Here is a 56,370-nt window from a genome sequence, read left to right on the forward strand (position 1 = left end):
TGGGGCTTCCCCATGTGAGAGTAGGTCATCGTCAGGCTTCTAAATAAAAGAAAGGGCCACCCAATCGGGTGGCCCTTTTTTTATTTTGGATACGGTGAATTACTGCCACTACCACGCAGCGCAAAGCGCTGCCATGTGACAAGCGTTGCACCAGCGGTGCAAGCTTGGGGCGCCGTAGGCGTTGCGTAGCAATGGCGAGCGCAGCTCGACACCCAGTGTAGGTTCTGCCGTACTGCAGACGAAGTTCATTAGTCAGGCCCGAGCGCCAGCCCGGTTCAAATATAAGAAAGGGCCACCCAATCGGGTGGCCCTTTCTTTTATTTAAGATACAGTGAATAACTCCCACTATCACGCAGCGCAAAGCGCTGCCATATGCGTCGTGCGCGACCCCAGAGCAATGCACCGCAGGTGCCGGCCTGGGGCGCCGCAGGCGCCGGGATGCCATATCACGCACGCGATGGCGAGCGCAGCTCGACACCCAGTGTAGGTCTGCCGCTATCTCCAAAGTTGCCAAAGAACTCGAGTACATAGCTGGAGCGCCAGCGCGGCTCAAATAAAAGAAAGGGCCACCCAAACGGGAGCCCCTTTCCTACTTACATTCTGAGCATTGGCATTCCCGGCCAGGTACCGGAATCAGATCCATCGTGCGGATTTAAAACCTGATGACTTTATCAGCCAGCGGATATACAGCAATCTGGAAGTCGGCAGCCTGCTCGCGGAGAGGAGCCAGTTGCTGATTGTCCTTGCTGGCCCAGTACTCTTCTGCCTGCTCGAGGCAGGAGAAGCGGGTGATCAGGCTGACAGGCGTTGCGGATTCCGAGCCACTGAACAGTCGCAGCGGTTCTTCCTCAGTCACCATGTAAGCAGGCACTCGCTGCTCATGAACGGACTGGCTAAGGGCGTTCTGGTAATCCTGCAAGGCCGCGGTATCGCGGATGGACCCGCTGTGGACAAGATAGACCGGCTCATTGCAGGAGCCCGAGTGGGCGAGGTCTTCTGTATCGTTGATGCTCACGTAAATACAGCCGCTCAGGGAGAAAGCGCAGACGGCAGTAATCAAGGGTTTCAGCATGTGAATACTCACTGTTGTGGTTATGTTGCTTCAGTTAGACGCAGTGCGAGCGGATTCCGATGCAGATGTCCGTTATTAACTACTGCGAGGCCGGCGAATACCGGGTCGAGACGGGCTCCTTGGGTACACTCCGCTGTCCATAAAACCAACAACGGGATCTCCAGTGGAATTGGGAGAGCTTTCCAACCTTACGATAGCCCTTTTGCTGTTCGCCTGCGTTATCAGTGCGTTCGTATCGGCCGTAACCGGAGGGGCAGGTGGCATTCTCATGTTTGCGGCGCTGAACGTCGCGATCCCGCTGCGACTGCTGGTGCCGATTCACGGTGCCGTGCAGTTAATTAATAATGTAGCCCGGATCTACTACGTCAGGGAGTACATCCGCTGGGACTTCTGTATTCCCTTCTTCGTCGGTTGTACCCTCGGGGCGGTGTTGATGACCCTGGGACTGGCCCGCCTGGACTGGCAGGAACTGCCGCTGGTCTTACTGGCTGCACTCATTTTCTATACCGTTTTCAAGCCTAAGCGGCTACCAGAGATTCGCCTGGCTCCTGGCCAGTTTGGATGGCTCGGGCTTGGGACCGGGAGTTTCGGGATCCTGGCCGGAGCCGTCGACCCGCTACTGGCTCCCTTTTTCGTTCGCCGGGACCTCACACCTAAAGAAGTGGTGGCCAGCAAGTCGGTCATGCAGGCCTGGTGCCATGCGTTGAAGGTACCGGCTTTTATCTATCTCGGCTTTGCATTTTCCGATCACCTGGGACTGATCCTAGTCTTGGCAGTGGCGGCAGTAGTGGGCACTCGCATCGGCGTGGCACTGCTCAATCGGCTCGATAGCGAGCTCTTCTTCAAATTAATGCGCGCTGCACTGCTGCTTGCGGGAGTGCGGCTTGTTTACCAGCTGACGGTGGGGTAAGACCAATGAGCGACTACCAAATCATCAACCCGTACTCCGGGGATCTGATTGAGGAATACGCACTACAGGGGCGTGAAGATGTCGATCGCGCGCTGGCGCTCTTGGTTGAAGGGCGCAAGCTACAGGCGGAGACCCCGGCATTCGCCCGGTCCGATATTCTCCTGCGTTTGGCAAACCTGTTGCAGGATCGCAAAGAGGCTCTCGCCCGGCTGATTACCGAAGAGACGGGCAAGACAATCTCCGATAGCCGGGTTGAGATTGAGCGGGCCTACAACACTGCATTGGCCAGCGCGATGGAGGCCCGGGGTATCCACGGCGAAGCTCTGGATTCCGATGCCTTCCCTCCCCAGCGGGATAGGGTGGGTGTTGTCCTGTGGAAGCCACTGGGAACCGTGCTCTGTATCACTCCATTCAACTTCCCCATCAATATCGCCATGCACAAAATTGGCCCCGCCTTTGCTGCGGGAAATACCATTCTGTTCAAGCCCGGGCCCCAGAACAAGCGTTCCGCAGAGATGCTGGTGCAGCTATGTTACGAGGCTGGCATGGAGGAGTCGGTCCTGCAGATGCTGATCCCCGATATTGATGCGACCAGTTATGCCGTGGCACATTCCCAGGTGCACGCTGTGAACTTCACCGGGGGCACAGCCGCGGCGAATGCCATTGCAGCCCGCGCCGGGTACAAGAAGTTGCTCTTCGAGCTGGGTGGCAATGATCCATTGATCGTCATGGACGATGCAGACCTTGATGCGGCGGTAGCAGCGGCTATCAACCAGCGTTTCGCTACCGCTGGCCAACGTTGCACTGCTGCCAAGCGACTGTTTGTGCACAGTGCGGTTTACGATCGCTTTGCCACCAAACTGGTTGAGGCGACCAGGGCCCTCAAGGTCGGTGATCCCACGAAAGATGAGACTTTCATCGGTCCGCTGATCCACGCCGGCGCTGCGGATGAGGTCGAGCAGCGTATCTCGGCGGCAGTGGAGGCAGGCGCTCGCGTGCTGGCTGGCCACAAGCGCGATGGCAACATTCTCTGGCCGACGGTATTGGAAAATGTGCCTGATGATGCCGACCTGGTGGCAGAGGAGACTTTTGGCCCTGTCATGCCCCTGCGTCGCTTCGATGAGGTCGAAGAGGTGGTGTCCCTGGTCAACAACTGTGCCTTCGGGCTGCAGGCAGGCGTTTTCACTCAGAACCTGTCGATCGCAAAAATGCTGTTCAATCAGCTCGATGTGGGACTATTGGCCGTCAACGACGGTCCGGGCTTCCGCGCTGAGCACTTCCCGTTCGGTGGCGTCAAGGAAAGTGGCGTAGGTCGTGAGGGTGTGCGCTATGCCATTCGTGAAATGAGCTACCAGAAGTCCCTGGTGATTTAAGTCTCCTGACAGACCCTGAAGCTTCTGATAAACCACCGCTGCCTGTTTACAGGTCCTGGCTGGGCACCCCGTGGCCCAGCTTGCGGCTTTCGGGCACCTGTGGTCATAATTCCTGCCAGCAACCCAGTGCCTTGGCCTGGCAATAGGTAGCCATATTCGCCAGACGTGGGTATGACTTCCGAACCTCGCTCAGTATAAAAATCACAAGCTGTCAGGAGATTGTCTGTGAGGTATTTTGATCATCGCCCGCGTTTCAAATCGTTCAGGACCCGAGTTTTTTTCATTACCGCGGCAATCATTTCTGTGGCCTGCTCACCCCGGGAGCCGGAGGGGGCGCAGCTGGACTCACCGCTTGGTGCGGAAGCCAGTGCACCCAGAGACACCCAGGTGCTCTACCAGAGAACCTGTTTCAGTTGCCACAACAGCGGTATCAATGGCGCGCCAAGAACCGGGGATCAGGCGGCGTGGGCCGTGCGGTTGGAAAAGGGGATGTATACCCTCGTGGATAACGCCCGCAACGGTTACCGGGCCATGCCGCCGCGTGGGCTTTGCTTTGACTGCTCCGACGAGGAATATGCCGCCCTGATTCGCCTGATGGCAGAGCAATCCCCGTAACGCAGGCGCGACTCCTGAATACGTCATCACCCTCTGCGATTCGCGCCAAGTTTCTGATGAACGAGGATTTCTGGGCTTTACTTCGGTAAATGCGGCCCGGGTTGATGCTGGATACACTCTTCTATAGTTTTTCCTTATCGACCAGATTCCATATATAAATTTTCAATTAAAGTTCATCACGTTAGTATGTTGCTCAACGAGGTCGGCAGACTTCCGCAATTTGCAAAAGAAAGGAGATATTGAGCATGACCAAGATCGATATTGGTATTGGCGAGAAGGATCGAGAGCATATCGCCGAGGGCCTGAAGCGGCTGCTGGCAGATAGCTACACGCTCTATCTGCAGACTCATTACTTCCACTGGAACGTCACCGGTCCCATGTTCCGGGAGCTACACCTGATGTTCGAGGAGCAGTACACGGAGCTGGCAGAGGCCGTGGACGATATCGCTGAGCGTATCCGGACCCTGGATGTGCCGGCGCCAGGTACCTACAAGGCGTTCGCCAGCCTGACCTCTGTAGAAGAGGTTGTTGAAGTGCCCAGTGCAGACAAAATGGTAGAAATCCTTACCAAGGGACACGAGCAAGTGGTGAAAACCTGCCGAGAGGTGCTGAAAGCCGCCCAGCAGGGTGAGGATGAATCCACCGTCGCGCTGGTGGGCGATCGTATGAGTGTCCACGAGAAAACAGCCTGGATGCTACGCGCCACTTCCAAGAAGTCTTAATCTGGCTGTAGTAGCTGCAGGAATGCACGTGCAGGGGCGGATAATCCGCCCCTGTTGCGTATCAGAGCCCCCACTTCCTGAGTTACCGCGGGCGCAGTGAGTGCCTTGACGGCAAGACCCAGTTCACGCATCTGCGGTTCGCAGAGACTGGGTACCACGCTGACCCCCAGACCCTCCCTGACCATCTGCCCGATTGTGCTCAACTGGCTGGCTTCGCAGAACAGTTGCATGTCGCGCCCGGCCTCGACGAAAGCCTGGTCGGTCCAGCGCCGGACTGCAGAGCCACGGTTCATCGCGATAAATGGCGATGCAGCCAGATCGACCCAGCGCAGGGATTTTCGCCCGGCCAATGGATGCCCCGCCGGGGTAATGGCGACAAACCGGTCCTCGTCGAAAGGAATAAATTCGAGCCCACTCAAATCGTCCGGGCGGAAGCTGATGCCCAATTCAGCGCGGCCCTCCAGCAAGGATTGCACCACCCTCTCCATTACCACATCTTCCAGAATGATGTTGATCTGCGGGTGCTCGCGATGAAACGCCGCCAAAAGCGGCGGCAGGCGGTTCAGGGCGAAGGCGGGTATGACTGCCAGCGCCAGCTGGCCCCGTTGCAGGCGAAAGCGTTGCTGCAGGGCATCCAGGGACTGGTCCCAGCTGCGCAGGAGCTGTTCCGCGCGCCCGAGAAACTCTGCACCCTCAGGAGTGAGGGCCAGCTGGCGACTGTCACGACTGAACAGCGGGCCACCGACAGTGGCTTCGAGATTGCGTATGGAGATGGAGAGCGCGGGCTGCGAGACATGGAGCTGTGCGCTGGCCTGCGCCAGGCTGCGGGTTTTGGCCACGGCGACGAAGGCCCGGAGCTGCTTTACGGTGGCATTCATGGCGCGTCTCCGGTTCAGTCCGATAGATCTAATTCATAATTAAAACTTAACATATGTTTGAAAGTTTAAATTATATTTAAATGTTAGACCAAGGCATGATTGTCCCCACGATCGATGCCCCCTAGGCTGGTGGCATTCACAATAAGGAACCGATGAGGTCAGTCGAGATGAGCAACAATACTAACCCTCTCTGGGCCCCGACGCCTGAGGCCATCGCCGCCACCCAGATGGACCAGTTCCGCCGGTTGGTCAATGAGCGCTTCGGCGCGAGCCTGGCCGACTACGATGATCTTTACGCGTGGTCAGTGGCCCAGCGGGAAGATTTCTGGAGCACCGTGTGGGATTTCGGCGAAGTCATCGCCGGAGATCGGGGTGAACGGGTACTGGGTAATGACACCATGCCCGGGGCCGAGTGGTTCCCGGATGCTCGCCTGAACTTTGCCGAGAACCTGTTGCGCTACCGCGATGACAAAACCGCCCTGGTTGAGAGACTGGAGAACGGACAGCGCCGCAGTCTGAGCTATGCCGAACTCTATGAGCGTGTGGAGCGGTTTGCCGCGGCGTTGCGGCAGGAAGGGGTTGAAAAAGGTGACCGTGTTGCCGGTTTCATGCCCAATATCATCGACACGGTCGTGGCTATGCTTGCCACCACGAGTATTGGTGCCATCTGGACCTCCTGTTCTCCCGATTTCGGGATCAACGGGGTGCTGGATCGTTTCGGGCAGGTAGCGCCCAAGGTGCTGGTTGCCTGTGAAGGCTATTTCTATAACGGCAAAACCATCGATTCCCTGCCGCGCCTGAAGGAGATCCTCGGGCGCATCGACTCCGTGCAGAAGCTGGTTGCTGTGCCGGTTGCCCGCTCAGCGGAGGATACCCGCGTCGCTGTGGAGCAGATGGATCGTGCGGTCGCCCTGCAGGACTTCGTCGGCAATGCCCCGCAGACGCCGCTCACCTTCGAGCAGACGCCATTCAATCACCCGCTGTACATCATGTACTCGTCCGGTACGACCGGGGTGCCCAAGTGTATCGTCCACGGCGCTGGCGGCACCCTGCTGCAGCACCTGAAGGAGCATCGCCTGCACGGAGACCTCAGTCGTGATGACGCTCTGTTCTACTTCACAACCTGTGGTTGGATGATGTGGAACTGGCTGGTGAGTGGTCTTGCCTGTGGCGCTACGCTGGTGCTTTACGACGGTTCCCCATTCTATCCTGCAGCCAAATCGCTCTGGGATATGACCGACGAAGAGGGCATCAGTGTTTTCGGCACCAGTGCCAAGTACATCGCGGCACTGGAAAAGGCCGGTTGCAAGCCGCGCGAGACTCACAAGCTGGAGCGACTGCGGGCAGTGCTTTCGACCGGCTCTCCGCTGGCGCATGAGGGCTTCCGATATGTCTATCGCGACATCAAGCAAGACCTCTGCCTGTCTTCCATCTCCGGTGGCACCGATATTATTTCCTGCTTCGCCCTCGGTAACCCGGTACTACCGGTATACGCCGGTGAGCTGCAGTGCCGGGGGCTGGGGATGGCCGTGGAAGTGTGGAACGACGATGGCAAGCCCGTGGTGGGGGATAAAGGGGAGCTGGTATGCACCAAGTCGTTCCCCTGTATGCCGATTGGTTTCTGGAACGATGAGGACGGCTCCAAGTACCGCGGCGCCTATTTTGAGAACTGGCCCGGCGTATGGGCCCACGGCGATTATGCGGAAATTACCCAGCATGGTGGTGTGGTGATTTACGGCCGCTCCGATGCGGTACTCAACCCGGGTGGCGTTCGTATCGGCACTGCCGAGATTTACCGGCAGGTGGAAAAAGTCGAAGAGGTGCTCGACAGCATCTGCATCGGGCAGGAGTGGCAGGACGATGTTCGCGTGGTGCTGTTCGTCGTATTGCGTGAGGGCGTAGAGCTGAATGACGAGCTGGTGCAGAAAATCCGCACGACCATTCGCGCCAACACCACTCCCAGGCATGTTCCCGCCAAGGTGATCCAGGTGGCAGATATCCCCCGGACCATCAGCGGCAAGATCGTCGAGCTGGCGGTTCGCAACATGGTGCACGGGAAGCCGGTGAAAAATCAGGAGGCCCTGGCCAATCCCGAGGCACTGAAGCTGTACGAAAACCTTCCCGAGCTGGCGGAGGCATAACGGCGAAATACGGCGGGGGGCATCCCCCCGCCCTTAGTCCTTGTTTGCATCCCTATCGGGCCTGCCCTGTCCAGGCACTGCCTTCCAGTATCATTTAGTTACCCGCCAATCTGCGCTACCCTTCCCACAGCAAGCATCAATAACACTACGGAAGAATAACCATGGTCACTTACCTCTACTGGGCGGCAGTGATCGCTCTTGTCGCTCTGTGCCTCTTCGTCGGAAGCCGGCTGGGTAGCCTCAGTAAAGGGGCAATCGCCGCAGGTATTGTGTTCCTGATCGGCTGGCTGGCGTACTTCTTCCACTACGAACAGGTCTTTGTAAAGCGTTTCGGCGGCGTAATGCGTATTTCCGTGCCGGAGGGGCAGCAGCACATTGGCGCCACCTGGAAAGAGGACAACCTCTGGATCCAGAATTTCGACCCGGAAACCAACACCTGTATTTTTTCCGAGTACTCGAAAGGCAATTTGTTGGAGGGGCGGGTGGTGATCCGCAACTGTAACCCCATTAAAGGAAGAGTTGGCGCTCCTCAACCATGAGGGAGTCCGGCGGAGCATGACCTGGCTCGCCCCGGGCTAGCTCTTGCTCTCCGCCGGGCGGCGCACTTTCCGGGATTCTCGCGGTCTGAACTGGTGCGACAGATCCAGTATCGGAGGAACCTGATTCCCGTGATACGCCAAATAATAGCAAGCGGCCCGGATGCCGATCATCTGCCTATTTCCAGCGGACGGAAGCTTTGCCACGTATTTTCGCTTTCCTGATTGCCCTGTTCCTCGCCCTGCCTGTGCAGCGCCTCGAGGCCATCCCTTTTTTTGACCAGTTACCGGATTTCAAGGTCCGGGTCGAAGGGGATCGGGAGCTGCGGGACTGGCTCCGGGAAGAGCTGGAGACCCTGCGCAAAGGCAGCTCTGTCCTCAAAAGTTACGAGGACCCTCGCGATGTGGCGCGTTACGAGCAGGGAAATCTTCAGAAGCTGCTGCGCTCGCGTGGCTTTTACGATGCCAGTATTCGCCACTCGGTGACCGACGGCACTATCACTTACCGGATCAATCCGGGCCCCCAGTACCTGATAAAAAGCCTGTCGATCGATATGCCCGCTCGCTTGCGGCAGGGGTTCAGTGGTTTGCCGATCGGCGTTGGAGACCCGCTCGAGGCCGACAAAGTGCTCGGTGGGGTAAAAGCCATCGAGGATTTCCTCATGGAGAATGCCTGCCTGCTGAATGTCGATGTGAGTTACCAGGCTACGATCATTCACAGCGAGGCGAGGGCCCGGCTGGTTTATCGGGTAGCGCCGAGCCCTGAAGTGTCTGTGGGCGAGGTTCGCATCGAAGGTGTCACAACTATCGACGAGGCGTTCCTTCAGGATAAGCTTCAGATCTCCCCCGGGGATTGCTTTAGCAGGCGAAAGCTGGACGCTGCGCGCCTCAAGTTACTGCGTACGAATCTCATTAGTAGCGTCAATAGTGAAGTCTCGGCGCCCGACGCCGGGCAGGTGGATGTGATTTTTGTGCTCAAGGAGCGACGCCATCGCACCCTGCGCCTGGGGGTTGGCTATTACTCCAGTGAGGGCGCCGGTGTCTCAGCGGGCTGGGAGCATCGCAATATCTTCCAGCGCGGTGAAAAAATAGAAGTCGAGAGCAAGATCAATCCGGTCCAGCAGACGCTCAAGGCTGAGCTTACCGTGCCGCGCTTCTTTCGCGAGGATCAGAACCTGGCGGGGAAGGTCGAGCTGTCCAATGAAGAGCGCGACTCTTACTCGGCAGAATCCCTGACAGTCGGGGCCACTGTCTTCCGTACCCTGAGTAGAAACCGCACCGCCAGTGTGGGTAGCGAACTTAAATTCAGCCAGGTGGAAGAGGAAGAGGAAGTCGGCAGCGAGAATTACCAGCTGCTGTCATTCCCGCTCGGTCTGAAACTCGATACCACGGACAACCTGCTCGACGCCCGTCGCGGCGCCACGGCGGCCTTTGAGCTCAAACCCTATGTCGATGTGGGCGATACCGACACCCGATTTCTGAAAACCACCGTGGTGCTGACCGGTTACAAGACTGCCGGGGAAATGCGCTTTGAGCCGACACTGTCGCTTCGTCTCAAAGCCGGCGTTATCTCCGGATTGAATAACTTCGAGTTGCCGGCAGACGAGCGCTTTTATGCCGGCGGCGGCGGCTCCGTGCGAGGCTACGCCTTCCAGTCGCTGGGCCCGCGACCACTGGTCGAAGAGCCCGATGGCACGTTCAAGCTCGGTGACGCGATTGGTGGCCGGGCGTTGAGCGAAATTTCTCTCGAAGGACGCCTGCGTTTTTCCGATACCTGGGGTGGCGTTATTTTTGTCGACGGCGGCAATGCCTATGCGGACCCCAGCCCGAATTTCTCGGACCTATTCTGGGGCGCGGGCATTGGTGTCAGATACATTACCTCCTTCGCTCCCCTGAGACTGGATGTCGCATTCCCCCTGGATAAGCGCGATGACCTGGATGACGACTTTCAGGTCTATGTGAGCCTGGGGCAGGCATTCTGATATGTGGAAGTCACTCCATGCGCTAACGGTCGGCTACCTGAGGGCTCTGGGGGTACTGCTCGGCAACCTGTGGCGGGGGCTGAGCGGGCGCGGCTCTCTGCTGTTCAGCCTGTTCTTCGTCCTGTTGCTGGCCCTGCTGTTTCTACTGGGCACTGAACCGGGGCGCATCGCATTGACCCGCATGGCATTGATGACCGCGGAAGAAGTGGTTTCTGGGTTAGATATCGAGACAGAGGGGATGTCCAGTCCCGCGCTTGGGCAGTGGAGTTTCAGTCGCCTGCGGGTGGATTACGGCGAGCAGAACCTGGCTCAGGCGCAGAACCTGTCTTTTTCCATCCAGCTGCCGGCACTGGTTCGCGGACGGATCGATGTGGATTATGTCTGTGCCGACACATTGCGTTTCGATAACGACACCCTGGCGCGCTTACTGGAGGCCGTGAGTGACGGGGAAAAGCCCCCGACAACGACGGAACCGCTGTCGCTGCCCACGTTGCGGCTCGGCGAACTCAGTATCGACCGCCTGCGGGTGCTCGATCATCGGATGCCGGACCTGCCATTGCTGAGTGTGAAAGGCAATGCGGCGCTGCGTTGGCCCGGATCCCGTAACGATCTTGAACTCACAGTGCGTGAAGTGAAGGGCGACCACCTGCTCCTGGATCTGTCAGCCGCTGAAAACGACACCGGCGCGGTTGCGGTAGAGCTGGCGGTCTCCGAGGACCCCCGGGGCTTTCTGGGAAGACTGCTGCATCTGCCTGATGGACAGGCATTGGATGCCGAGGCACTGCTCGAGTTACGTGAAACCGGCGCCGGGCAGTGGCGTGTGGATATTGAGCGACTGAATCTGCCGCTTGTGGAGCACCGCTTCGCGCTCTCAGGGCCATTGGATTTTACGCTGGCTCCCTGGCGGTTGGACACAGAGGGCCTGACCCTCCGCGTCGATGATACCCGCCATTTGCTTTCCGGTCGCGTCGGGGAGGGGGGCGTCGATGCGGAGGTGCAATTGCGCCGGCTGCCGCTCTCCATCTCCCGCCCCTGGCAGGATGTTTTGGAAGGTGGCTGGCTGTCAGCGGATCTGAACCTGCGCGGGCCCCTTTCCCTGCCTGAAGTGTCGGGGCTGGTCGACCTCAGTAGCCATTTTCGCCAGCGGCCGCTGCGTTTGCAGGGAAGGCTGCAGACGGAACAGAAGGTCCTCACACTGCATTCGGCGAGTCTCGACTATGCGGATGCCCGGTTGGAAGCCAGTGGCACCGTCGACCTCGGGCAGCAAACGCTTGATCTCGAGGGACTGCTGGCGGGAATGACCGTTGCCGAGTTGAACGAAATACTCACGGCCTTCACCGAATCGTCACCGCTGCCGCCGCAGTTGTCAGGGGACATCGAGCAACTGCAGGTCACCGCGACCGGTCCGTGGAAAAATCCGCGCTTCACCGCAGACTTGCAGGCACAACCGGCTTACGAGTCTTTCACAGCGCGGCTGAGTGCCGCCGTCGAGGGGGATCTCAAGTCTGTCACCGTCACTGAGCTGAAACTGGAGGGAGAAGGGCTGTCCGTCGACGGCGCCGGCGAGGTTGCGATCGAGGCTCAGGCTCTGGATTTCAAGTTGGAGGTTGCGGGTGAGAACTTCAGTCCGTCGGAGGCCCTCGGCGTCGAAGCGGCAAGCGGACTGGTCCTGAATCTTGACGCCTCGGCAGCGGTAAGTGGCCCCTGGAACAATCTGCGTATTGAGACTGACCTGACATCTTCCGGCCGTTACCGCCAGTACCGTTATCGACTGGAGGGGGCAGCAGCGGGGGATCTGGAAAAGATCGAACTCGATCAAATGCGGCTGGAGCTCTTTGCCGGTGAGCCCACCCTGGCGGAGCCCCTCAGCCTGCGCGGACCACAGTCGTTGATCAGCCGCGACCGGGAGCCGGTGAAGGGTGGCTATCCCCCGGACGACGTCATGATGCTGGCGACAGAGGCGGAGCAGCTGGGCCGGGCCGGCTCTGCCTGGCTGGAAGTCGACGGGGTGATTGAGCCGCGCAAAGCGCGGGCGGACCTGACCATTGCCGGTCGCAATATTCCCGTCTCCCTGGCACAGCTGGCGGGGGTCGAGCTTCCTCCATCGCTCGAGGGCGAAGTGAGTCTTGACGGCGAGTTCAGCGGACCGTTTTCCCGCCCCGAGGGTAATGTGAACCTGTTGGCTGTCGGTCTTTACCTTGGCGAGCCCTGGCATCTGCAGGGCAACCTGGGATACGCCTCGGGGGCTCTGCAAATATCCGCTTTGGAGCTTGTGTGGGCCGCTGACAACCAGCTCTCCGCAGAGGGAATGATCGATAGCAAGACGCTGCTGCTGGACCTGCGCGGTAGGGGGCGGCTGGCCGACTTGCCGGTGAACCTGCCCGCAGATATTCGTGAGAACGGAGCGTTCAGCTTGTGGGCAACGGCGGCAGGCAGCCCCTCTGATCCGCAAATTGCCGGGGAACTCAGTGTCGACAGCCGGCGGTCGGAAACGGTTCGTGGCGGCGGTGAACCCCTCAACCTGGTGCTGGGATGGCAGACGCGGGGTGGTAATCTCGATCTCTCTCTCGGCGCTAGCCATGGTGAGCGGCGAGCAGTGGATGCCAGCGCGGTGCTTGAGGTAAGCCCGATGTTGCAGAGGTTTACAGCCCCGCCTGCAGAAGGGGAACCGGCACAACCGATGCCGCTCGGACTACAGAGCAACGGTAGCGCGGACCTGTCTGTCGTGGCAGCTTTCTTCGATCCTGATATTCACGCGCTGAAAGGACAGCTTAACTTCACTCTGGATGCGGGTGGCACTCTGTCCAGCCCCGACCTCGATGGCCGGATCGAGCTTTTGGGCGGCTCCTACGAGCACCGGCCTACCAATACACGCTTGCGTCGTATCGACTTTCTCGCACGTTTTACACCCCAGCGCTGGGTGATCGAGCGCGCGCGTGCAGAAGATGGCGAGAATGGCAGTATCAATTTCGCTGGAGAGGTGCGCCTCCCAACCGATGGCGCGCCGGAACTGGATTTGCGGCTGCGTGCGGAGCGAGCGCACCTGCTCAATACCCCGGCGGTCAAGGGTGCCATCTCTGGCAACCTTACCCTGACCGGTACCACAGATGAATCCCTGCTGGAGGGGCGTTTAACGCTACGCCCACTTACGGTCCAGTTCGAGCAGCTCCTCGGAAGCAGCGTGCCGGAGATCGACGTGGTCGAGGTGGAAGTGGACGGGCCACCGGTGGAGGAGTCTCGGCCGCTTTTGGATAACATCCGGCTGGCGGTGCAGGTGGTGCTGGATCAGCAATCCTACGTCCGGGGTCTTGGCCTCGATTCCGAGTTGGTGGGCACGGTCGATGTCGGTGGCACTGCGGCAAAGCCCAGCGCTGCCGGAGCCTTGCGAATCGTGCGCGGTAATTTCGACCTGCTGGGTAAGCGCTTTGAACTGCAGGATGGTCAGATCCAGTTCGAGAATAATGTGGCCGCGATCTTTGTGAAGGGGCGCCACCAGTATGCCGATGGCGAGATCATCGCTGAGATATCCGGGAGTGGGGACGACATCGATATCGAGTTTAGCTCTACACCACCGGCGGCGCAGGATGAAATCTTTGCGCAGCTGCTGTTTGGCAAGTCCCTACAGGATATTTCCGCCCTTCAGGCGGTGCGCCTGGTGAGTGTGGTTCGCACCCTGCAGGGCGGTGGCGCCGCGGCGTTTGATCCGGTGGCCAAAACCCGCGAGCTGTTGGGGGTGGACACTCTTGACGTCCAGTCCGAGGAAACTGACGAGGGGGATCAGTACGCTCTGAGCCTGGGCAAGTACATCACTAACCGTATTTATATCGAATTGCAGCGCAGCACGGACCCGCTGAACCCCTGGGAGGCAAAGATGCAGATCGAACTCCGTCGAAACCTGGATCTACAGTTCAAATCCGCTGATGAGAGTGAAAGCGGCGCCGGAAGTGTGGAGCTGCAGTGGAAGAGGGACTATTAAGAGCTGTAGCCATCATTGAACCGGCACGTGTGCCGGGCGCGGAGCGGCAAACGTATGAGATATGGTGCACTGATTCTGGCAGGCGGCTACTCACGGCGCTTTCGCAGTGACAAGCGGCTTGCCAGCGTTGAAGGGGAGCCAATGCTCGCGGCAACGCTCGGTCGTGTGCGGCTCGCGTTGGCGGACCATCCCGGCTCGTTGTTACAAGTGGTAGTCCGCGCCAGAGACCCACTGGTGGAGCATTTGCTGGTACAGCGGGGTGTGTTTCCGGTGCACGCGCCCCCCTGGCCCGTTGGCGTAGGGGCCAGTATCGCGAAAGGTAGCGAAGCGCTGCTGCAGGCTGATCCGCACTTGGATGTCATTGCCGTGGTTCCTGCCGACATGCCGTACCTGAGACCAGAGATCCTCAGCGCATTACTGCTGCAGAGCGAGCGTAGGTCGATCACCGTACCGGTCTGTCTTGGTGAAGTGGGAGAGGTGGTAACCGTGGGTGCGGAACTATTTCCCGATTTGCTGTCACTGTCCGTGCGCCACGGCCTGAAAAAATTGTTACGCAATCGTGCGGAGCGAGTCCGGTATCAGTTGGTGGATGACACCACACTGATCCGCTCTATTGATTCACCGGCGGACTTTCAGGCAGCAATTCAGCCGGATCCAGCCGATAAAAACTTTGGAATTCCCCGTAGAGATCTGCGTGGTGCCGTCGCAACGCGTGGGGAGTGACGAAAAATGCCTCGGTGGCAACCGCGAAGAACTCCGCTGGCGAGATGGCTCCATAAAGGTCCAACACCGTGGGAACTTCCTCGGTGTGTGCAAGGCCGGCGCTGACCTCCTGAAGGCGACGGTATTCCTTACTCAGCACAGCCGCCCAATTGCGTCCCTCTCCCTTGCCGGTAAAAACCGGGCGGCCATCAAAGACGCCATCCTCTTCGTCCAGCTTGTGGGCAAATTCGTGCAGTGCCACGTTGCGTCCGTTTTCCGGGTGCCGCATGTCGTGTTGCAGGTCTGACCAGGAGATCACCACCGGCCCCAGGTAGTGGGCTTCCCCCTCTCGCGCGCTGTCATGGGTTGTCTCGACATAGCCCTCGAAGTGGGTTTCCCTGGCTACATAGGTTTCCGGGTAGACCAGCACGGTTCGCAGATCCGGGTAACCACGGTGCTCTCGTCGCAGGAGGAGCAGGCCGGCAAAAGCCGCGATGCTCACCCGCACTTCTTCAGTGATACGCAGCCCCTCGCAGCCGACGAATTCTTTGTCCTGCAAGATCAGGCTGACGTTGCTTTCCAGCTCGGACTGAAGCCCGGCGGACAGATGTTGGTAAATCGGCAGGGCCTGCCGGAGCAGCCGTTTCTGTGCGGCGGTGAGCGGTCGTGAGCGCAGGTGGCGAAAGCGCCAGCGCCTCCAGAGGTAGGGCAGCAGCCACACTAATACCGCGACCGCGACAATGGCTAGAAAAGTCTGCAAGTTGGCATCCACTCCCTTAGCGTTAGTTTTCCAATGCGTGTGCCTGCGTTATCCCCCTGCATCCGGTGGCACTGTGAGGGCCCGGGTCGAGCCGGCATGTTCGGTCGATGTTGCTCTCTTGAGAGGCGTCACTGTGAGGGCATGCCCGGCGTATTCAATCCGTGGTGTCAGGTAGCGTTCGAAGATAGAGGTATCCGGATCATCACTGAGCCAGCGACGACAAAACTCCCTGCTTGCGGGGGCGATCATGGGCAGGCTCTTGTCGTAGTATCGGGCGGTCAACTGGTGGGCGGGCAGGGTGATGATGGAGCAGCTGAGCAGCTCGCCACCCTCCCAGCTCTTGTAGAGGCCACAGAAAAAGAATGGCGGGCCAAAGCCGAATTCCACCGGATCCTCGCCGTGCTGGCTCTCGACCCAGGAGGTGGCGGGAATCAGGCAGCGGCTGTGGCGGTATTCCGGACGTTGCGGGAGCTTCCGCCAGTTGCTGTTGATCGACCAGTATTTCTTGTGGGGTTTGTAGATGTCGCCGTCTTTCTGCAAATACAGGTGCCAGGTGGCGTCTTCCACCTCTGCGTCCCCATTGCGTGCCGTGACAATGCTGACTGTTGAAGTGGGGCGATGGCGCTTGCCGTAGCGCATACGCTCCCGATGCCGTGCTCCGACTTCCTCGAGGAAGCGCTCGATGCCGGCGTGGTCATCCGTGTCGAATAAGCTGCACATGGGTGTATTGTAAGGGGATCTGTCTTCGGGTGCCCGGCTTCACTACCGGAAACAGAGGGGGAGTCCGCTCAGGTGTGTCTGCTGTGAGTGTGGTCCTTACAAAAGATGGAGATGGGTGTGGTGCAGGGGAGGATGGATTCGAAACACGCCAGGGCGTGTTTCGCCCCGTCGGGATGACTCGCGCCTTCCCTGGCGCTCGCCGCAAGGGCGCCTTTGGCGTCCAAATCGGCCGTCCTGCCGGTTTGTCGCTGTGCTGGGTCTCAACTCGCTGTGCGAGATGATCGAACCTGGGAGGTGCGTCCACCGCTCAATCGAGTCAAACAAAAAAGGCACATCCTTGCCGGTGGGAAATAGGTGTGCGGTGCTGGGGAGGATGGACTCGAAACACGCTAGGGCGTGTTTCGCCCCTTTGGGCTCGCTGTGCTCGGTCTCAACTCGCTGTGCGAGTTGATCGAACCTGGGAGGTGCGTCCACCGCCCGAACTTGCCATACAAAAAAAGCCCCATCCTTTCGGATGAGGCTTTCTTTGTATGGCGCGCTCGGGAGGATTCGAACCTCCGACCGCCTGGTTCGTAGCCAGGTACTCTATCCAGCTGAGCTACGAGCGCGTCGTTGTGGTTGCGAACTATAGTGAGTTGGCTTGTTGGAGTCAACTCTTTTTTTAAGGCTTTTAAGAAAAAAGTCCTTAAAAATCCGCAAGTTACCGGACCTCAGTGCCTGTTCTTGGGCGGCGTTGAAGCTCGATAGGGCGCGCATTCTGCCGTGGCTTTGGGTGCTTTGCAAGCCCTAATTGTCAAAATAGTCGGTTTTCCGGTTTCTGCTCTGCCCTGAGCGAGAGGCCTGCGTCCATGGGGGTGCAGAAGGGCGTGTTGGGCGAGCCGGATGGTTTCCGGGCGTTTAGCGCTTGAGGATCTCGAGCAGGGCCTTGAGCGGGCGGGTATTGAGCACATCGTCCGCCTCCAGCCAGCCGCGCCTGGCCTGGTCGACCCCAAAGCGCAGGGTGTCGAAACCCCGGGCACTGTGAGCATCGGCGGCGATGGAGACTTTCACGCCTAGCTCCCGGGCCATGCGGCAGCCTTCGTCGGTGAGGTCCAGCCGGTCGGGCTGGGCGTTCAGCTCCACTGCGCAACTCCTTGCGGCGGCGGCCTCCAGAATTTTTTCCAGATCGATATCGTAGGCCTCACGCCGGTTGATCAGTCGCCCACTGGGGTGGGCGAGGATGTGGCAGTGGGGGCTGTCCATGGCGCGCAGAATGCGCTCGGTCTGCTTCTGTTTCGACAGGTCGAACTTGTGGTGCACCGCGCACAAAACCAGGTCCAGTTGTTCGAGCACGCTGTCGGCAAGATCGAGTTTGCCGTCCTGGAGAATATCCACCTCGATGGATTTCAGCAGCCGGATACCACTGAGTTCATCGTTCAGTTTGTCGATCGCCTGCAGCTGTTGTTTGAGTCGCTTTTCATCCAGGCCATGGGCGACTTTCAGGTGCTTGGAATGGTCAGTGATGGCCAGGTACTCGAGGCCGAATTCGGCCGCTGCCGCGGCCATGGATTTGAGGCTGTTGCGGCCATCGGTGGCGTCTGTGTGGGTGTGCAGGTTGCCTCGCAGGTCTTCAAGCCGCACCAGGTCAGGCAGCTGGTTTTCTCGTGCGGCCTCCAGCTCGCCGCGGTTTTCCCGCAGTTCGGGGGGGATCAGCGGGAGATCAACGCTAGCGTAAACGGATTTTTCGGTTTCTCCCGCAATGCGCTTGTCGCCTTCAAAAACCCCGTACTCGTTGATCTTGTAGCCTTTTTTGATGCCGAGCTTGCGCACTGCAATATTGTGGTCTTTTGAACCGGTGAAATAGTGTTGCGCAGAACCGAAGCTGACTTGCGGTACAACGCGCAAGTCCACCTGCATGCCGCAGCGCAGGTAAACGGTAGAGCGGGTCTCACCCCGCGAGGCTACCTCTTCGATATCCTCATAGCTGGTGAAGTGCTCCATCACATTGTTCTTTGTTTTCGCCGTGATGAGGATATCCAGGTCGCCCACGGTCTCCTTGCGCCGCCGGAAACTACCGGCCACAACGATCTCCTTCAGCCCGTTGGCCTTTTCCAGGTATTTCACCAGGGGGGCGGCGATCTGCTCCGCTTCACTCAGCTTGATGCGTTCGTCTTTTCCGGAGAACTTCTTCAGCCGCCGACGAATTTTGTCCTCACTTTTCTCGCCGAATCCCTCGACTGCACGTACCTGACCGCTTTCGACAGCAGCACGCAGATCCTCCAGGGTTTCGATATTGATTGCCTCATGCAGGGCCCTGACCCGTTTGGCTCCCAGGCCCTGAATCTTCATAAGCTCGCTCAGCGCAGGGGGTGTACGCTCTTCCACCTCGTCGAGTAACGGCAGCTCTCCGTTTGAAACCAGCCCCTCGATTTTTTTTGCCAGGTCGTCACCGATATCTGGCAGTTCGGTAAGATCAACATCGTCGGCGAGCAGGTCCGCCATACTGCGGGGGTAACCCCGCACGGTGCGTGCGGCGTTGCGGTAGGCGCGCACCCGGAAGGGGTTGGCACCCTCTATTTCCAACAGGTCGGCGAGACGATCGAATCGATCGGCGATTTCGCTGTTATGCAGCGCCATGGCGAGGGCTCGCTTCTGTAGTGGCGGTAATCCGGTCCAGTATAGAAGGGAGCCTGCGTGCGAGTGGGGTGGAGAACTACGTCGTGGCTAAGGTACTCAGGCTGCCACTGTGACTGTTTCTCCCGAGAGCTGTCGCGCGAACGCGGCCTCAATCGGCTCAGCCTCCCGGTGACGCTTGATTTCCTCGAAGAATAACTGCGCTTCCGGGTAACCGAGCTTCAGGTAGGCCAGCCATTGTTTGATACGGTTGCCCAGGTATTTTGCCGGATACTCTTCACGCGTCGTGCAATAGTAATCCCACAGCACCGCGACCACGCGCTGCCAGGGCATGGGGGTGTAGGGTTCGCCGGCACAGAAGGCTTTGACTTGCAGTGGCAGGTCGGGTCGGGCCAGCAGGCTGCGGCCGAACATGAAGGCGTCGCAACCGGTGACTTCACGGCAGCGCTCGAACTCCGCCACCGTCCAGATATCCCCGTTGGCAATGACCGGGATCGACAGCTGCTGGCGAATCTCGCCGATATATTCCCAGTAGGCAGGCGGACGGTAGCCGTCGACCTTGGAGCGGGCATGGACCGCCAGCTCGCTGGCGCCACCATTCTCCGCGGCGCGGGCATTGTCCATGTAGCTGGAGCGGTCCTGGTAGCCGAGGCGGATCTTGGCGGTGACCGGGATGCTGGCCGGCACGGCACCGCGCACGGCACCCACAATGGCTTCCACCCGGTGGGGGCTCTGCAGCAGGCAGGCGCCGCCATCGCTGTTGTTGACCGACTTGGCCGGGCAACCAAAGTTGAGGTCGATGGCCTTTGCCCCGGCCGCCACCGCGCGTGCAGCATTTTCAGCCATGGCTTCCGGATTGCCGCCGAGGAGCTGCAGGCGCACCGGGGTCCCGGTCGGGGTCAGGGCGCCGCGGTCGAGCTCGGGGCACAGTCGCTTGAACACCCGTCGCGGCAGGCGTGTGTGGGTCACCCGCACAAACTCCGTCACGCAGATATCGATACCTCCTATCCCGGAGAGCAGGGCGCGCACGTGGTGATCGATGACCCCTTCCATGGGTGCCTGATAGAGGCGCGGTTGCAGCTTTTGTGTCTTATGGGTCATAAAAGGCCGGGATGAAGATTGCGGTATCGGGGCTATGAGGCGTCTATTTTAACACTGCCCGAGTGCCCGCCGTAATATCCTTAACCATCGGGTTCAATGGTGGTATCGACAGTAATTATTGCAGTGGAAACGGTCTTTTATCGTTGCGCGTGTAACTAATAACTGTTTGATTTTAAAAGGTTGTTGTAACGATAATAGCGGCCGCTTTCGCGGATACAGGGGAAAATAGTGCAAGAGACGCTACTACAACAGGGACTGGATATCACATTGTTCGGAATGGGGATTGTTTTCTCCTTCCTGCTCCTGCTGGTGATCGGCACCGGCATCATGTCCCGCATCATTGTCCGCAACTTCCCCGAGGCAGAGCCTGTCCCCTCCACGCGCCCGAGTGGCCTGGGCGACGAAGCGCGGCTGCGTGCTATTGCCAAAGCAGCGATCGAGCAGCACCGCAAACGGCAAAAATAAAATAATGCCGGCAGGCAATCGCAAGCAAAGCAGCCCTTCACAACAATTATCGAGAGAGAAGACTCATGACTGAGGTAAAAAAGCCCTTGGGGATTACCGATGTGGTCCTGCGCGACGCGCATCAGTCACTTCTGGCAACCCGCATGCGACTGGACGATATGCTGCCGATCGCTGAAAAGCTCGACAAGGTGGGTTTCTGGTCCCTCGAATCCTGGGGTGGGGCTACCTTTGACGCCTGTATCCGTTATCTGGGCGAAGATCCCTGGGAGCGCATCCGCGAGTTGAAAAAGGCGATGCCGAATACGCCTCAACAGATGTTGTTCCGCGGGCAGAATATTCTCGGTTACCGGCACTATGCCGACGACGTGGTGGAAAAGTTTGTCGAGCGCGCCGCCGAAAACGGCGTGGATGTTTTCCGCGTATTTGACGCCATGAATGATATGCGCAACCTGCAAACTGCGTTGCGCGCTGTCAAGAAGCAGGGCAAGCATGCCCAGGGCACGATCTCCTATACCGTGAGCCCGGTACATACCATGGATCTCTGGGTGGACCTCGGGCGCCAGCTGGAAGATATGGGCGCCGATTCCATCGCCATCAAGGACATGGCGGGCCTGCTGCGGCCTTACGAGGGCTACGAGCTGGTCAAGCGCCTGAAGGAAGCGGTGGATATTCCCATCCATATGCAGTGCCACGCCACCACCGGTCTCTCCACCGCTACGGCACTGAAGTGCATTGAGGCCGGTATCGACAATGTGGACACGGCCATTTCCTCCATGTCCATGACCTACGGCCACAGCCCGACCGAAACCCTGGTGGCCATCCTCGAGGGAACCGATCGCGATACCGGGCTCGATATTGAGTTGCTGGAGGAAATCGCGGCCTACTTCCGCGAGGTGCGCAAGAAGTACGCCAAATTCGAAGGTTCCCTGCGGGGCGTGGACTCCCGGATCCTGGTGGCACAGGTGCCCGGTGGCATGCTGACCAACATGGAAAACCAGCTGCGGGAGCAGGGGGCAGCCGATCGGCTGGACGAGGTGCTGGAAGAGATTCCACGTGTGCGTGAAGATCTCGGCTTTATCCCGCTGGTGACGCCGACCTCCCAGATTGTCGGTACCCAGGCCGTATTGAACGTGCTGACCGGCGAGCGCTACAAGTCAATTTCCAAAGAGACCGCCGCTGTCCTCAAGGGTGAGTACGGCTCCACGCCGGCGGAAGTGAATAAAGAGCTGCAGGAGCGGGTTCTGGAGGGTGCCGAGCCGGTGACCTGCCGCCCGGCGGATCTGCTATCCCCGGAACTGGACGATCTGAGCGCAGAACTGCAGGAAAAGGTCAGCGCTGACAAAATCGACCTGGAAGAGGGCGATCGCAAGATCGATGACGTCCTTACCTATGCACTCTTCCCGCAGATTGGCCTCAAATTCCTGAAAAACCGCAATAACCCGGGCGCTTTTGAGCCAGTTCCCACCGGTGCGGCCGAACACGCTGTGACCAACGAGAGCGGCGAGGGGGTTTACACGGTCACAGTCGAGGGCAAGAGCTACAGCGTGACCGTGGCTGACGGCGGCGATGTCACCAGCATGGCGCCCGCATCTGCCGCGCCGTCCACGGGCAGCGCACCGGCACCGACCAGCGGCGGCGAGCCGGTTTCCGCGCCCCTGGCCGGCAACATCTTCAAGGTGCTGGTGAAGCCCGGTGATGAGATCACCGAGGGCCAGACCATCGTCGTGCTCGAGGCGATGAAGATGGAAACCGCGGTGAGCGCCCCACGCTCCGGAACGGTCAGCACCGTGGCGGTGAAAGAGGGTGATTCTGTGGCAGTGGGTGATGCCCTGCTGACGATCGCCTGAAGGCCTTGAAAGGAGTCGCTCGTGGATAATCTTCTGAACCTCTGGCAATCCTCTGGCGCCTACCAGATGGCGTCCGGGCAATTTGCCATGATCCTGGTGTGCCTGGGGCTGCTGTTCCTGGCCATCCGCAAGAACTTTGAGCCGCTGCTGCTGGTGCCCATCGGCTTTGGCGGCATTCTCGCCAATATCCCTGGCGCACACCTGGCCCTGTCTGCGGCTGAGACCGCGGTGGCGGTGGGTGACAGCGGCGTGCTGCTGCAGCTGGCCCAGTTGCTTGGCCTGGAGAACCTGGCTTCCACCACCGCTATGAAAGAGGCGCTCGGTAACGCACCCGCTTCCGTTCAGGCGCAGGCAATGGCGGTTGCCCAGGATGCGGGATACAACAACGGCATGCTGTACAACTTCTACACCGTGGCTATTGCGTCCGGTGTCGCGCCGCTGGTGATTTTTATGGGCGTTGGCGCCATGACCGACTTCGGTCCCCTGTTGGCGAACCCCCGCACCCTGTTCCTTGGCGCTGCGGCCCAGTTTGGTATTTTCGCGACAGTGTTGGGTGCGGTGGGACTCTCCGCCGCGGGAATCATGGACTTCTCCATCGCCGACGCCGCCGCCATCGGTATCATCGGTGGTGCCGACGGCCCCACGGCGATTTATGTGTCTAGCCTGTTGGCGCCGGACCTGCTGGGTGCCATTGCCGTGGCCGCCTACTCCTATATGGCACTGGTGCCCCTGATCCAGCCGCCCATCATGCGCGCCCTTACCACCCCTGAAGAGCGTCGCATCGAGATGGTACAGCTGCGCCATGTGACCAAGCGGGAGAAAATCACCTTTCCGCTGCTGCTGTTGATCCTGGTGGCGCTTTTCCTGCCGGACGCGGCTCCGCTGCTGGGAATGTTCTGTTTCGGCAACCTGATGCGTGAGTGTGGAGTGGTTTCGCGCCTGTCCGATACCGCCCAGAACGCGCTGATCAATATCACCACCATCTTCCTAGGGCTGTCGGTTGGTTCGAAACTGGCGGCGGACAAGTTCCTGGATCCGAAAACGCTGGGCATCCTGGCGCTGGGCATCGTGGCATTTTCCATTGGCACCGCCGCTGGCGTGCTGATGGCCAAGCTGTTGAACCTGTTGAGCAAACACAAGGTGAATCCCCTGATCGGTTCCGCCGGTGTTTCTGCGGTACCCATGGCGGCACGGGTCTCCAATAAGTTGGGGCTGGAAGCCAACCCGCATAACTTCCTGTTGATGCACGCCATGGGCCCGAATGTGGCCGGTGTGATCGGCTCCGCGGTGGCCGCCGGTGTAATGATCACTATGGTCCGGGCCATGACCGGCTGAGAAAAGCGGTCTCGTACCAGCAGCAAGAGCGGGCTTCGGCCCGCTTTTTTTATTACCTGAGTCCGCTGGTATCAGCACGGCGGTGACTTGCTGGTCGAGAGGGTGTCAGGGGACGGTCACAGCCGTGGTATCATGGCTGGGTTTTTTGTTCACAGGGGCGCCAGCGGTCGCCCGGAGGAGAGGTAATGTCCTGGTTGGGAGCGGGTATTGGCGCCGGCATCGGAATGGTCTTTGGCGGGCCCATCGGCGCGGCGCTTGGCGCCTGGATAGGCAGCTCGTTTGGTTCCGGGCTACGCAATGTGGGTAATGCCGCAAAGCTCAATCGCGATGGCGCCCAGGCAGTTTTTATCGTCACCCTGTTTTCGATGCTTGCCAAGATGGCCAAGGCCGACGGGCAGGTATCCAAGGCGGAGGTCGACCTGATTGACGACTTTATCAGGAACAATCTGCGTCTCGGTGCCGAAGAGCGGGCGGAAGCCATCCGTATCTTCCAGAACGCCAAGAGTGATTCCTACAGTATTTACGATTACGCGCAGCAGTATCGCCAGCTGGTGCGCAACCAGGCGATGCGCGAAGTGGTATACCGCCTGTTGTTTGCGGTGGCTCACGCCGATGGGCAGCTGCACCGTGCGGAGGAGGAAATCCTTCGCAAGATCCCCTCATACCTCGGTTTGCACGAATCCATCTTTGCGGCCATGGCTGCCGAATTCGGCCAGCGTAATTCCGGTTCTGCAATCAGCCTGGAGCAACACTATGCGGTGCTGGGCTGTTCTCCCGATGTGACCGACAGGGAGCTGAAGCTGGCTTACCGCCGCAAGGCGGCGGAATTCCACCCGGACAAGATTGCCTCAAAGGGATTGCCCGAGGAGTTTCTGCGTCATGCGGAAGACCAGATGAAAAGTGTTACGGTGGCCTACGAGACCATTGTCGCGGCGCGTAAGCGTTCCGCCACCTCTGAGACAGCCTGATTGTTCTCTTTTTAATTCCCGTGTGTACTGGAATCTATCTCTGGTGCAACCAGCAGTAAGGGAGGGTCCTATGAGCCTTGCGAAACAGATTGAGGAAAAACTCGCGGCGGAGTTCGCCCCCGAGCATATAGAAGTGCAGTGTGAAAGCCACCTGCACAATGTGCCGGCGGGTTCCGAAATGCATTTTCGCGTGGTACTGGTTTCTGAGGAATTCAATCAGTTGCGCAAGGTGCAGCGTCACCAGAGAGTGTACGGTGTGCTGGCGGAGGAGATGGCAGGGCCGATCCACGCACTGGCATTGCACACTTTCAGCCCTGAGGAGTGGCAGGGCCAGGCACCCGATAGTCCGCAGTGTCTGGGCGGCAGCAAGAAGTCCTGAGCCCCTTTTACACGCCTTTATTAGTTTTAACTTGTTCGCAGGGGTCGCCAGCACTCCTGCGGCAGGTGTCTCCGTAGCGTCCTGTTGCCAGAACTGCGCCTCCAGTCCTTTCCAAAGGCATTCAATCACTCTTCACATTCACTCCGGAATGCTTCTTTTGCCGGTGGAGTCGGAAAGGCTCATGCCGATATCGATTGCCGTCCTTTCGTCGTGTAATTAACCAGCACGCAGCGGTTCATTGGGGGCTCGCTGTCGGTTACCCCTTTATTTTGGGTGAAAGAGGCGACTTTTTTTCCTGTCTGTAACCTGAACTCACCGAAGAAAAAGGCGACATAAAAATAAAAAGCGCGCCAAAAAAAGCGAGCATACGCCACAGCGGCGCAAAAGTTCCACAACGGGGCAGTGAAATTGGGTGTTTTTTCTACAGCTGTTTTTTTTGGTGTCTATGCTGAAGGTGATTGGGTTAATTGCTGTTCAATTTGCCGAATATCAATGGAGTATCACCTATGAAAATGACGCGCATTCTGACACCTCTGGCCCTTGCTGTATCCGCCATGGTTGGAGCGCAGCAGGCACTCGCAGGACCTTCGGGTTATGCACCGCCCATGCCCTCGGGTCCGGCCCCCATCTATGAAGCTGGCACTGTAGTGTTCCGCCTCGGTGGTGCCTACGTCGACCCGGACGATACCTCGGTCAATCTTCGCAACCCGGATATTTTCCCCGAGTACGAAGGGCTGCGGTACGACCTGGACTCTGAGTGGTCCTGGCAGTTCAGCGCCATGGTCATGCCGATCGATCACTTTGGTATCGAGTATCAGTATGACGGTGAGTCAGGCCATAGCCACGATGTCCGCTTTATCAATACGGATGGCGATGAGTTCCTGCGTCGCAAGCTGGACAACAAGGACCTCGACAGAACCACCCAGTTGCTCACTCTGAACTGGTTCCCGGTCTGTAAGGAATCCTGGATCCAGCCTTATGTTGGCTTCGGTGCTGTCTACACGGACTTTGACAGCGTAAATACCAGCGAAGTCATCAATGAGTACCTGGCGGACAATGCCGATGCCATCGGTCCCGCCCGCTTCAGCATCAATGATAGCTGGGGCTGGACTGGCCAGGTGGGTGTGGACATTATCCTCGGACGGGAGAGCAACTGGCTGGTGAACGCCGCCGTGCGCTACGACGATACCGAGCTCGATGCCCAGCTCAATTACGCGGTCGAAGGCTTGACCCAGGACGATCCGCAGGAAACCCGTACGTTCTACAACTCGGTCAGATCCGAGTTTGATCCGGAGCCGTGGGTGTGGACTGTTGGTGTGGGCTACAAGTTCTGATAGCTCATACTTCCAAGGACGGAGAAAAGGCGCTTCGGCGCCTTTTTTCTTGTCTACTGAATCTCAAGACTTATGGGGCTTGAAGTGGATGTTACTTTCCCCAGCCGCTCGCTCCTATCGATTGCTCGGGAAAGCAAATTGTGCACCTTCGCGGATATCGCTGGCTGGCCAGCGCTGGGTAACGGTCTTGCGCTTGGTGTAGAAACGCACTGAATCCGGGCCATAGGCGTGCAAGTCTCCAAACAGGGAGTGCTTCCAGCCGCCGAAGCTGTGGTAGGCGACCGGGACCGGTAACGGTACATTGATCCCAACCATGCCGATTTTAATGTTGTCGGCAAAGTAGCGCGCGGCCTCGCCATCGCGGGTGAAGATACAGGTGCCATTGCCATATTCATGGTTATCGATGATTTGCATCGCTTCCTGCATCGTATCGACCCGCATGACGCAAAGCACCGGGCCGAAGATCTCGTCGGAGTGAATGACCATGCCCTCCTTGACCCTGTCGAACAGGCAGGCGCCCAGGTAGTTGCCGTCCTCGAAGCCCTCGACCACGAGACCGCGACCGTCGACCACAAGCTCCGCTCCCTCCTCGACACCCCTGGCGATATAGCCGGTGACTTTTTCCAGATGGGCACGGGTGACCAGCGGGCCCATATCGTTGGAGGTATCGCGGCCATCCCCGACCTTCAGTGTGGCGATCTGGGCCTCGAGTTTTTCTACCAGCGCGTCGGCCGTTGCATCACCGACCGCGACCACAACAGAGATGGCCATACAGCGCTCCCCGCAGGAGCCGTAAGCCGCGCCCATCAGGGACGTGGCGGCATTGTCGAGGTCCGCATCGGGCATCACGATCGCGTGGTTTTTGGCGCCGCCAAAGGCCTGTATCCGCTTACCGGAGGCGCATCCGGTGGTATAGATATGCTCGGCGACCGGCGTGGAGCCAACGAAGCTGACGGCCTGCACCCGCTTGTCGGTCAGCAGCGTATCGACCGCCTCCTTGTCACCGTTGACCACATTCAGCACCCCCGCCGGAATCCCCGCCTCAATACCCAGCTGGGCGATAAACAGCGCGGCGCTGGGATCCCGCTCCGACGGTTTCAGTACAAACGTGTTGCCACAGGCAACCGCCATCGGCCACATCCACAGTGGCACCATGGCCGGGAAGTTAAAGGGCGTGATCCCCGCGCAGACACCCAATGGCTGGAACTCACTCCAGGAATCGATCCCCGGGCCAACGTCCCGACTGTGCTCCCCCTTGAGCACTTCTGGCAGCGAGCAGACATATTCCACATTCTCGATGCCGCGCTGTAGCTCCCCCATGGCATCATTCAACACTTTGCCGTGCTCACGGGTAAGCAGCTCACAGATTCTGTCGGCGTTCTGTTCGAGCAGGTCTTTCAGGCGGAACATAATGCGCGTGCGTTTGATGGGGGGCACTGCACGCCATGCGGGAAAGGCGGCTTCAGCGGTGGCGATGGCCTTTTCGACCGTGGCTTTGCTGGCCAGGCAGACTTTTGCCTCCAGCTGGTTGGTGGACGGATTGATAATTTCCTGGGTACGTGGGTCTTCGGCGAGTTTTTCCCCGCCAATGAAATGCCCGATGGTCTGCATGGTTGACTCCCTCCAATGGTCGGCACGCGCGCTGTGGCGCTGAGCGGCCTCGCTCTCTATTGTCAGAATTGCCCGAAACTTCCATGGGGACTGAGCACCAGCCTATCTGGCGCCAGTGCCGAATGACGGTAACAGAGATAGTAGGCTTCCGAGAGTATTCCGTCACGCGGTCCCTGCGCGGTTCGAGTCCGCTGAAGTCGAGGGCGCAGTGACTAAGCGCCCCTGGCTTCAGGATGCAACATTTGCAGGGTGGATCCCGGGGAGAGGTGGATAGGGTGGCTGGCCGCTAGGCGGTCGGCTCGCGGGAAAAGTCTCGCAACACCGCCAGAAAATCGTCGCCAAACCGCTGCAATTTGCTGTCGCCAATACCCGATATGGACAGCAGGGCCTCCGGGGTCTGTGGTCTGACGGCGAGCATTTCGCGCAGGGTGGCATCGTGGAACACGACATAGGGGGGCACGCCTTTTTCGTCTGCCAGCCGTTTGCGGCATGCACGCAGGGCCTCCCAGAGTGGCGCATCGGCCGGATCGATATCGGCGGCAGAATTGGTTGTTCGGCTTTCCGTTTGCCTGGAGCGGCTGGGCAGCTTGCGCAGCTGGATCTTTTCTTCCCCGCGCAGCAGCGAACGGCAGGCTTCCGTGAGCTGTAGGGCACCAAACGCCTCACTGTTGACCTCAAGGTAGCCGCGCACCACCAGCTGGCGTACCACACCGCGCCAGTCCGCCGTACTCCGGTCGGAGCCAATACCATAGGTTGAGAGCTGGTCGTGTCCGAACTTCAGTACTTTTTCACTGGTACTGCCCCGCAACACATCGATGACGTGGGAGGCGCCAAACCGCTGTCCAGTGCGGTAGACGCAGGAGAGAAGCTTGGCGGCGGCCTCGGTGCCGTCCCAGGTCTGTGGTGGCTCCAGGCAGGTGTCACAGTTGCCGCAGGGTTCGGGTAGCTCCTCGGCAAAGTAGCGGAGCAGTGCCTGGCGACGACAGGTGGTGATCTCACACAGCCCCAACATCGCGTTGAGTCGGTTACGCTCCTGGCGGCGGTGCTCGTCACTGCCATCGGAATTGGCGGCCATTTGCCCCAGTTTGACGACGTCTTCCAGGCCGTATAGCAGCAGTGCGGTGGCCGGGTCGCCATCCCGTCCGGCGCGGCCGGTCTCCTGATAGTAAGCCTCGATGCTCTTGGGCAGGTCCAGGTGGGCGACGAAGCGGACATCCGGCTTGTCGATACCCATGCCGAAGGCGATGGTGGCCACCACGATCACCCCATCCTCGCGCAGGAAACGCCGCTGGTGTTCGGCGCGCAGATCCGCCGGCAGGCCGGCGTGATAGGGCAGCGCCTTGAAGCCCTGCTGGCACAGCCAGTCAGCGGTGTTTTCCACTTTGTTGCGGGACAGGCAGTAGACAATCCCGGAGTTGCCGGGCTGCTCGCTGCGGATAAAGTCCAGCAACTGTCGGCGCGGGTTGTCTTTCTGTGCGATCCGGTAACGGATATTGGGGCGATCGAAACTGCTGACGAAGTGGCGCGCGTCGGCCAGGTCCAGGCGCTGGGCGATCTCCGCACGCGTGCGGCGGTCGGCGGTGGCGGTAAGGGCGATACGCGGCACCGAGGGGAACTGCTCATGCAGGCAATTCAGGTGCAGGTAATCGGCCCGGAAATCATGGCCCCACTGGGATACGCAGTGGGCCTCGTCGATGGCAAACAGCGAGAGCTGCACCCGCTGCAGCAGTTCGAGGGTGCGCGGTTGCAGCAGTCGCTCCGGGGCCAGATAGAGAAGGTCCAGCTCCCCGTCCAGCAGTGCCTGCTCAATCTGCTGGGCCCGTTCCGGAGGCAGGGAGGAGTTGAGGAAGGCGGCGCGGACACCCGCCGCACACAGTGCCTCCACCTGGTCCTGCATCAGCGCGATCAAGGGCGAGATCACGACGCCGCAGCCCTCGCGGGCCAGTGCGGGGATCTGGTAACAGAGCGACTTGCCGCCGCCGGTGGGCATCAACACCAGGGCGTCGTGGCCGCCCATCACCGTATCGATGATCTCGCGCTGCGGTCCGCGGAACTCGGTGTAGCCGAAGGTATGTTCAAGTATGGATTGTGGGGAGCTCATGGCGGCGCAGTATACCTGCTCATGAGTTTCTGCGTCGGGCTTGTGGCTGCCTGATCGTGACCGGGCAGGGCAATTCTGGCGCCTCAATTTCCGCCCGCCAAATCCTGTTGGCAGCGATTGTGTCTATAATCCTGCCACCACAGACATAGACAAGGATAAGGCTATGCGTGCGCTAATAAGGATGTTGTCTTGGCTGCTGGTGGTTGGTCTTGCAGGATGCGCGACCGGAACCCCGCAGAATCTGCTGCAATCAGACCGTGCCGATACCCACCTGGGCTGGCAGCCTGCCCCGGAAAACCAGTTGGCCTATTCGGTGGCGACCGCCAGCGGTATTGCGCGCCTGGCGCTGGATCCATTGCCGGAAAACCTGGACCGGGTCACTCTGGATTTACCCGGCATGCAACGGGTCGAGGGGGTGCAGTGGCGCGGGGATGACGGCAAGAGCGCCATGCTCTATTCCGGCGGGGCGGGGGAGCAGGGGGTAACGCTGGAGCAGCGCCGCCGGGGATTTCGCCTGCGTATCGATGGTCCCGCGCTGGATTTGATCCGCGTGGGGGGATTGCTCACCGTAGTGGACTTTTACCGCGGCTGATCCGCCGCGGTGCTGTCCGGACTTTGACCAAAGCCCAGCCCCCGGGGGCGGATCAGATATAGCCGCGGCCAGAACTTGCCCGTGACCCAGAGGCCGTCTCGCCCCCGATCCCAGGCGATGCCATTGGCCACCACATCGGGGTGCTGCGATCCCGGTTCCAGCTCCTGAAGATCGACGGTGCCCCGCACCTCGCCGCTGTCCGGGTCAATGGCGACGATACGTTTATCCTGCCAGATATTGGCCCAGACCAGCCCGTGGGCGTATTCCAGTTCGTTGAGTAACGACCACTGCTCGCTGCCTCCGTGTACCCGCAACTCTCTCCGGATGGCGAAAGTGTCCGGATCGCGGAAGGTAAGGGTATCGGTACCATTGCTCATGATCAGCTGCTCGCCATCGCTGGTGAGGCCCCAGCCCTCGCCGGCATAATAGCGCCTGCCGAGGGGCGCCATGTCGGACCGCCGATAGACCTGTAACTCGCCGGCTTTGTAGGTCAGCAGGTAAATACGCTCGCCCAGTACCGTGAGGCCCTCGGCAAAGCGATCCGCGGCCAGCCATTTACGCCTTACGGGGCGGGCCGTCGGGTCGGTATACTCGGCAAGCCAGGAGCGGCCAAACAAGCCGCTGCTCTCCCACCAGCGCTCCCCATCGAAGAAGAGTCCCTGGGTGAAGTGGTCGTCGGGCCTATCCCGCTGCTCCAGCAATGAGTAATCCATTTCGGGGACGGGGTCGGCCGCTGCGGCGGCCGCCACTGCACCGGAGAGGGTGAGGGACGGGAGAGCCAGAAGCATTGCGGTGATCGCCCGGCGGGCGCGGCGACAGAATTCCAAATCAGGCATTTCAGGCATGATGACCAGAGTAAAAACGTTCGTTACCTTGACCCTGCTCGGCGGGCTGGCGGTGGTGCTGCCGCTCGCCATCTTCATATTGCTGTTCCAGTGGCTGTTCGGGCAGGTCAGCGAGCTGGTGGCACCGGCGGTGCACTGGTTCGAGGCCCAGACCGGCTTCAAGAATACCGTTGCCCGGCTGGCGGTGATAGCCCTGATTCTGGGCGGTTGCTTCCTGATCGGCCTGCTGGTGAAGACCGGTGTCGGTGGTTGGCTGCATCGTCACATGGATCACTGGCTAGGGCGCCTGGCGCCCGGATACAACACCATCAAGGATCTCGTGCTGCAGTTTATCGGCGGCGGCGCTGGCGAGGGGGTGCTCTCGGGCCCGGTGGCCCGGGTGCGTATTCTCGGCGTTGATAACCCGCTTTCCGTCACCGCGATCGTGACCTCGCGACACGATAACGGGGATTTCACCGTTTATGTGCCCACCGCACCGGTGCCCACTTCGGGTTTTGTCTATCACGTGACTGCCGATTGCGTCGAAATATTGCCCGATGTCACCGTGGAGGCAGCGATGAAATCCATTGTGGCCTGCGGCAGCGGCAGCGGGCGCTTACTGGCACAGCCGTCAGAGGAGGCTGCGCTGAGCTAAGCCGGGTGTTGGCAGTATCCCGTCGCTACCGCTGGCGATTCTTGCCCAGGTCGCGAATGGCAAAACGTGCCGGGTGCAGTGCCCGTGCCAGTTCTTCAGTGACCGGCATCGGTTCACCGCTGATCCAGCCGGCCAGCACCTCGGCGGCCAGCGGCGCATAGGTGAAACCGCGTGACCCAAGGCCGCAGAGGGCGAACAGCCCGGGAGGGTAGTGGCAGCGCTCCGGGATCAGCGCTTTGCGGTTGCGGCGCAGGAAACTGTAGGTGCTGCGCAGTGATTCCCAGTCGGGTAGCGGGCCGGCCATGGGCAGGTAGTCCGGGGTCGCGGCGCGCACCGCGGCGCGGCCGGTAAGCGACTGGGTCGCGAAATCCTGTGCTGCCCGTGGCATCAACTGGGCCAGCATTTCCAGATTCTCCCGGTGTTCCTCTTTCCGCAGTTCTGTTCCGGTCTCCTTCAGTTTGAAGGTGGCACCAAAACTTTGCTGTCCACGGGATGCCGGTGCCACATAGCCGTCGCCACAGATTGCCGTGCGCAATCGGGCTGACTCTTCCGTGGCGTGGGCGATGGAGACCTGGCCGCGGATCGGCCGCAATGGCAGAGCCGCCGCCTGGGTAAACCCCGGTGCCTGGTGCGCACAGCAGATCACTACCCCATCCGCCTCGTAGGGCTCGCCACCGGCCCGGTGCAATTGCCAGCCCCTGCCACTCGGACTGAGGTGGTCGATCTCTGCCCGGCAATGCAGCCGAATGTTGGGATGGTCCAGCAGTGCTGTGCACACGTTGGCAGGTTCAAGCCAGCCCGCGCGGGGAAAATAGATTCCGGAGTAGGGCAGGGACAGGCCCGCGAGTTCCGAGGCGCGGGCGGAGTCCACTGGCTGGGCCAGGGCCTCCGCGTCGAGGGGGGCGAGCCAGTGGCGCAACTGCTCGTGCAGCTCCTCTTCCCTGGTTCCCTGGGCCAGCTGCAGCAAGCCGCAGGCATGAAAGAATTCCGGGCAATGTCTCGGGTAATAGCGCAGTGCAAACAACAGCGCATGCAGGTTGAAGTCGCCGTTTGGACCCGGGCGGTGGGACATTTTCGCGTAGAGAATGCCCTGCGCATTGCCGGAACCGCCACGGCCCGGAGCCTCGCCGCGCTCGAATACCGCAACCTGATAACCACGTTCCGCCAGCGCGCGGGCTGCAGTGGCCCCGGCAATGCCGGCGCCGATGACGGCGATCTCGGTGCCTGCCGGCAGCGCATTGTGATGGCGAGGCAGGTGCCAGGGGGTAGCAGTTGGGTCGGCGGCGGCATGGGAGGCCAGTCGGCCGCGCAGCATTTCCCGTTTGCGTCCGAAGCCCGGCACCTTCTCCAGTTCGAATCCCGCCGCTTTCAGGCCCCGCTTGACCAGGCCGGCACAGGTAAAGGTGGCAAAAGTGGCCTGGTCTGCACTGAGGAGGGCGATGTTGCGGAACAGCGCATCGCTCCACATCGCCGGGTTTTTCGAGGGGGCGAAGCCATCGAGAAACCAGGCATCGACCTGCCGATCCCGAATGTTGTCCCCGAGCCGCAGGGCGGCGAAGCTCTCGCTGGCCTCGCCAACCACCAGCGTCAGGGTGACCCGGGAAAACCGCAATCGGTGGACACCGGCAGCGAGCAGGGGCGGATAGGCCTCCAGCAGCTGCTCCGCCAGAGGCTGCAGTTCGGGCCACAGTGCCAGGGCGCGGGTCAGGTCGGCCGCGCGCAGCGGATACTTCTCAACCGAGATAAAGTGCAGGTGTGCGTCAGTGGGCGCCTCTCGATGCCAGAGCTGCCAGGCGGCGAGAAAATTCAGTCCGGTGCCAAAACCCGTCTCGCCGATGGTGAAGGTGTCACCGGCGGCGAGTGCCCTCCAGCGTTCTGCCAGCTGATTCTGCTGCAGGAAAACGTAGCGTGTCTCCTCCAGGCCGGACTCGCGAGAGAAGTACACATCGTCGAAGGCGCGGGAGAGCGGTTGGCCGTCTTCCCGCCAGTGTATATCCGCGTGGGGGTGTTCCGTGCCCATGTTGCCGGCCTGTTATTCCTGCAGGCCGAATTCGCGCATGACCTGTGCGCACCAGCGGTCCAGCCGCTCATCACTGAGATCGAACTCATTTTCATCATCGAGGGCCAGGCCGACAAACTGGCTGCCGTCCGGGGTGAGCCCTTTGGACTCCTCGAACTGGTAACCCTCTGCCGGCCAGTAGCCCACGGCGCGGGCACCGAGCGCGACAAGCTGTGCATGCAGATATCCGAGGGCATCCTGAAACCACTGCGGATAACCCTCCTGGTCACCGAGCCCGTAGAGCGCCACCGTCTTGCCGGAGAGGTCCAGTTTCGCCAGCTGATCCCAGATATTTTCCCAGTCTTCCTGGAGTTCTCCGTAATCCCAGGTGGGGATGCCGAAGATCAGGAAGTCGTACTGCTGGGCCAGGGCGATATCGTCTTCCGCTACGTTGTGCAGGTCGATCCATTCTCGACCAATACGATCGCGGATCTTTTCCGCAGTCATCTCGGTGTAGCAGGTGCTGGAGCCGTAAAAGAGTCCGATCGGTGCGAGCATAAAATATCAGTCAGCGGTTACTTTCTGGGATGCCTGTTCGGGTATCACTGGGGTTTGGCGCCGGCAAAATCCAGCTGGCGCCACGCCTCGTAAACGACCACGGCCACGGCATTGGAGAGGTTCATACTGCGGCTGTCCGGGCGCATCGGTATACGCAGGGTGTGTTCGTCCCCGAGCAGGTCGAGAAATTCCTGTGGCAGGCCACGGGTCTCCGGGCCAAAGACGATGGCATCCCCCGGGTGGTAGGTGACGGCGGCATGGCTGCGCGTGCCACGTGTGGACAGGGCAAGAACCCGCTGGGGCTGCTCTGACTCCACGAAAGCGGCCCAATCCCGGTGGCGTTTGACCTGACTGTACTCTCCATAGTCGAGCCCGGCGCGCCGCAGGCGCTTGTCATCCATGGCGAACCCGAGCGGCTCGATCAGGTGCAGCTCGGCGCCGGTGTTGGCGCACAGCCGGATGATGTTGCCGGTGTTGGGGGCGATTTCCGGTTGGTAGAGTACGATTTTGAACATGCCGTCCGCAGGGTGGCCCGGTCGGGGCGGTCGTCTTGAAAGGGAGGCGTCATGGCGCCCCCCGGATGCGGCGCGAATTATTCCACAGTTAGGTGGCGGAAGCGATTTCCTCGCAGTCGATCTCTACTCCCAGTTCATCGGCGATGGCATCCAGCTCTTCCTGCAGGCCCTCCAGGTCCATGTTTTCGGACACGCTGATGGTGCAGTTGGCTGTAAACAGGGGTTCGCCGCTCCAGGGAGTGCTGTCGTAGCCGGTTTCAAGTTGCTCCAGGTTGAGCTCTCGCGCCGCCAGCGCGCGGGAAATTTCCCGGACAATCCCGGGACGGTCGTTGCCGACCAGTTTCAGTTGCACTGTCTGCAGGGCGCCAGCCGCCACTGCGCGGGCATCCTCCACCTGCAGCTTGAAGCCCTGGGAGGCCAGGGCGTCCAGTCCATCTTTTAATCCCTGGGCGCTTTCCCCGGGCACACTGACGCGCAGGATGCCGGCAAACTTTCCGGCAAAATGCGCCATGCGACTGTCCTCCCAGTTGCCGCCGTTTTCTGCGATCACGGCGGAGAGTTTCTCCACCACGCCGGGCTTGTCGTCGCTGATCAGTGAAATGACGAGGTGCTGTTGCATGTGGTATTCCTTCGCTGCAAAACAGGGTTACACTGCCTTGCATTGTAGCCACTGGCGCTGCTTCTGATAATAGGGTGAGATTGCAGCAGAGACTGATCCGGTCAATGAAGCCGCAAGTAACAGTCATGATATAGGTGGGCGCCCGTTGCGCTACGGCGCCTGCTTTGGCAGCGGGAATTTCGCCCGGCGAAAGGTGAGAGGGAAACCAACATGAAGGTGCACGCGGATCTCTGCGTAATTCCCCTGGGTGCGGGCGTATCGGTGGGTCAGTATGTGGCCGAGTGCCAGCGTGTGTTGCGCGACTCGGGGCTGACCCATCAGCTGCATGCCTACGGGACCAACATCGAGGGAGACTGGGACGAAGTCATGGCGGCAATCAAACAGTGCCATGAGCGGGTGCACGCTCTTGGAGCGCCGCGTATCAGCACGACGCTCAAGTTGGGAACTCGGACAGATCGCGCGCAGTCCCTTCAGGATAAAATCGACAGCGTGAAATCGAAACTGGATCAATAACCAATGACTCTCAGGAGGGGGGCAATATGAAGCTGAAAATGGTAATGATGGGCCTGGCGTCGGCAGCGCTGGTATTGGCGGCCGCCGGTTGCGCGGAAAAAGAAAACGCTGAGATGGAAACCGCTGCAGCAGAGGAAATGCAGGCACAAAGCGAAAGCGGCAGCATGGACAGCATGGATAGCCAGGCAGCGGACTCACAGGCAAACGGTGCTGAGCAAGCGCAGGCTGGAGCCTCATCGCTCGACGACGTGATAGCCGGTGATCACCGCACGGCCAAATACGCTGAGCGCGACCAGTACCGTCGCCCGGCGGAGACACTCAAATTTATCGGAATCGAGCCGACCATGACCGTGGTCGAAATTGCGCCCGGTGGCGGCTGGTATACCGAGATTCTCGCTCCCTACCTCAAAGACCAGGGCACCCTCTATGCGGCTCACTTTCCGGCGGACAGTGAGGTCAGCTATTACCAGCGCTCCCTGAAGGCGTTCAAGGAGAAGCTGGCAGCGGACAAGGAAAACTATGGTGAAGTGATCCTGACCGAGTTTGATCCCGCCGCAGGTAGCGAGATTGCTCCCGCCGGCAGTGCCGATGCCGTCGTGACCTTCCGCAATGTGCACAACTGGATGCGCGGCGAAAATGAGCAAAAGGCGTTCGAGAACTTCTTTGCCGCACTGAAGCCCGGTGGTGTATTGGGTGTGGTCGAGCACCGTGCGAAGCCGGGTACCAGCCGCGAGGATATGATCAGCAGTGGCTATGTTACCCAGGACCATGTGGTGAAGATGGCCGAGCAGGCGGGCTTCGAACTGGAAGAGGCCAGCGAGATCAACGCCAACCCGAAAGATACCGCGGACCACCCGAAAGGTGTCTGGACCTTGCCGCCTTCCCTGCGCCTGGGTGACGAGGACAAGGACAAGTATCTCGCCATCGGTGAGAGCGACCGCATGACTCTGCGCTTCCGCAAGCCGGCTGACGCGGACAGCGCAGACCAAGGTTGACTCTCAGGATGAGAATCCGGGTGGCCACAGGTTAGAATAACGCTTTCTGATCTCTGGCCACCTGACGCTGTACCCACGATGCGCATTCCCCACGACCAACTCGATCCCGATACCCTGCAGAACCTGCTGGAAGAATACGCCACCCGCGACGGCACTGATTATGGTGAGCGGGAGGTGAGTCTCAGTGACAAGGTCGCCAGTCTGCGCCGGCAGCTTCGCTCCGGCGAGGTAGTGATCTGGTTCGAGCCGGGGGAGGAATCCGTCAACCTGGTGCTGGCGGAGGATCTGACCGGCCATGAGTGAATGGCTGATCGATCGGCCCGCAGGTGCGCCGCGGGCCCGCTTCCTCTTCGCCCACGGGGCGGGAGCCGCGATGGACAGCGACTTCATGACCGCGCTGAGTGGGGATCTCTCCCGGCGGGGCATTGAGGTGGTGCGCTTCGAGTTTCCCTACATGGTGGAGCGGCGCAACACCGGTAAACGCCGTCCCCCGAATCCGATGGCGCAGTTGCAGGAAGCGTTTACGGCGCAGATTGATCACTGGCTCGGTGTGGATGATCGGCTGCCGCTGTTCATCGGTGGCAAGTCCATGGGTGGACGGGTGGCCAGCCTGCTGGCAGATGCCCGTTTTACAGCGGGGGAGTTGCAGGGGCTGGTTTGCCTCGGTTATCCCTTTCACCCGCAGGGCAAGCCGGAGCGTCTGCGCACGGAACACCTGGCGGACCTGCAGTGCCCTGCGCTGATCGTGCAGGGCACCCGGGACCCTCTGGGGAATGCCGGGGAAGTGGCCGGCTACTCTCTATCGGCGCAAATTGCGATCACGTGGCTGGAAGATGGCGATCACGACTTCAAGCCCCGCAAGGCCAGCGGTTTCACCCGCGAGGGCCACTGGGCGGCTGCGGCGGAGCGAGTGGCCGACTTTATTCAGCTGCGGCCTCCAGAATCGTGATGCGCTCATCGTCTTTGAGCATGGGTTTCAACAGCGCCATCTGACCGCGACGTTCTTCGCTGGTATACCAGTGCTGCCAGTGCAGGTCTGACTGCCACTTGGACAGGGTAAAACGGCGCAGCGGGTTCTCCTTGGCGGTAAAGGTCTGGCCATCGATAAAGCCCACGGTGCGGTAGGCGTGGTTCAGTAACTTGCGCGCTGCCTGCTCATAAGTGGACTGCATATCGGGAGCGATCTCCCGCTCGATCAAAACGTAAATCATCTTTTACTCTTCAGTCACTGTTTGACTCGATTCTAGCGCGGAGTCTCGGCCCGGTAAGAGGCGAATTGGCCGCGTGACTCGGCAAACTTGCAGGTGACGATTTATGGCAATTGCCGGACAATAGCGCCATGAAACCAGATCACACTCTCGATGCCCGCGGCCTGCTGTGCCCGGAACCCGTTATGATGCTACACGCCGCGGTGCGTAAAGTCGCTCCCGGTGAGGTATTGCAGATGTTGGCGACAGACCCTTCCACGCAGCGGGACGTACCCAAATTCTGCCAGTTTCTCGGTCACGAGCTGGTGGAACACCGGGAAGAGGAAAACGAGTTCGTATACTGGATCAGGAGAGGCGAGGCCTAGAGCGGGCGGGGGCATGCCCCCGCCGTGTGCGCATGGTGTGGTCTTTTTACTCGGAGTCAGGGCGCAGTGACAAGCGCGGCGATGGCGGCCAGCGCCTCCGGATCCTCCGATTTGATCTTGTTGGCAATATGGTGCTGGAAGAAATAGCGGAACTCCCGCGCTTCCTGGGCCGGGTAAAGGCACAGGTCACCCGGTAGCACCGGCGTGGTCTCGACGTGGTCGTGGTCGATCAGCATGCCGTGTATCTCCCCGCTGGCATAAAGCCGCCAGCTCACCACCTCGGTGAGGGTCAGGTTTTCCCGGCTGTCATCCATAAACACCGCATGGGTGCCGATGGTATCCGGAATCTCCTGCAACACCTCTTCGGCCTTGCTGCTTTCGTATTCGAAGTATTCCGCCGCAGTCTCCAGCTCGACGATCTTGTGGATAGGGGGTTCTTGGAATATCTCTTCGATGCCCGGGTCGTAGTACCCCTCAAAGCGCCCGTCGAGGGGATCCTTGATCTCAGGGCAGGGGACGATGGAGTTGAGCCAGGGGACGAGTCCTACAATCTCGCCATTGGCTCGCAGGCCCCAGCACAATATCTTGAGGCTGTAGAGGTCGGATCCACTGGAGCTGTTGGAGTAGAGCATTTCCAAGCCATCTAGCTCCGGCGACAGGCGGATAAAGCGTCTGCTCGCTGAAGTTTCGATCGGCTCGCCGGTGAAGAGGTCAACCACATTGCTGTAGCGGTGGTCGGTCATGGAGCACCTCCTTGCAGGGCCGGTTGTGGTGCAGGAGGGCGTTGTACTGCTTATTCCCCCCTGGGGAACCCGGTTGCAGGGCAGGGCCCCTTTTCCGGCGTCCCTGTCCCTAAAGGTATATGTTGCCCCCCTGAAATACAATACGGGATTTCGCTGTCGCCGCAGGCCAAACCTTTGGCTGCTGTGGCGTGGGCTTGCACTCCCGGGGGCCGTTGTTATAGTTCGCGCCTTCCCCTCGACTGACAGTACCGACCAGAGCCCGGAGCTTCCCTTGCAAAGCCTGTCCAGTGCAGCCGAACCAGCCACCGCAGCAGAGGTCGCGGCCCGTATCAGCGCCGTGTTTGATCGCTGCTTCGCGGATAGCCGGGGCCTGAATACACGGCTCTGCGGCGGGCACCCGGAACCCTTCTACCGGCCTGCGGGCGGTGACTGCCCGTTTCATCGGGTCGAATTCACCCTGGATTACCCTGCCAGCGCCCTGCACGAGGCCGCACACTGGTGCGTGGCCGGTGCCGCGCGGCGTCAGCAGCCGGACTACGGATACTGGTACGCGCCGGATGGTCGCAGCGAGGAGCAGCAGCGATTGTTCGAGCAGGTGGAGGTGAAGCCCCAGGCGCTCGAGTGGATCTTCTCGCGGGCCTGTGGCCTCAGGTTCCGGGTCAGCGCGGACAATCTGGCGCTGGGCCTGGGGCCGAGCGATGACTTCAAGGCCGCCATCTTCGAGCAGGTGCTGACCTATTGCCGACAGGGTCTGTCCGAGCGTCCGCGGCAGTTTGCTGTTGCCCTGGCAGTGGAGTTCGGGCGGCCGCAGCCGTTCTGTGAATTACAGTATCGGCTGGCAGACCTGACATGAGCGGAGTGGCGCCAGCAGTACACAGTGAAAGGCCCGTGCTCCTGGTGGACGCGTCGGTCTATATCTTCCGTTACTACTTCGCCCTGCCGCCCAATTGGGAGAGTCGCAGTGGGTATCCCACCGAGGCTGTGTACGGGTTTACCAACTTCCTGTTAGACCTGCTGCAGCGGCGCCCATCCCATATTGCCTGTGCGTTTGACGAGTCCCTGGGCAGTTGCTTTCGCAACGAACTCTACCCGGATTACAAGTGCAGCCGCGCACTCCCCGACGAAGCCCTGGCGTTCCAGCTGGCCGCCTGCCGGACTATGGCCGAGGCGCTGGGCATTGCCAGTTTTGCCAGCGAGCGTTTCGAGGCAGACGACATCCTGGCAACCCTGACCCGCCTCCTGCGGGAGTCTGCGCCGGTGATTATCAGTCGCGACAAGGATCTTGGGCAGCTTCTCGACAGGGGGGCGGCTTCGCTGTGGGATTTCGCCGCCGATCGCCATACCGACCGCGACGGTGTGCGTGCGCGTTTCGGCGTGGCGCCCCGCCAGATTGCGGATTTCCTGGCCCTGGTCGGCGACAGCAGCGATGACATTCCCGGGGTGCCCGGCGTCGGGCCCAAGACCGCCGCAGCCCTCCTGCAGCATTTTGATTCCGTAGAGGCCCTGCTGGCGGACCCGGGCGCTGTAGCCGGGCTCGCGGTTCGCGGAGCCAGGGGGCTCTCCAGCAAGATCGAACAGTATGCGGAGCAGATCATGCTGGCAAAGCGGCTGGCCACCCTCGACGAGGCTGTTCCGCTTGATGTAGAGCCTGGTGACTTGCGATGGAGCAGCAAGGAGCCGGAGCTGGCCCAGGCGCTGGCGGACGAATTCGGCATCGGTGGGCTCAAGTCTAAAATCGAACGGGTATTGATGATGCAGGCCACAGAGCCGGCGGAGGACGCGTGAGAGAAGGAAAGGTCAGGATTGTCGCCGACGAGAATATTCCGGCGGTGGAGCAATATTTCGGCGATCTGGGCAGCATCCAGCGCTTGCCGGGGCGCACCATGACCCGCGAGCAACTGCTGGACGCCGACGTCTTGTTGGTGCGCTCCGTTACCCCGGTCGATCGGGAGTTACTGGAAGGTACCCCGGTGGCCTTTGTGGGCAGTTGCACCATCGGTACCGATCATCTGGATACCACCTGGCTGGACCGGCAGGGAATCCCCTGGAGTGCCGCGCCGGGCTGTAATGCCAATTCCGTGGTCGAATATGTTTTCTGTGCCCTGGCGGCCCTCGGGAGGGACTGGCGTGGGCAGCGATTCGGAATCGTTGGCTGCGGCAATGTTGGCGGTCTTTTGCAGCGGCGGCTGCACGGTCTCGGCATCGAATGCCGGGTCTATGATCCCTGGCTGCAGGGCAATGCGGATCTTGCCACGCTTGATGAAGTCATGGCCCAGGATGTGGTCTGCCTGCACGCACCACTGGTAAAGGATGGCCCCCACCCCAGCCTGCACATGGTCGACGCCGAGCATCTTGCGGCAATGAAAGAGGGTGCAGTCCTGATCAGCGCCGGTCGCGGGGCTGTGGTGGATAACAGCACGTTGCTTGCACTGCTCGAACGGGGCAAGCCGCTCACCACTGTACTGGATGTCTGGGAGAATGAACCGGAAATCAATACGGCGCTGCTGGCAAAGGTGGATATCGGCACCCCGCATATTGCCGGTTACAGCCATGACGGCAAGCTCGCCGGCACACGCATGGTGCGTGAGGCGCTCTCCAGCGCACTGGGGTTGCCGACCATCTCAGAGGATGCAGAGGTGAAAGGAGAGATACGGGAAGAGTTGGGGAGAGAGTTTGGGGCCGAGACGCAGTTGCGCACCCTGGCTCCGTCCAGGGCCGGCAAAGATTTGAAGAGCGACTTTGACCTGATGGCGGACCTGTTACTGCAGATGTACGATCCGCGGGCCGATGATCGCCGCCTGCGGGCTGCAGCAAATGCGCAATTGCCCCTGGCACAGGGGTTCGACCGGTTGCGCCGGGAATATCCGCGCCGGCTGGAGTTCTCCCACTATCGCGCCGGAGCAGCGGGTCTTGATACTGAATCATGCCGACAACTGGAAATACTGGGGCTCAAGTGGAACTGAAGAAACTCGGTCTGGTGATCAATCCCTGGGCCGGTATTGGTGGCCCGGCCGGGCTCAAGGGCAGCGACGGGGCGGAAACCGTGCGCAAGGCGCTGGAAGCGGGTGTAGAGCCGCGTGCACAACAGCGTGCTGCCACTGCGCTTGAGGCCCTGCACGAATTCCGGGACCAGGTAGAGATCCTCTGCTTTGCCGGCAACATGGGCGAGGACACCGCCCGCGCCGCTGGATTCAGCGTTGATGTCATCGGTGCCGCAGCGGCTGATCCATCGACACCAGAGGACAGTGAGCGCGCGGCCCGTGAGATCCGCTCTGCCGGTGCCGACCTGATCGTGTTTGTCGGCGGTGACGGTACTGCCCGCAACATGGTCAATGCCCTCGGGGCGGACTTCCCGGTACTCGGCATCCCCGCCGGGGTGAAAATGCATTCCGCGTGTTTCGCCATCTCCCCCAGGGCAGCCGGGGAGGTACTGCGGCGCTTGCTCGCGGCCGAGCTGGTGGACCTGCGCGAGCATGAGGTGCGGGATATCGACGAGAAGTCCTTCCGTGAAGGGCGGGTGAGTACCCGCTACTACGGGGAACTGTTGGTGCCGGAAGAAGGTCACTTTGTGCAGGCGGTGAAAAATGCCGGCCGCGAGGTGGAAGAACTGGCGGTGGCGGATATCGCCGCGGAAGTGGTGGAAGACATCGAGCCGGAAACCCTCTATGTGGTTGGGCCCGGTTCTACCACCCTGGCGGTGCTGAACGAATTGGGATGCGAGGGCACCCTGCTGGGGGTGGACCTGCTGCTGGATGGCAAGCTTCTGGCAAAGGATGTCAGCGCCCGTGAAATCGAGGCGGAACTGGCGGACCACCAGGGTCCGGCCAAGATCATTCTCACTGCCATCGGCGGTCAGGGGCATCTGATCGGACGCGGCAACCAGCAGTTTTCACCGGCGGTGCTGCGCGCAGTGGGGCGTGACAACCTGATCGTGGTGGCCACCAAGACCAAGGTGACCGAGCTCGGGGGAAGGCCGCTGCTGGTTGATAGCGGTGATGCGGAACTGGACCGGGACTGGAGCGGCTTTATCCCAGTGATCACCGGTTATCGCGATGCCATCCTGTACCCGTTGAGTAACGGGGATTTATAAGAATTTGCAGTTGGAAGTATTCATGAGCTGGAAAGCCCTGCTGGAACTGATCGAGAAAAAGCTGGAAGAGGGCGGCACTGATAGCCGCCGTTTTTTTCATGGCCGCGGCCGTTGCTACGAGGGCCTGGAGCAGGTTTGTGTAGACAGCTTCTACCCGGCAATCCTGGTCACTTTCTTTGAGCCCCACGAGGGAGAGGATGAACTCTGCCAGAGGCTCTGGGAGATGGCAGAGCCCTACGGTTACACGGGCGTGGCGGCGCAACGTCGCTACCTGCAGGGCGCGCCGGTGGAGTGGCCGGCGGGCAAGCCGGTGGCGGCCCCGCTGGCACGGCGCGGAGCGCTGAAATTCCCGCTGACTTTTGCCCGGCAGAATGTCGGTTTCTTCCTGGATATTGAGCCCGGTCGCCGCTGGCTGGAAGAGCAGGTGCACGCCCGAATCAATGCGGGAGAGTCCCTGAAAGTGCTCAACCTGTTTGCATTTACCTGCGCCTTCTCCGTGGTTGCGCGAGCCGCCGGCGAGCTGGAAGTGGTGAATATCGATGTTAACCGCGGGGTGCTGAACCGCGGTCGGGAAAATCACCTCTCCAACAATCTGCCTCTCAAGGGCATCAAGTTTCTGCAGCTCGATGCGTTGCGGGAATTCAACCGCTTCGACCGTCGCGGCCCCTTTCAGCTGGCGATCGTGGATCCGCCCACGCGTCAGAAGGGCCGCTTTGATGTGAGTGAGAACTACGAGAAATTACTGCAGCTGCTGCCGGCCTGCCTGGCCCCCGGGGCTGATCTGTTGATGGTGCTCAACTCACCGGGCCACAGCGAAGCGCATTTCCGCGAAGTGATCGAGAGCGCCGACAGCCGTTACCGGGTAATCGAGCGCTTGCCACAGAACACGGATTTCCCGGATCGGGACCCGGATGCGGCATTGAAAATGCTGCATGTGCGCTTTGAGGGCTAACTGCTGGCTGGTGCTAGTCTCTGAGGCTGGAAAAACTGCTGTGGCGTGCCGGACGCGAGCCCGCTGGCGCGACACGCCGTAAAACCATCCCTGTAGGCTTGTCGGTGAGATCCCTCTCACCGACCGTCCCGCAAGGGGATTCCCGTTCCCGATGCTTCTCGTCGAGTGATGAGGGTTCTACCCAAGATTGTGGCGCTGCGCGAAAGGGGGTCAGGTGGCCAGCGCTGGTTGTCGCTCAACGCGGCCATGCTTCATCAGTTCGACCATCAATGCTTCCAGCTGTGGCGAAGAGCCATTTCTGACCGCGTCGTTGAGGCGGCGCGCATTGCTGATTCCCTCGCTGTCCCGGCTCACCAGCAGCAGAAAACTGTGGTGGGTGAGGGCGGCTTCTTCGATGGCCTCCTGGCGCACCAGCTGGGAAAAGTGGATGTAGCCCGCCTGCCGGAGCCAGGTCATGGCGCCGAGGCAGGCCAGGTGCCGGGGGGAGTGCAGGCCGAACTCGTCTGGCGTGTCCGGCCCGGCGATGTCTTCAACGTATACCGTGGTGGGTGCCGGGAAGGTGCCGAACAGGGCCAACAGGATACGCCCGGCATCGCGGTAGAAGTCGTGTATATGCAAATCGTCCAGCATAGTGTTACATCGGTTCAGGCTGAGTAGCGTTCGAGAAAGGCGCCCAGTCGCTCGATCGAGTGGGACAGGTCGTCGGCACGGGGCAGAAAGACGATGCGCAGGTGGTCGGGCGCATCCCAGTGGAAGGCGGTTCCCTGTACCAGCAGGATTTTTTCCTCGCGCAGAAAATCCAGCACCAGTTGTTCATCGCTCTGGATCTTGTGCTGGTCCAGGTGCAGGCGTGGGAACAGGTAGATGGCGCCCTCCGGTTTGACGCAGCTCACCCCGGGGATTTCGTTCAGCATGCGATAGGCCAGATCTCGCTGCTGGCGCAGCCGGCCACCGGGCAACACCAGGTCATTGATGCTCTGGTAGCCGCCGAGGGCGGTCTGTACCGCGAACATCGCGGGTACATTGCCGCAGAGGCGCATGGAGGAAAGAATGTCCATTCCCTCGATAAAGCCTGTTGCCCGTTGCTTGGCGCCGCTGACCACCATCCAGCCGGAGCGGAAACCCGCCAGGCGATAGGACTTGGACAGGCCATTGAAACTCAGGCAGAGCACGTCCTCCGCCAGGCGGCCCATGGGGATGAACTCGGCATCGTCGTACAGGATCTTGCTGTAAATCTCGTCGGCAAAGATCACCAGGTTGTTGACCCGCGCCAGTTCCACGATCTGCTCCAGCAATTCGCGGGGATACACGGCGCCGGTGGGGTTGTTCGGGTTGATGACCACGATACCGCGGGTACGGGGGGTGATCTTCGACTTGATATCGTCGATATCCGGCAGCCAGCCCGCCTGCTCGTCACAGCGGTAGAGCACCGGGTTGGCCCCGGTAAGATTGGTGGCGGCCATCCACAGCGGGTAGTTGGGCATCGGCAGCAGCAGCTCATCGCCGGTGTTGAGCAGTGCCTGGGTGGCCATGGAAATCAGCTCGGAAACACCATTACCCAGATAGATATCGTCTATATCCACCCCTTCAATGCCGAGGGTCTGGCATTCCTGCATAATGGCTTTGCGTGCCGCAAACAGGCCCTTGGACTCGACATAACCCTGCGCCTCGGCCAGATTGTGAATAACGTCCTGAATGATTTCATCGGGCGCATTGAATCCGAACGGAGCCGGGTTGCCGATATTGAGCTTGAGGATACGATGGCCTTCCTCCTCCATACGGGAGGCCTGCTCCATCACCGGGCCGCGTATTTCATAGCAGACGCCGTGAAGCTTTTCTGACTTGTGAATGTCCTTCATGGTATGGCGGTAACCCTCGGAGGCTTTAACTGCGGAAAAGGCCGAAGGTGGCTCCTACAGCATAGCGATTTTGAGGATGGAGTATGTCAAAAGAGAAAGACGATAACTACTGGCGCGACAAGCTGACCCCGGAAGAATTTCACGTTTGCCGCGAGGCGGGTACCGAGCGGCCCTTCAGTGGCGAGTACTGGGATTGCTTTGAAGATGGCACTTATCGCTGCCGCTGTTGTGGTGAACCCCTGTTTCACTCCGACTCAAAGTTTGACGCCGGCTGCGGCTGGCCCAGTTTTGACACAGAGGTAGCTGCCGGGGTGGTAGCGGAGAGGCCGGATAACAGTCTCGGGATGCAGCGAATTGAGATACTCTGTGCCAAATGTAATAGTCACCTTGGCCATGTGTTTCCAGATGGCCCCACGGAAACCGGTTTGCGCTACTGCGTCAATTCGCTGTCGGTGAAACTGGATCAGGACGAGAGCGCCAGCCAGAGCGGCGACGAGAGCATCAAGAAGGAAGAGGAATAATGAGAAACAGGCACTGGAGTCGCTGGCTCTATCGCGTTCAGTGGTTACTGCTCACCGTAATTTTTCTGGCCGCCGTGGCCCTGCGGCTGGAACTGCTGCATTTCCGTACCGTCTTCAAGGTGTTCCAGTACGCGGGCCTGGCGGCTATTGGCGTTGCGCTGATCAGCATCCTGGTCTTCATCTGGGGGCTGGTGAAACGCCATGCCAGTGCCCGACAGGCCGCCATGTGGGGTACGCTGCTGGGGCTGCTGCCGGTGGCGGTGCCTCTGCTGACCGTGGGGCCCGATAATTTCAAGGTGCCGCCGATCCACGATATCTCCACCGATCTCAAGAACCCGCCTGAGTATCGTGCTGTGGTTTCGCTGAGAGACCCGGGGGACAACAGTGTCGCCTATGACGGCGAGGAGGTGGCGAAGCAGCAGCGGGAAGCGGATATCTACGCGGATATCCAGCCCCTGATGCTAAAGGTTCCGGTAGAGCAGGCGACGGAAATGGCCGCCCGTGTGGCCGAGGAGCTGGGTTGGCGGATTGTCGACCGGGACGACAAGTCCGGACATCTGGAGGCCGTGGACCGGACGCTGTTGCTGGGTTTCAGTGACGATGTGGTCGTGCGGGTGACTGCGACTGAAGATGGCTCCCGGGTCGACGTGCGCTCCAGCTCCCGGGTTGGCTTGAGCGACCTGGGCAAGAATGCCGAGCGCATCCGCGAGTTTCTCTCCGATCTGGAGGCTCGCGCCAAGCAGGCGGGGTAGGGGCAGGGCACTTGTCTCGACGATGCTGGGGAATCGGGTAAGTGCCTGACTATAAAAGAAAAAAATAAGTAAAAAGTTGAGTTGAAGGTGTTGACAGCCTCCCGGGTGCTACATAGAATGCGCCCCACTTCTGACGCAGAGCGGATCTTTAAGACGCCAAGCGACGCCGAAGAAGTCAATCTGGGTCCCCTTCGTCTAGAGGCCTAGGACACCGCCCTTTCACGGCGGTAACAGGGGTTCGACTCCCCTAGGGGACGCCACTGCGGGAATAGCTCAGTTGGTAGAGCGCAACCTTGCCAAGGTTGAGGTCGCCGGTTCGAACCCGGTTTCCCGCTCCAGTTTTCTCGTGGCGATTCGGTGTTAAGTACCGGTTCGATACGAAATGCCAAGGGGCAACCCGAGGCGATGCCACGGCAGTGTGGTAGCGATTGATTACAAGATCAGCGCAAGTTTTCTGTCCCCATCGTCTAGAGGCCTAGGACACCGCCCTTTCACGGCGGTAACAGGGGTTCGACTCCCCTTGGGGATGCCAATGCAGCGGGGTTGCTCAGGCAGCTCCGCGACATAGGATCGCGGGAATAGCTCAGTTGGTAGAGCGCAACCTTGCCAAGGTTGAGGTCGCCGGTTCGAACCCGGTTTCCCGCTCCAAACTAGAAGCCGCTCGAACGAGCGGCTTTTTTAGTGCGAATCGGCCATGCTGGTTCAGCACTGAATGCCGGGGGTATCCCGCGGCGACGCCACGGCAGTGTGGCAGCAACTGGTCCCATGATCAGTGCAAGTTTTCTGTCCCCATCGTCTAGAGGCCTAGGACACCGCCCTTTCACGGCGGTAACAGGGGTTCGACTCCCCTTGGGGATGCCAATGCAGCGGAGTTGCTCAGGCAGCGCCGCGACATAGGATCGCGGGAATAGCTCAGTTGGGTGAGGCAAGAGTTTGCTTCGCGCTGAAGCGAAGCTCGCAGCCGAACGGCGCCAATCTGAGATTGGCGACCGGAAGAGCGCAAGGTAAACAGTGCGCTCCGGGCAAAAGCTGGGATTTTGACCTCCCGGGCGCGCCCAAGGAAAGATTAGGCGGGAATAGCTCAGTTGGGTGAGGCAAGAGTTTGCTTCGCGCTGAAGCGAAGCTCGCAGCCGAACGGCGCCAATCTGAGATTGGCGACCGGAAGAGCGCAAGGTAAACAGTGCGCTCCGGGCAAAGTCTGGGATTCTGACCTCCCGGGCGCGCCCAAGGAAAGATTAGGCGGGAATAGCTCAGTTGGTAGAGCGCAACCTTGCCAAGGTTGAGGTCGCCAGTTCGAACCTGGTTTCCCGCTCCAAAATAAAAAAGCCGCTCCTATGAGCGGCTTTTTTATTTTCAGCCCCTTCTTTCTTCACTCTCCACTTTTACTTGTCGTCATTCTAGCCGGCCGGGTTGTCCTCCGTAGCTTGCCTGGTTGATGCTTATCGGTTGCTTTCGGCGCCTGCCTATACTTACCGCCGAACCTGAATCGCATGGGGTCCCCAGAGGGCGGAATGTTGCCGAGGTGGCAAGGAGGCGGCTTGCAAGCAGTGGAAAGGATTCTGGCAGTTTCCATCCGCATGGTCGGGGCCTGTCTGGCGCTGTTGTGCTCTGCATGTACGACCATGGCGCCGCCGGTGGAACCGCTTGCCAGCTGGAATCCCGAGCGCAACGTCGAAGTGCGTAAAAGGTTGATGGGGGATCGTTCCCGGGACATCGCGATCCTGCTGGCATTCTCCGGCGGGGGGACGCGGGCTGCAGCATTCTCATATGGTGTCTTGAAGGAGCTGGATAACACGCCAGTGCAGACGGCGCGTGGCAAGCGCTCGATGCTGACGGAAGTGGATATGATTTCCTCCGTATCTGGTGGCAGCTTTACCGCCGCGTATTATGGCCTCTACGGCCACGGGATTTTTGAAGATTTTGAGCAGCGCTTTCTTCGCGCGGATATTCAGGGGGCCCTGCTCAGCCAGACGCTGAGCCCCTCCAACTGGCGCCGGCTTGCCAGTCCGAGGTTCGGCCGTGCGGATCTGGCAGCGGAATACTACGACCAGATTCTGTTTGGTGGCGCGCCTCTGTCTGCCCTGGAGCGACCCGGTGCGCCCTGGATAGTGATCAACAGCACCGACCTGACCACGGGTATGCGCGTGCCCTTTGTCCAGGAAATGTTCGATCTCTTGTGTATCGATGTTGGTGAGTATCCCGTTTCCCGTGCGGTCGCCGCATCCTCTGCGGTGCCCATTGTCTTCTCGCCAATCGCGGCGGAGAATCACGCTGGTCGCTGTGGATTTCGCCCGCCGGAATGGATCAATAGCGCACTGGAAGAGGACCGGCTGACGTCACAGAAGATCGTCGCACGCAACCTTAGGGGGTACCTGGACCGTGAACGGCGTCCGTGGTTGCACCTGGTGGATGGTGGTATCTCAGACAATCTGGGCTTGCGCAGTTATTACCGCACACTGACAGTGACGGCTGAGCCCGTAGGTAGCAGTTACCTGCTACCACACCTGAATGCGCAGCACGTGCTGGTGATACTGGTCAATGCCAATGCCCATCCCCATCATGACTGGGCCAGAGACCAGGATTCTCCGCCATTGCTCGAGGTGGCCAGCAGTGTCAGCGGCAGCCAGATCAGCCGTACCAGTGATGACACCATCCTGCTGACCCGCAAGACGTTTGAGCGCTGGGTGGAGGAGAACGATTCTCCCGAAAGACCCGTAAGTTTTCATTTTGTCGAAGTGAGCTTTGACCGGGTCAGGAATATGAGCGAGCAGGCGTTCCTGAATAATATCGACACCACCTTTCGCCTGACGGATGAAGAGGTCGACCGCCTGATCGCCGCCGGGCAGGAGGTCTTGTCCCAATCCAGTGTCTACCGGGATTTCGTGCGGCTGATCCAGGGGGCGGATTGAGTGACCGGAATTCCCATGCCGCTCAAGCGGCAATCTCCCCATGGTTTGTCCGGTTGCATTATGTGGGGTAAGCGCGTTGAATATGCGGCCTCAAACCCGGGAGGAAGTGATGACAGCAGCGCTCTCCATTAGCAATCTGCAGAAAACCTATGACAACGGTTTCCAGGCACTGAAAGGCATCAGTTTTGATGTCCAGCCCGGGGACTTCTTTGCCCTGCTGGGCCCAAATGGCGCCGGCAAGTCCACCACCATTGGCATTATCTGCTCGCTGGTGCGCAAGACCGGCGGCAGTGTGTCGATTTTCGGGGTGGATATTGACAAGGATTTTGCCGCCGCCAAGCAGATGCTGGGCGTAGTGCCGCAGGAGTTCAACTTCAGCCAGTTCGAGAAGGTATTCGATATCGTTGCCACCCAGGGTGGTTTCTACGGTATGCCCAGGGCGTTGGCGGAGGAGCGTACCGAGAAGTACCTCAAGCAGCTGGGTCTTTGGGACAAGCGCAGTACCCAGGCGCGTATGCTCTCAGGCGGCATGAAGCGCCGCCTGATGATCGCCCGTGCGCTGATCCATGAACCAAAGCTGCTGATCCTCGATGAGCCAACCGCCGGGGTGGATATCGAGCTGCGCCGCTCCATGTGGACCTTCCTGGAGGAGATCAACCGCCAGGGCACCACCATCATCCTCACTACCCACTACCTGGAGGAGGCGGAGAGCCTGTGCCGGAATATCGCCATTATCGATAAAGGGGATATCGTCGAAAACACCTCCATCCGCTCGCTCCTGAAGACCCTGAACCGGGAGGTGTTTATTCTCGATGTGCGCGACCCACTGGAGGCCTGCCCGGACCTGGGGGGTTTTGACGGCCGCCTGGTTGATGAAAACAGCCTCGAAGTCACGGTAGAGAAGGGGCAGTCGCTCAACGACCTGTTCACCCGCCTTGGCGAACAGGGGGTGGCGGTGGTGAGTATGCGCAACCGCGCCAACCGGCTGGAGGAGCTGTTTGTTTCGCTGCTGGCCGAAGCCGAGAAGGAGGGCACCGAATGATGAGCCCACATACACTCTGGACCGCGTTTGCCACTATTTTCCGTCGCGAGGTGCGTCGCTTTACCCGTATCTGGCCGCAAACACTGGTGCCGCCAGTGATTACCATGTCTCTGTATTTCGTAATCTTCGGCTCCCTGATCGGCCGTCGCATCGGTGAAATGGGCGGTTTTTCCTATATGGAGTTTGTAGTGCCCGGCCTGATCATGATGGCGGTCATCACCAACTCTTATTCCAACGTGGCGTCCTCATTTTACAGCGCCAAGTTTCAGCGCAACGTCGAGGAGCTGCTGGTTGCGCCTATCCCCAACTGGGTCATCATGGCCGGCTATGTGCTCGGGGGTGTTGCCCGCGGCCTGATTGTGGGCTTCGTCGTGACGGTAATCGCTCTGCTGTTTACCGCGCTGGAGGTGCAGCATCTGGCACTGACGATTGCCATCGTGTTCATGGCGGCAGTGCTGTTTTCCCTGGCGGGCTTCATCAATGCAATCTTCGCCAACAGCTTCGATGATATATCCATCATCCCGACTTTTGTGCTGACGCCGCTGACATATCTGGGTGGGGTGTTTTACTCCATCGAGCTTCTGTCGCCATTCTGGCAGGGGCTGTCCAAGCTCAATCCGGTGCTCTACATGGTGAATGCCTTCCGCTATGGCGTGCTGGGTGTCTCGGATATCAACGTCGCCTGGGCCTTTGTCGGGGTGCTAGTTTTTATTGCGCTGCTGTTTGGCTGGGGCCTCCACCTGATGAGCCATGGCAAGCGCCTGCGCCATTAAGCGGCATGTAACGGCATGTAACGGAAGGTAATCATGGATCGCGAAGACTGGAAGGGGCTGCCCCTGGGGCAGGAAACAGAGTACGAGTCCCGGTATAACCCCGGCCTGCTGCACCCCATTGAGCGGGCCGTTTCCCGGGCGCACCTGGGCCTTGCGGGTGAAACGCTGCCCTTTTCCGGTGTGGACGAGTGGTGGGGCTTCGAGCTGTCCTGGCTGAACAGTAAGGGCGTACCCCAGGTGGCTGTGGGCAGGTTTACCTTCCCGCACAACAGCCCTGCCATGGTGGAATCCAAGTCGTTCAAGCTCTACCTCAATTCTCTCAATCAGTCCGAGTTCTCTGACTGGGAGCGGGTGCGTGAGACTCTTGAGCGGGACCTCAGTGCGGCATCGGGCGGACAGGTGTCGGTGGTGCTCTACGATGTGGAGAACGCGGTTCTGGCGGTGGAGAAGCCGGAGGGGTTCTGTCTCGACCAGCTCGATATAGAGACGCGCCAGTATCAGCCTGATGCGACGCTTCTCAAGCTGGACCAGCAGCGTGACACAGTGAGTGAGACCCTCTACAGCCACCTGCTGCGCAGTAATTGCCCGGTTACCGGTCAGCCGGACTGGGCTACCGTCTGCATCGACTATCGTGGTCCCGCCCTGGATCGGGAGGCAGTGCTGGCCTACGTTATCTCGTTCCGCGAGCATCAGGATTTTCACGAGCACTGTGTCGAGCGAATGTTCTGCGACCTGCAGAAGCTGGGTGCATTCGAAAAACTGACGGTTTGCGCGCGTTATACACGTCGCGGTGGGCTCGACATCAACCCGCTGCGCACGACTCTTGCCGAGAAAAGCCTCCCTCCTCGATTTGCACGGCAGTAACGGCGCCTGGGTTCTCAGGCGTCTCTTATTCTCAACAACAGGCCCTGCCTGCCCCAGGCGCGGAAGCAGCCTCCGGCACCATGCCGTTCCACCGACTAGGCTTGCAGCAATAGTTTGGTTTGGCTGGCGGGGTGACCGTAATGAGTGAGGCAAGGACTTCCGGGAGAACCATCACGGTTCTCGGCGTGGTGACAATCATTCTGGGGGTTTGCGTGCTGCTGGCGCCGAGCCTGACCGGCTTTTCGATCGCCTTGTTGATCGGAATGCTGGTGCTGGTTGGCGGCGTGTTCAGGCTGGTTTGGGCACTCCGGGCGGGCAGTTTTGGCAAGGGCGCGCTGGGTATTGCCCTTGGACTGCTCACCATTCTGGCCGGGATTATTCTGCTCACCAATCCGGTGCTATTGTCGGGAATGCTGACGATCCTGCTCGCGGTCTACTTCATCGTCGATGGCATAGCGGAGCTCGCGGCCGGGTTGGGCACGGCGGGGGCTGGGGGCCGGGGGTGGCTGATTTTCGGCGGCATTGTTTCCATCCTGCTGGGGATCATGCTCTGGGCCCAGTTCCCATTCTCCGGTGTCTGGGCACTGGGTATTCTGTTCGGCATCAAGCTGTTCTTCGTTGGCATGATCATGATCGCCGGAGGGCGGGCATTGCGGACATAACCGACTGCTGATGTCTCTCTGGCCTGTCGTACGATTTTGTCTTGCCTGTCTGTTGGGGGTGGTGTTTACCCTCATAGTCGGCTTCGCCCTCTACATCGGCCGTCTGCCCGAGTTGCAGATCTGGCACACGACGCCCCTCGATGAGGAATTCACTGAGCGGGCCGACATCAGCACCCTCACGGAGTACCTTGACCTGGAGCAGCGGCTCTTCGCTCAGCTCGATCGGGAGATATACCAGCGTACCCCACCCGCCGGACCAACCACCCTGAACCGATTTCAGCGCGACAGCCTTGCCGACCCGGCGCGCTGGCCGCGCAACTGGAACCGGACCTTCCTGCTGGAGACGCGGAGTCCGAGGGCCATGGTCCTGCTGCTGCACGGCCTCACGGATGCCCCCTACAGCCTGAGGCAAATGGGAGAACGCTTGCACGCGGCAGGAGCCACCGTACTGGGGCTGCGTATTCCAGGGCATGGCACGGCGCCATCTGGCCTGGTATCGGTCAGCTGGCAGGACATGGCCGCCGCTGTCCGGATTGCCACGGCGCATCTCGCTGCTGAGGGGGCAGGGCGGCCACTTTACATTGTCGGCTACTCAAACGGTGCCGCACTCGCCGTCCATTATGCGCTGGCGGCGCTCGAGGAGCCGACCCTGCCACAGGTGGAGAAGCTGGTGCTGATCTCGCCGGAAATCGGCGTCGCACCTGCGGCGGCGCTGGCGATCTGGCAGGCCCGTCTCGGGGATCTGCTCGGAATTGAAAAACTCCAGTGGAACGGTGTGGCAGCGCTCGAGTACGAGCCGTTCAAGTACGGCTCCTTTGCGGTCAATGGCGGCGTGCTGTCTCACGAGATAACCGCGGAAATCAGGCGTCGTGTACGATCCCTGGCAGGCAGTGGAGCACTTGCCCGGATGCCGCGGATACTGTCGTTTTCATCGCTGATCGATGCCACAGTCGAGGCGCCGGACCTGGTGGAGCACCTCTACAACCAGCTGCCGGCAGGAGGTCACGAGCTGGTGCTGTTTGATGTGAACCGCCAGGCGGGTATCGAACATCTGCTGAGCTGGAAGCCCGATCGTATGATCAAGGCGCTTCGGGCGGTGGAGGACAGGACGTACACCCTGACAGTGGTGACCAACCGCAGCGCCGATTCGTCGCGAATCGAAGCGCGCAGCTGGCTCCCGGGGGAGCAGGAATCGGCAAGTATCCCCCTGGACCTGGAGTGGCCGGAGAGTACCTACTCACTTTCCCATGTTGCCCTGCCTTTCCCGCCGGACGATTCCATTTATGGAGGCTATCCCGGTGGGCCGGGCTCGAGTGTTCGGCTCGGTAATCTGGCCCTGCGTGGCGAGCGGGGCGCGCTTGTAATCGGAGCGTCGACGCAGCTGCGCTTGCGCTGGAACCCGTTTTACTCGTGGATGGAGGACCGATCAGTGGAGTTTTTGCAGCTGGACTGATCTGCCAGCTCGCCAACCGCTTCCCGACGCGAGTGAGCTGACAGAGGGGCGGGGATCAGATGATGACTTTTTTCTTCAGTGTCTCCGCCGCTTTCTCCAGCGAGCGCAGCACCTTTTCCCGGTCGTAATTGCGGATCTTGTCGGTATCCATATGCATGGAGAAACCGGGTGCGTGTTCCTCCAGGTAGCTCTGCTGCCCACCCAGGTTCTTGCGCAGGTCGGTGACCTGATAGACCTTCACCGGCGTGCTGAAGCCTTTTACGTTTACCAGGCCGCGGTCACGGCACATGACCGAGTGCTTGATCAATGCCCAGGTCTCGTGGCTGATCAGGATCTCCCCGGGCTGCGCAGCGCCTTCAAGCCGCGCGGCGAGGTTCACATGGGTGCCCATTACGGTGTAGGACTGGTGGTTGGCCGTGCCGAAAATCCCCACGGTGCAGTAGCCGGTGTTGATGCCCATGCGCACCTGCAACGGACGGGAGATGCCCTTGTTGTACCACTCCTGCTTCATTTCGGTGACGCGCTTGCGCATGGCCAGGGCCATGGCGACACAGCGCAGGGCATCGGACTTGGGGCCCTTGCTCTCGTCGTCCCCGAATACCACCATCACCGCATCGCCGATGAACTTGTCGATGGTGCCGCCGTATTGCCCGGCGATACGGGCCATTTCCGACAGGTAGCCGTTCAGCAGCTCGGTAAAAGTCTCGGCCTCCAGCTCCTCGGTCAGCTGGCTGAAATCCTTGATATCAGAAAAGAACACCGTCAG

General features: G+C 60.2%; 53 protein-coding genes and 7 tRNA genes (1 of these 60 only partly in view). 41 read left to right on the forward strand and 19 right to left on the reverse strand.

From position 1 onward, the window contains the following. Window positions 1-652 precede the first annotated feature (652 nt). Window positions 653-1,072: a DUF1330 domain-containing protein gene (locus AWR36_RS15360; protein WP_067087133.1), complete on the reverse strand. Its 420-nt coding sequence runs from the start codon at window positions 1,070-1,072 to the stop codon at window positions 653-655. A 163-nt stretch (window positions 1,073-1,235) separates the two neighbouring features. On the opposite strand from AWR36_RS15360, the gene AWR36_RS15365 reads away from it, so the two are divergent. The 4 genes from AWR36_RS15365 to AWR36_RS15380 all read left to right on the forward strand — a co-directional run bounded on the left by AWR36_RS15365 (window position 1,236) and on the right by AWR36_RS15380 (window position 4,692). Further along, on the forward strand, window positions 1,236-1,982 hold the full coding sequence (locus tag AWR36_RS15365; RefSeq protein ID WP_176491156.1) for a sulfite exporter TauE/SafE family protein: 747 nt from the start codon (window positions 1,236-1,238) through the stop codon (window positions 1,980-1,982). A gap of 5 nt (window positions 1,983-1,987) precedes the next feature. Beyond that, a complete protein-coding gene (safD, locus tag AWR36_RS15370) occupies window positions 1,988-3,355 on the forward strand; it encodes a sulfoacetaldehyde dehydrogenase SafD (protein ID WP_067087141.1) in 1,368 nt (455 codons plus the stop codon). 225 nt (window positions 3,356-3,580) lie between these two features. Then, window positions 3,581-3,970 carry a c-type cytochrome gene (locus tag AWR36_RS15375; RefSeq protein WP_231745366.1) on the forward strand — a complete coding sequence of 130 codons (390 nt, stop codon included), beginning with the start codon at window positions 3,581-3,583 and terminating at the stop codon, window positions 3,968-3,970. A gap of 245 nt (window positions 3,971-4,215) precedes the next feature. After that, complete coding sequence (locus AWR36_RS15380; RefSeq protein WP_067087145.1) at window positions 4,216-4,692, forward strand: Dps family protein; 477 nt, start codon at window positions 4,216-4,218, stop codon at window positions 4,690-4,692. Here AWR36_RS15380 and AWR36_RS15385 read toward each other — a convergent pair. Continuing rightward, a complete protein-coding gene (locus AWR36_RS15385; protein WP_067087150.1) occupies window positions 4,689-5,570 on the reverse strand; it encodes a LysR family transcriptional regulator in 882 nt (293 codons plus the stop codon). The two genes, AWR36_RS15380 and AWR36_RS15385, sit on opposite strands and share 4 nt — an antisense overlap. 167 nt (window positions 5,571-5,737) lie before the next feature. Between AWR36_RS15385 and AWR36_RS15390 the strand changes: the two genes are divergently transcribed. The 5 genes from AWR36_RS15390 to AWR36_RS15410 all read left to right on the forward strand — a co-directional run bounded on the left by AWR36_RS15390 (window position 5,738) and on the right by AWR36_RS15410 (window position 14,928). Then, window positions 5,738-7,711 (forward strand): acetoacetate--CoA ligase, encoded by a 1,974-nt coding sequence (locus AWR36_RS15390; protein WP_067087153.1) that lies wholly within the window; start codon window positions 5,738-5,740, stop codon window positions 7,709-7,711. A 161-nt stretch (window positions 7,712-7,872) separates the two neighbouring features. Beyond that, window positions 7,873-8,250: a hypothetical protein gene (locus AWR36_RS15395; RefSeq protein ID WP_067087157.1), complete on the forward strand. Its 378-nt coding sequence runs from the start codon at window positions 7,873-7,875 to the stop codon at window positions 8,248-8,250. A gap of 197 nt (window positions 8,251-8,447) precedes the next feature. Beyond that, a complete protein-coding gene (locus tag AWR36_RS15400) occupies window positions 8,448-10,229 on the forward strand; it encodes an autotransporter assembly complex protein TamA (protein WP_067087160.1) in 1,782 nt (593 codons plus the stop codon). 1 nt (window position 10,230) lies between these two features. Next, window positions 10,231-14,205: a translocation/assembly module TamB domain-containing protein gene (locus tag AWR36_RS15405; protein WP_067087163.1), complete on the forward strand. Its 3,975-nt coding sequence runs from the start codon at window positions 10,231-10,233 to the stop codon at window positions 14,203-14,205. Between the two features lie 54 nt (window positions 14,206-14,259). Beyond that, a complete protein-coding gene (locus tag AWR36_RS15410; RefSeq protein WP_082679648.1) occupies window positions 14,260-14,928 on the forward strand; it encodes a nucleotidyltransferase family protein in 669 nt (222 codons plus the stop codon). Here AWR36_RS15410 and AWR36_RS15415 read toward each other — a convergent pair. From AWR36_RS15415 to AWR36_RS15435, 5 genes are all read right to left on the reverse strand, one after another. Beyond that, entirely contained in the window at window positions 14,816-15,667 is an 852-nt protein-coding gene (locus tag AWR36_RS15415) for a M90 family metallopeptidase (RefSeq protein ID WP_067087398.1), read from the reverse strand. The two genes, AWR36_RS15410 and AWR36_RS15415, sit on opposite strands and share 113 nt — an antisense overlap. A gap of 48 nt (window positions 15,668-15,715) precedes the next feature. After that, the gene (locus tag AWR36_RS15420; protein ID WP_067087167.1) at window positions 15,716-16,387 is read right to left on the reverse strand and encodes an SOS response-associated peptidase family protein; all 672 of its coding nucleotides are present in this window, start codon (window positions 16,385-16,387) and stop codon (window positions 15,716-15,718) included. A gap of 531 nt (window positions 16,388-16,918) precedes the next feature. Beyond that, a tRNA-Arg gene (locus tag AWR36_RS15425) sits at window positions 16,919-16,995 on the reverse strand. A gap of 289 nt (window positions 16,996-17,284) precedes the next feature. Further along, window positions 17,285-19,003, reverse strand: coding sequence for a DNA polymerase/3'-5' exonuclease PolX (gene polX / locus AWR36_RS15430; protein ID WP_067087171.1), 1,719 nt, complete (start codon window positions 19,001-19,003; stop codon window positions 17,285-17,287). 96 nt (window positions 19,004-19,099) lie between these two features. After that, a complete protein-coding gene (locus AWR36_RS15435) occupies window positions 19,100-20,101 on the reverse strand; it encodes a tRNA dihydrouridine synthase (protein WP_067087174.1) in 1,002 nt (333 codons plus the stop codon). 228 nt (window positions 20,102-20,329) lie between these two features. On the opposite strand from AWR36_RS15435, the gene AWR36_RS15440 reads away from it, so the two are divergent. The 6 genes from AWR36_RS15440 to AWR36_RS15465 all read left to right on the forward strand — a co-directional run bounded on the left by AWR36_RS15440 (window position 20,330) and on the right by AWR36_RS15465 (window position 26,429). Beyond that, window positions 20,330-20,566 (forward strand): OadG family protein, encoded by a 237-nt coding sequence (locus AWR36_RS15440; RefSeq protein ID WP_067087178.1) that lies wholly within the window; start codon window positions 20,330-20,332, stop codon window positions 20,564-20,566. Window positions 20,567-20,631: 65 nt separating this feature from the next. After that, window positions 20,632-22,413, forward strand: a complete 1,782-nt coding sequence (gene oadA, locus AWR36_RS15445; protein ID WP_067087184.1) for a sodium-extruding oxaloacetate decarboxylase subunit alpha — start codon at window positions 20,632-20,634, stop codon at window positions 22,411-22,413. Between the two features lie 21 nt (window positions 22,414-22,434). Continuing rightward, window positions 22,435-23,748, forward strand: a complete 1,314-nt coding sequence (locus AWR36_RS15450) for a sodium ion-translocating decarboxylase subunit beta (RefSeq protein ID WP_067087187.1) — start codon at window positions 22,435-22,437, stop codon at window positions 23,746-23,748. Window positions 23,749-23,933: 185 nt separating this feature from the next. Beyond that, window positions 23,934-24,716, forward strand: coding sequence for a co-chaperone DjlA (djlA, locus tag AWR36_RS15455; RefSeq protein WP_067087191.1), 783 nt, complete (start codon window positions 23,934-23,936; stop codon window positions 24,714-24,716). A 70-nt stretch (window positions 24,717-24,786) separates the two neighbouring features. After that, window positions 24,787-25,095 carry a BolA family protein gene (locus AWR36_RS15460; RefSeq protein WP_067087195.1) on the forward strand — a complete coding sequence of 103 codons (309 nt, stop codon included), beginning with the start codon at window positions 24,787-24,789 and terminating at the stop codon, window positions 25,093-25,095. Window positions 25,096-25,601: 506 nt separating this feature from the next. Further along, on the forward strand, window positions 25,602-26,429 hold the full coding sequence (locus tag AWR36_RS15465) for an OmpW/AlkL family protein (protein ID WP_067087198.1): 828 nt from the start codon (window positions 25,602-25,604) through the stop codon (window positions 26,427-26,429). Window positions 26,430-26,543: 114 nt separating this feature from the next. On the opposite strand, the gene AWR36_RS15470 is transcribed toward AWR36_RS15465, so the two are convergent. Both AWR36_RS15470 and recQ read right to left on the reverse strand, forming a co-directional pair. After that, window positions 26,544-28,040, reverse strand: coding sequence for a CoA-acylating methylmalonate-semialdehyde dehydrogenase (locus AWR36_RS15470; protein WP_067087202.1), 1,497 nt, complete (start codon window positions 28,038-28,040; stop codon window positions 26,544-26,546). 286 nt (window positions 28,041-28,326) lie between these two features. Next, complete coding sequence (gene recQ, locus AWR36_RS15475; RefSeq protein ID WP_067087205.1) at window positions 28,327-30,141, reverse strand: DNA helicase RecQ; 1,815 nt, start codon at window positions 30,139-30,141, stop codon at window positions 28,327-28,329. 163 nt (window positions 30,142-30,304) lie between these two features. On the opposite strand from recQ, the gene AWR36_RS15480 reads away from it, so the two are divergent. Continuing rightward, window positions 30,305-30,733, forward strand: a complete 429-nt coding sequence (locus tag AWR36_RS15480) for a hypothetical protein (RefSeq protein ID WP_141398545.1) — start codon at window positions 30,305-30,307, stop codon at window positions 30,731-30,733. Here AWR36_RS15480 and AWR36_RS15485 read toward each other — a convergent pair. Beyond that, entirely contained in the window at window positions 30,721-31,569 is an 849-nt protein-coding gene (locus AWR36_RS15485) for a glutaminyl-peptide cyclotransferase (RefSeq protein WP_067087402.1), read from the reverse strand. The genes AWR36_RS15480 and AWR36_RS15485 overlap by 13 nt on opposite strands. Window positions 31,570-31,576: 7 nt before the next feature. Between AWR36_RS15485 and AWR36_RS15490 the strand changes: the two genes are divergently transcribed. Continuing rightward, entirely contained in the window at window positions 31,577-32,212 is a 636-nt protein-coding gene (locus AWR36_RS15490; RefSeq protein WP_231745367.1) for a DUF502 domain-containing protein, read from the forward strand. A gap of 25 nt (window positions 32,213-32,237) precedes the next feature. Here AWR36_RS15490 and mnmC read toward each other — a convergent pair whose 3' ends face one another. From mnmC to AWR36_RS15510, 4 genes are all read right to left on the reverse strand, one after another. Beyond that, window positions 32,238-34,232 carry a bifunctional tRNA (5-methylaminomethyl-2-thiouridine)(34)-methyltransferase MnmD/FAD-dependent 5-carboxymethylaminomethyl-2-thiouridine(34) oxidoreductase MnmC gene (gene mnmC / locus AWR36_RS15495; RefSeq protein ID WP_067087216.1) on the reverse strand — a complete coding sequence of 665 codons (1,995 nt, stop codon included), beginning with the start codon at window positions 34,230-34,232 and terminating at the stop codon, window positions 32,238-32,240. 12 nt (window positions 34,233-34,244) lie between these two features. Then, window positions 34,245-34,769 (reverse strand): flavodoxin FldB, encoded by a 525-nt coding sequence (gene fldB / locus AWR36_RS15500; protein ID WP_067087219.1) that lies wholly within the window; start codon window positions 34,767-34,769, stop codon window positions 34,245-34,247. Window positions 34,770-34,813: 44 nt separating this feature from the next. Then, the gene (trmL, locus tag AWR36_RS15505) at window positions 34,814-35,284 is read right to left on the reverse strand and encodes a tRNA (uridine(34)/cytosine(34)/5-carboxymethylaminomethyluridine(34)-2'-O)-methyltransferase TrmL (protein ID WP_067087223.1); all 471 of its coding nucleotides are present in this window, start codon (window positions 35,282-35,284) and stop codon (window positions 34,814-34,816) included. Between the two features lie 88 nt (window positions 35,285-35,372). Continuing rightward, a complete protein-coding gene (locus tag AWR36_RS15510) occupies window positions 35,373-35,903 on the reverse strand; it encodes a glycine cleavage system protein R (protein ID WP_067087226.1) in 531 nt (176 codons plus the stop codon). 210 nt (window positions 35,904-36,113) lie between these two features. Between AWR36_RS15510 and AWR36_RS15515 the strand changes: the two genes are divergently transcribed. The 4 genes from AWR36_RS15515 to AWR36_RS15530 all read left to right on the forward strand — a co-directional run bounded on the left by AWR36_RS15515 (window position 36,114) and on the right by AWR36_RS15530 (window position 38,360). Then, window positions 36,114-36,416: an MTH1187 family thiamine-binding protein gene (locus AWR36_RS15515; RefSeq protein ID WP_067087229.1), complete on the forward strand. Its 303-nt coding sequence runs from the start codon at window positions 36,114-36,116 to the stop codon at window positions 36,414-36,416. 26 nt (window positions 36,417-36,442) lie between these two features. Continuing rightward, window positions 36,443-37,411, forward strand: a complete 969-nt coding sequence (locus tag AWR36_RS15520) for a class I SAM-dependent methyltransferase (protein WP_096866679.1) — start codon at window positions 36,443-36,445, stop codon at window positions 37,409-37,411. A 78-nt stretch (window positions 37,412-37,489) separates the two neighbouring features. Further along, window positions 37,490-37,714, forward strand: coding sequence for a YheU family protein (locus tag AWR36_RS15525; protein ID WP_067087232.1), 225 nt, complete (start codon window positions 37,490-37,492; stop codon window positions 37,712-37,714). Further along, entirely contained in the window at window positions 37,707-38,360 is a 654-nt protein-coding gene (locus AWR36_RS15530) for an alpha/beta family hydrolase (protein WP_067087235.1), read from the forward strand. The genes AWR36_RS15525 and AWR36_RS15530 overlap by 8 nt, the downstream gene beginning before the upstream one ends. Here AWR36_RS15530 and AWR36_RS15535 read toward each other — a convergent pair. Beyond that, on the reverse strand, window positions 38,332-38,622 hold the full coding sequence (locus AWR36_RS15535; RefSeq protein WP_067087238.1) for an antibiotic biosynthesis monooxygenase family protein: 291 nt from the start codon (window positions 38,620-38,622) through the stop codon (window positions 38,332-38,334). The two genes, AWR36_RS15530 and AWR36_RS15535, sit on opposite strands and share 29 nt — an antisense overlap. Window positions 38,623-38,750: 128 nt before the next feature. Between AWR36_RS15535 and tusA the strand changes: the two genes are divergently transcribed. Continuing rightward, on the forward strand, window positions 38,751-38,984 hold the full coding sequence (gene tusA / locus AWR36_RS15540; RefSeq protein ID WP_067087240.1) for a sulfurtransferase TusA: 234 nt from the start codon (window positions 38,751-38,753) through the stop codon (window positions 38,982-38,984). A 56-nt stretch (window positions 38,985-39,040) separates the two neighbouring features. On the opposite strand, the gene AWR36_RS15545 is transcribed toward tusA, so the two are convergent. Then, a complete protein-coding gene (locus tag AWR36_RS15545; protein ID WP_067087243.1) occupies window positions 39,041-39,727 on the reverse strand; it encodes a hypothetical protein in 687 nt (228 codons plus the stop codon). A 271-nt stretch (window positions 39,728-39,998) separates the two neighbouring features. On the opposite strand from AWR36_RS15545, the gene AWR36_RS15550 reads away from it, so the two are divergent. From AWR36_RS15550 to AWR36_RS15570, 5 genes are read left to right on the forward strand one after another with little or no spacing between them, the layout of a single operon-like run. Next, window positions 39,999-40,580 carry an elongation factor P hydroxylase gene (locus tag AWR36_RS15550; protein ID WP_255353989.1) on the forward strand — a complete coding sequence of 194 codons (582 nt, stop codon included), beginning with the start codon at window positions 39,999-40,001 and terminating at the stop codon, window positions 40,578-40,580. A 35-nt stretch (window positions 40,581-40,615) separates the two neighbouring features. Further along, on the forward strand, window positions 40,616-41,512 hold the full coding sequence (locus AWR36_RS15555) for a 5'-3' exonuclease (RefSeq protein WP_231745368.1): 897 nt from the start codon (window positions 40,616-40,618) through the stop codon (window positions 41,510-41,512). After that, window positions 41,509-42,690 (forward strand): 4-phosphoerythronate dehydrogenase, encoded by a 1,182-nt coding sequence (locus AWR36_RS15560; RefSeq protein ID WP_067087247.1) that lies wholly within the window; start codon window positions 41,509-41,511, stop codon window positions 42,688-42,690. The genes AWR36_RS15555 and AWR36_RS15560 overlap by 4 nt, the downstream gene beginning before the upstream one ends. After that, complete coding sequence (locus tag AWR36_RS15565) at window positions 42,681-43,817, forward strand: ATP-NAD kinase family protein (protein WP_231745369.1); 1,137 nt, start codon at window positions 42,681-42,683, stop codon at window positions 43,815-43,817. The genes AWR36_RS15560 and AWR36_RS15565 overlap by 10 nt, the downstream gene beginning before the upstream one ends. A 22-nt stretch (window positions 43,818-43,839) precedes the next feature. Continuing rightward, a complete protein-coding gene (locus tag AWR36_RS15570) occupies window positions 43,840-44,769 on the forward strand; it encodes a class I SAM-dependent methyltransferase (RefSeq protein WP_067087415.1) in 930 nt (309 codons plus the stop codon). 210 nt (window positions 44,770-44,979) lie between these two features. Here AWR36_RS15570 and AWR36_RS15575 read toward each other — a convergent pair whose 3' ends face one another. Further along, a complete protein-coding gene (locus AWR36_RS15575; protein ID WP_067087253.1) occupies window positions 44,980-45,399 on the reverse strand; it encodes a hypothetical protein in 420 nt (139 codons plus the stop codon). A 14-nt stretch (window positions 45,400-45,413) separates the two neighbouring features. Then, the gene (locus tag AWR36_RS15580; RefSeq protein ID WP_067087257.1) at window positions 45,414-46,628 is read right to left on the reverse strand and encodes a pyridoxal phosphate-dependent aminotransferase; all 1,215 of its coding nucleotides are present in this window, start codon (window positions 46,626-46,628) and stop codon (window positions 45,414-45,416) included. A gap of 83 nt (window positions 46,629-46,711) precedes the next feature. Between AWR36_RS15580 and msrB the strand changes: the two genes are divergently transcribed. The 14 genes from msrB to AWR36_RS15650 all read left to right on the forward strand — a co-directional run bounded on the left by msrB (window position 46,712) and on the right by AWR36_RS15650 (window position 55,604). Then, a complete protein-coding gene (msrB, locus tag AWR36_RS15585) occupies window positions 46,712-47,149 on the forward strand; it encodes a peptide-methionine (R)-S-oxide reductase MsrB (RefSeq protein ID WP_067087260.1) in 438 nt (145 codons plus the stop codon). After that, window positions 47,149-47,901, forward strand: a complete 753-nt coding sequence (locus AWR36_RS15590; protein ID WP_067087263.1) for a DUF1499 domain-containing protein — start codon at window positions 47,149-47,151, stop codon at window positions 47,899-47,901. Before msrB ends, AWR36_RS15590 begins: the two co-directional genes overlap by 1 nt. 184 nt (window positions 47,902-48,085) lie before the next feature. Continuing rightward, window positions 48,086-48,161: transfer RNA gene (locus AWR36_RS15595), tRNA-Glu, on the forward strand. 2 nt (window positions 48,162-48,163) lie between these two features. Beyond that, a tRNA-Gly gene (locus tag AWR36_RS15600) sits at window positions 48,164-48,239 on the forward strand. Between the two features lie 118 nt (window positions 48,240-48,357). Next, a tRNA-Glu gene (locus AWR36_RS15605) sits at window positions 48,358-48,433 on the forward strand. A gap of 40 nt (window positions 48,434-48,473) precedes the next feature. Beyond that, a tRNA-Gly gene (locus AWR36_RS15610) sits at window positions 48,474-48,549 on the forward strand. Window positions 48,550-48,686: 137 nt separating this feature from the next. Then, a tRNA-Glu gene (locus AWR36_RS15615) sits at window positions 48,687-48,762 on the forward strand. A 378-nt stretch (window positions 48,763-49,140) separates the two neighbouring features. After that, window positions 49,141-49,216: transfer RNA gene (locus tag AWR36_RS15620), tRNA-Gly, on the forward strand. A 232-nt stretch (window positions 49,217-49,448) separates the two neighbouring features. Further along, window positions 49,449-50,810 carry a patatin-like phospholipase family protein gene (locus AWR36_RS15625; protein ID WP_231745373.1) on the forward strand — a complete coding sequence of 454 codons (1,362 nt, stop codon included), beginning with the start codon at window positions 49,449-49,451 and terminating at the stop codon, window positions 50,808-50,810. A gap of 109 nt (window positions 50,811-50,919) precedes the next feature. Then, on the forward strand, window positions 50,920-51,852 hold the full coding sequence (locus AWR36_RS15630; RefSeq protein WP_067087270.1) for an ABC transporter ATP-binding protein: 933 nt from the start codon (window positions 50,920-50,922) through the stop codon (window positions 51,850-51,852). Next, complete coding sequence (locus tag AWR36_RS15635) at window positions 51,852-52,625, forward strand: ABC transporter permease (RefSeq protein WP_067087418.1); 774 nt, start codon at window positions 51,852-51,854, stop codon at window positions 52,623-52,625. Before AWR36_RS15630 ends, AWR36_RS15635 begins: the two co-directional genes overlap by 1 nt. Window positions 52,626-52,658: 33 nt before the next feature. Continuing rightward, the gene (queF, locus tag AWR36_RS15640) at window positions 52,659-53,489 is read left to right on the forward strand and encodes an NADPH-dependent 7-cyano-7-deazaguanine reductase QueF (protein ID WP_067087274.1); all 831 of its coding nucleotides are present in this window, start codon (window positions 52,659-52,661) and stop codon (window positions 53,487-53,489) included. A gap of 140 nt (window positions 53,490-53,629) precedes the next feature. After that, window positions 53,630-54,151, forward strand: a complete 522-nt coding sequence (locus tag AWR36_RS15645) for an HdeD family acid-resistance protein (RefSeq protein WP_067104748.1) — start codon at window positions 53,630-53,632, stop codon at window positions 54,149-54,151. A 61-nt stretch (window positions 54,152-54,212) separates the two neighbouring features. Next, window positions 54,213-55,604: an alpha/beta hydrolase gene (locus tag AWR36_RS15650; RefSeq protein ID WP_176491158.1), complete on the forward strand. Its 1,392-nt coding sequence runs from the start codon at window positions 54,213-54,215 to the stop codon at window positions 55,602-55,604. Window positions 55,605-55,659: 55 nt separating this feature from the next. Here the strand turns inward: AWR36_RS15650 and AWR36_RS15655 are convergent, their stop codons facing one another. Continuing rightward, on the reverse strand, window positions 55,660-56,370 hold the 3' portion of the coding sequence (locus AWR36_RS15655; RefSeq protein WP_067087285.1) for an adenylate/guanylate cyclase domain-containing protein. 684 nt of this gene lie beyond the right edge of the window; the window shows 711 of its 1,395 coding nt (coding positions 685-1,395); its start codon lies off the right edge, out of view; the stop codon is at window positions 55,660-55,662.

The organism is Microbulbifer flavimaris (assembly GCF_001641755.2).
Classification (GTDB): domain Bacteria; phylum Pseudomonadota; class Gammaproteobacteria; order Pseudomonadales; family Cellvibrionaceae; genus Microbulbifer; species Microbulbifer flavimaris.

Bases quoted from the DNA above. Each gene is read 5' to 3' on its own strand.
- AWR36_RS15385 (WP_067087150.1), bottom strand. From the start codon at position 5,570: ATGAATGCCACCGTAAAGCAGCTCCGGGCCTTCGTCGCCGTGGCCAAA.
- AWR36_RS15570 (WP_067087415.1), top strand. From the start codon at position 43,840: ATGAGCTGGAAAGCCCTGCTGGAACTGATCGAGAAAAAGCTGGAAGAG.
- AWR36_RS15485 (WP_067087402.1), bottom strand. From the start codon at position 31,569: ATGCCTGATTTGGAATTCTGTCGCCGCGCCCGCCGGGCGATCACCGCA.
- tusA (WP_067087240.1), top strand. From the start codon at position 38,751: ATGAAACCAGATCACACTCTCGATGCCCGCGGCCTGCTGTGCCCGGAA.
- AWR36_RS15390 (WP_067087153.1), top strand. From the start codon at position 5,738: ATGAGCAACAATACTAACCCTCTCTGGGCCCCGACGCCTGAGGCCATC.
- AWR36_RS15410 (WP_082679648.1), top strand. From the start codon at position 14,260: ATGAGATATGGTGCACTGATTCTGGCAGGCGGCTACTCACGGCGCTTT.
- trmL (WP_067087223.1), bottom strand. From the start codon at position 35,284: ATGTTCAAAATCGTACTCTACCAACCGGAAATCGCCCCCAACACCGGC.
- AWR36_RS15380 (WP_067087145.1), top strand. From the start codon at position 4,216: ATGACCAAGATCGATATTGGTATTGGCGAGAAGGATCGAGAGCATATC.
- AWR36_RS15645 (WP_067104748.1), top strand. From the start codon at position 53,630: ATGAGTGAGGCAAGGACTTCCGGGAGAACCATCACGGTTCTCGGCGTG.
- AWR36_RS15460 (WP_067087195.1), top strand. From the start codon at position 24,787: ATGAGCCTTGCGAAACAGATTGAGGAAAAACTCGCGGCGGAGTTCGCC.
- AWR36_RS15590 (WP_067087263.1), top strand. From the start codon at position 47,149: ATGAGAAACAGGCACTGGAGTCGCTGGCTCTATCGCGTTCAGTGGTTA.
- AWR36_RS15525 (WP_067087232.1), top strand. From the start codon at position 37,490: ATGCGCATTCCCCACGACCAACTCGATCCCGATACCCTGCAGAACCTG.
- AWR36_RS15470 (WP_067087202.1), bottom strand. From the start codon at position 28,040: ATGCAGACCATCGGGCATTTCATTGGCGGGGAAAAACTCGCCGAAGAC.
- AWR36_RS15630 (WP_067087270.1), top strand. From the start codon at position 50,920: ATGACAGCAGCGCTCTCCATTAGCAATCTGCAGAAAACCTATGACAAC.
- recQ (WP_067087205.1), bottom strand. From the start codon at position 30,141: ATGAGCTCCCCACAATCCATACTTGAACATACCTTCGGCTACACCGAG.
- AWR36_RS15580 (WP_067087257.1), bottom strand. From the start codon at position 46,628: ATGAAGGACATTCACAAGTCAGAAAAGCTTCACGGCGTCTGCTATGAA.
- mnmC (WP_067087216.1), bottom strand. From the start codon at position 34,232: ATGGGCACGGAACACCCCCACGCGGATATACACTGGCGGGAAGACGGC.
- oadA (WP_067087184.1), top strand. From the start codon at position 20,632: ATGACTGAGGTAAAAAAGCCCTTGGGGATTACCGATGTGGTCCTGCGC.
- AWR36_RS15360 (WP_067087133.1), bottom strand. From the start codon at position 1,072: ATGCTGAAACCCTTGATTACTGCCGTCTGCGCTTTCTCCCTGAGCGGC.
- AWR36_RS15545 (WP_067087243.1), bottom strand. From the start codon at position 39,727: ATGACCGACCACCGCTACAGCAATGTGGTTGACCTCTTCACCGGCGAG.
- AWR36_RS15420 (WP_067087167.1), bottom strand. From the start codon at position 16,387: ATGTGCAGCTTATTCGACACGGATGACCACGCCGGCATCGAGCGCTTC.
- AWR36_RS15530 (WP_067087235.1), top strand. From the start codon at position 37,707: ATGAGTGAATGGCTGATCGATCGGCCCGCAGGTGCGCCGCGGGCCCGC.
- AWR36_RS15575 (WP_067087253.1), bottom strand. From the start codon at position 45,399: ATGCTGGACGATTTGCATATACACGACTTCTACCGCGATGCCGGGCGT.
- safD (WP_067087141.1), top strand. From the start codon at position 1,988: ATGAGCGACTACCAAATCATCAACCCGTACTCCGGGGATCTGATTGAG.
- AWR36_RS15395 (WP_067087157.1), top strand. From the start codon at position 7,873: ATGGTCACTTACCTCTACTGGGCGGCAGTGATCGCTCTTGTCGCTCTG.
- AWR36_RS15635 (WP_067087418.1), top strand. From the start codon at position 51,852: ATGAGCCCACATACACTCTGGACCGCGTTTGCCACTATTTTCCGTCGC.
- AWR36_RS15405 (WP_067087163.1), top strand. From the start codon at position 10,231: ATGTGGAAGTCACTCCATGCGCTAACGGTCGGCTACCTGAGGGCTCTG.
- fldB (WP_067087219.1), bottom strand. From the start codon at position 34,769: ATGCTCGCACCGATCGGACTCTTTTACGGCTCCAGCACCTGCTACACC.
- polX (WP_067087171.1), bottom strand. From the start codon at position 19,003: ATGGCGCTGCATAACAGCGAAATCGCCGATCGATTCGATCGTCTCGCC.
- AWR36_RS15435 (WP_067087174.1), bottom strand. From the start codon at position 20,101: ATGACCCATAAGACACAAAAGCTGCAACCGCGCCTCTATCAGGCACCC.
- AWR36_RS15490 (WP_231745367.1), top strand. From the start codon at position 31,577: ATGATGACCAGAGTAAAAACGTTCGTTACCTTGACCCTGCTCGGCGGG.
- AWR36_RS15510 (WP_067087226.1), bottom strand. From the start codon at position 35,903: ATGCAACAGCACCTCGTCATTTCACTGATCAGCGACGACAAGCCCGGC.
- AWR36_RS15515 (WP_067087229.1), top strand. From the start codon at position 36,114: ATGAAGGTGCACGCGGATCTCTGCGTAATTCCCCTGGGTGCGGGCGTA.
- msrB (WP_067087260.1), top strand. From the start codon at position 46,712: ATGTCAAAAGAGAAAGACGATAACTACTGGCGCGACAAGCTGACCCCG.
- AWR36_RS15535 (WP_067087238.1), bottom strand. From the start codon at position 38,622: ATGATTTACGTTTTGATCGAGCGGGAGATCGCTCCCGATATGCAGTCC.
- AWR36_RS15480 (WP_141398545.1), top strand. From the start codon at position 30,305: ATGCGTGCGCTAATAAGGATGTTGTCTTGGCTGCTGGTGGTTGGTCTT.
- djlA (WP_067087191.1), top strand. From the start codon at position 23,934: ATGTCCTGGTTGGGAGCGGGTATTGGCGCCGGCATCGGAATGGTCTTT.
- AWR36_RS15520 (WP_096866679.1), top strand. From the start codon at position 36,443: ATGAAGCTGAAAATGGTAATGATGGGCCTGGCGTCGGCAGCGCTGGTA.
- queF (WP_067087274.1), top strand. From the start codon at position 52,659: ATGGATCGCGAAGACTGGAAGGGGCTGCCCCTGGGGCAGGAAACAGAG.
- AWR36_RS15465 (WP_067087198.1), top strand. From the start codon at position 25,602: ATGAAAATGACGCGCATTCTGACACCTCTGGCCCTTGCTGTATCCGCC.